Here is a 41,021-nt window from a genome sequence, read left to right on the forward strand (position 1 = left end):
CTTTGGTAAGTCTCGTGCCCGTATGTTAGACGAGAACGCCAATCCTATCACTTTTGCCGATGTTGCCGGTTGCGATGAGGCCAAAGAGGATGTGTCCGAATTAGTGCAATTTTTACGCGAACCTTCTAAATTCCAACGCCTAGGTGGCCGCATCCCGCGTGGTGTGCTGATGGTCGGCCCTCCAGGCACGGGTAAGACACTCTTAGCCAAAGCGATTGCGGGCGAAGCCAAAGTACCGTTTTTTACCATTTCAGGTTCTGACTTTGTCGAGATGTTTGTGGGTGTCGGTGCGTCTCGTGTCCGCGATATGTTCGAAAACGCCAAAAAACATGCGCCTTGCATTATCTTCATTGACGAGATCGATGCCGTGGGTCGCCAACGGGGCGCGGGTGTCGGCGGTGGTAATGATGAACGTGAACAAACCCTCAACCAAATGCTGGTAGAGATGGATGGTTTTGAATCTGGCCAAAGTGTCATCGTCATCGCGGCCACCAACCGTCCAGACGTGCTTGATCCGGCCTTATTGCGCCCAGGTCGTTTTGACCGTCAAGTAGTAGTCTCTCTACCAGATATCCGTGGTCGCGAACAAATTCTTGACGTCCATATGCGTAAAGTACCAGTGGCCGCCAATGTCGACGCGACAGTAATTGCGCGTGGTACGCCAGGCTTTTCGGGTGCCGATTTGGCTAATTTAGTCAATGAGGCCGCCTTATTTGCAGCTCGTCGTAACGGCCGCACGGTCGATATGCATGACTTCGAAAATGCCAAAGACAAAATCATCATGGGTGCCGAGAGACGCTCTATGATTATGGACGAAGAGGATCGTCGCAATACGGCCTATCACGAATCAGGTCACGCTATTGTGGCTCGCATGCTCCCCAAAACTGATCCAGTGCACAAAGTCACGATTATTCCTCGTGGTCGTGCCTTAGGTGTGACCATGCAGTTGCCAGAGATTGATCGCTACAGCATGGACAAAGAGCGCTTGCTCAATACGATTTCAGTACTCTTTGGTGGCCGTATCGCCGAAGAGATCTTTATGGATCAAATGACGACAGGGGCCTCAAATGACTTTGAACGGGCAACGGCGATTGCTCGCGATATTGTTACCAAATATGGTATGACCGATGCACTCGGCCCTATGGTCTATGGCGATAATGACAATGAAATGTTCCTCGGACGCAGTATGCAAAAGAGCACGACCATGTCCGAAGCTACCATGCAGAAAGTCGATAACGAGATTCGCCGCATCATTGATGAGCAATACAATGTAGCGCGCCAAATCATCGAAGACAATCAGGACAAAATGCATGCCATGGCCAAGGCGCTTCTCGATTGGGAAACCATTGATGCTGAGCAAATCGAGGATATTATTCAGGGCCGTCCGCCTCGTGAGCCTCACGTTCCGGACAAATCCAATGATCCAAATATCCCGCCTAATGCAGGTTCGACTGGCAAAAAAACAAGCGATAAGCCGGCCGAAGTTTTATAATCGAGTCTTTCTAAAAAACGGTCATTCTTTTAATGGTCGTTTTTTGTTTTTCTACAGGTCTCCCTATGCAGTCAACCTTCCCATGCGGTCGTTTTCAATTAGATGTTCAACGGCCGCAAATAATGGGCATTGTCAATGTCACCCCTGATTCTTTTTCTGATGGTGGGAATCAAGCCAAGCAACAAGAGATAGCCATTCGTCACGCTTTCAAACTCATAGAAGAGGGCGCCGATATCTTGGATATAGGGGGTGAATCCACCCGTCCGGGCAGTGATCCGGTCAGCGTCGACGAAGAACTTCGTCGTATTGTCCCCGTCATTAAGGCTCTCAAAGATTGTGGCGTGCCGCTTTCTATCGACACGCTTAAGACCGAAGTCATGCAAGTCTGTTTGGATTTGGGCGTTGATCTGATCAATGATGTGTATGCGCTCAGAGCCAAAGGCGCTGTTGAACTGCTCGCTCGTTACCCAGACGCCGCGATTTGTATTATGCATATGCATGGTGAGCCCAAAACCATGCAAGTGGAGCCACCGGATTACGGTGGCAATATCACTCAAGCGGTTAAAGATTTCTTACAAGATCGACTAGCAGTTATGCAAGAACATGGCATAGCATTAAGTCGGGTTCTACTTGACCCAGGTTTTGGTTTCGGTAAGACCGTCGCCCAAAACTATGAATTACTCGGAAATATGGCGCAATTACAGCGCTTAAACTTGCCAATTCTAGTTGGCATGTCACGTAAAGCCATGATTGCTGCTGTAAATCCTCAAACCAACCCAACCGCTAAGGAGCGGGTATACGGAAGTATTGCGTTGGCCTTAGCAGGTATTCAAAATGGGGCTGCCATCGTTCGAGTGCATGACGTGGCGGCCACCTTACAAGCTGTCAATACTTGGCAAGCGATACAGAACGGAGTTTAATATGCCTCGTAAATATTTTGGCACCGATGGTGTACGCGGAGAAGTCGGTGGCGATGTCATTAATCCACAATTTGCCATGCGTTTAGGTTATGCGGCCGGTCGTGTACTGGCGGCCGAAAGCACGGAAGGACACGATCGACCTGCCGTTTTAATTGGTAAAGACACCCGTGTCTCTGGTTATATGCTTGAATCCGCCCTAGAAGCCGGTTTCGCTGCAGCCGGCGTCGATGTTTATTTAGCCGGGCCTTTGCCAACGCCAGCAGTGGCGTATTTGACGCGCGCGATTCGCTTAAATGCAGGGGTCGTTATCAGCGCTTCCCATAACCCCTATTACGATAATGGCATCAAGTTTTTCTCAGACAAAGGGACAAAACTACCCGATGACATTGAAGAGTCCATTGAGCGACTCATTGATGAGCCGATGCACTGCGTTGACTCTACCCGAATTGGGCGCGCCCATCGTTTAGCCGATGCCGCGGGTCGTTATATCGAGTTTTGCAAAAGCACTTTCCCCAATGATTTGGACCTCAAAGGCTTTAAATTAGTCGTTGATGCTGCGCATGGCGCTGCCTATCATATTGCACCCCATGTGTTTCGTGAACTAGGCGCGCAAGTCATTAAGGTCGGGTGCTCACCCGATGGCCTAAATATTAACCAAGGCGTAGGCGCGCTGTATCCGAACAGCCTGCTAGAAGTTGTCCAAAAAGAGGGCGCTGATTATGGTATTGCCCTCGATGGTGATGCCGATAGACTGCAAATGGTCGATGCCCATGGCAATATTTATGATGGCGATCAGTTGCTTTACGCCATTATTCTTGAGCGCCTCAAAAAAGGCCCTGTGGCCGGTGTTGTCGGAACCCTCATGACCAATTTAGGCTTTGAGAAACAAATGCAACAATTAGGTGTGCCGTTCCAGCGTGCCAAAGTTGGCGACCGCTACGTTCTCGAAGCGCTACACCAAAACGGTTGGTTATTTGGGGGTGAGAACTCTGGCCATTTATTATGTCTGGATTATCACACCACGGGCGATGGCATTATTGCGGCACTGCAAGTGCTTACGGCAATCCGCCATTCTGGCCAAAGTCTCAAAGACTATATTGCTGATCTCAAAATGTACCCGCAAGTCATGGTGAACACGCCACTCAAACCAGGCATGGATTGGCAAAATCATGCAGAATTACAACAGACTAAGCAGGCAATTGAAGAGCAACTGAAAGATCGAGGCCGCGTCTTAATTCGTGCCTCTGGCACCGAACCTAAGCTGCGTTTAATGGTCGAGGCCGACGATATTCAGCTAGCCAAACAGTGCGTAGAGCAGTTATCTAAAGTTAAACTGACTGACTAAATTAGACCTGACAAACACAATAAAGGTAGCTTGCAAGCTTTCTGAATTTATATTATTTTGTAGTTTGAGTTTTTGAGCTCAATAGAAATCAGAAAGTTTGCAAAAAATAATAAGGGTAGACACTTTCATGCAAGTAATTACGAAAGTACCATCAACGACAAACAATGGGGAAGCATTTGATTTAATCTTAGCCTATGCAGACACCGCAGCAGAAATAAAAAGCGCACAAAAACTCAGATATGACGTTTACGTCAAGGAACTTAATGTTCATCTACCCAATGCCACTGACGGTATTGATCACGACAAATACGATGAATATTGCAAGCATCTCATCGTCGTCAATAGTAAAACCCAAGAAACCGTGGGTACCTACCGTGTCTTAACTTCTCAAGACGCCCAAAAAACCAATGGCTTCTATACCGAAACCGAATTTGATATCAGCCAGTTCGATGCTCATCGTGACTTAGTCTGTGAATGCGGTCGTTCATGTATTCATCCGGATTATCGTGATGGCACTGTAATTATGCTGTTATGGACGGGCCTAACTCGATTTTTGTATGACGCCAAACTCAAATACATGCTTGGCTGTGCCAGCGTTAATCTGGCGGATGGCGGTCTACAAGCTTCTCAAGTTTGGCATTTAGCGCAGCTGGATATTGCCAAACATGCACAAGCCCCCAAAGCGTTTCCCTTACATCCTTATCCCCTAGAACAATTGCCTAAGTTCCAAGAGGGCACCAAAATCCCCGCCCTGATCAAAGGCTATCTTAAGATTGGCGCGCGTATTTGTGGTGAGCCTGCTTGGGATAAGGATTTCAATGCGGCGGATTTTCCGGTGGTGATTGATCTTTCATGTATGCGCAAAAGTTATCGCAAACATTTTGGCATTGAGTAATCCTATCTTACAAAAAAAGCGCTAAGTCATTATAAACTTAGCGCTTTTTTGTGGCGGGCCCTCTATATACTTGGGCTCAGCCCCTAAGCCAAAACGGCTTTAGGCCTCTTCATAGGGTTTGACTTCAAATTTATAGCCATTTTTGTCCCACTCATTCGCTTCCAAATCGAGACTGTAGGCGGTCAATGGATTGTTCTTGAGCCATTTGGCATCGATTCGCAAGATGATTTTGTGATTTTTTAGCTGCAAAGAAATAGGATTTAAACGCAAAGGCATACGTTTGCGCAAAAATAAAGTGGCCAGGCGAATACACAAAATCGCCAAACGCATTTTCTCGCTTTCATCATCGAGTTCCACTTTGCTGAGCTTGCCGCTATGCGCTAGTGCAAGTAGGGCGAGTTTCTTTTGCTCGCTATTAGAAAACCCTGGCATATCAGCGTTTTCGAGCACATAGGCTGTATGGCGATGATAAGACGATTGGGAAATCGATAAACCGATTTCATGCAAATCACAAGCCCAGCCCAGCAAATTACGGACCTCATCGATGGTCTCAGGAAGTTGCTCAGCACAATCATCATATAATTTGAGGGCTAGTTCCTTGACGCGTTGCGCCTGCTTAACGTCGATATGATAGCGACTCATAAATTGCTTGCAGGATTCTACGCGTTTATCTGCCGCCGCTTGACGGCCTAGCAAATCATATAAGGTACCGACGCGCAGGGCACCATCACCTTGATCCATGCGCGTGATTTTGAGTTCTTCAAAAATCCCCAACATAATCGCCAAGCCCGCAGGAAAGACCTCAACCCGGTCTTTTTTTAGGTCGAGCAAATCATCAGTGCGCGCGGAACCATTTTTGATGATGATCTCTTTCATGGTTTTTAAGGCCTTAAGGGTAATGCCTTTTTCGGAAAGTCCTGTGGCTTCGCTTACGGCCACTAAGGCTTTGGCTGAACCTGACGAACCGTAGGCATTCACCCAAGCCATTTTGCGGTATTGCTTACTGATAACTTCGACGACACGGCGCGCCGCCAACTGGGCATTTTCAAAGGATTTGGCAGTGACATTGCCATTTGGGAAAAATTTTTCAGTGAAAGACACACAGCCCATGGTGAGTGATTTCATGAGCTTTGGTTCGAGATTATTACCGATAATAAATTCAGTCGAACCACCCCCGATATCGACCACTAAACGATTCTCGTCTGAAGGGGGTAATTCGTGGGCCACGCCCAGATACACTAAACGCGCTTCTTCTTGACCAGAAATAATTTCGATAGGAAAGCCCAACGCCTCTTGGGCGGGGATCAAGATATCATTAATATTTTGTGCAATTCTAAAGGTATTAGTAGCGACTACACGAACATTTTGCGGTGGAAAATTGCGGATTCTTTCACCAAAGCGCTTGAGTACCTCGACTGCATTATGAATAGCACTTTTGCTAAGGTAATTATTGTCGTCTAGGCCAGCAGCGAGTCGCACGGTTTCTTTGAGGCGATCAACGGTGTAGAGTTGAAAAGTATTATCTCTCTCGACGATACGAGCGACGGTTAAACGAAAGCTGTTGGAGCCTAAGTCAACAGCGGCAAGCATATTCTCTGTGTCCATTCGGCAAGGATGACTAAGTAAAACAAAAGTCGATTATAAGATAAGTTAGTGAGCAAATGTTTCAAAAGCCCCAATTACGATGTGCTTTGGCCGTCCGTAGTACCTGCCTAAACGACTATGGCAAAAAAGACACAAAATTGTAATGTCCTACAATCGCTTCAAAATTTTAATCTTTTTGCAATTTATCTTTGCTAACATGTGGCCTAAAATCAACTTTAGGAAATACCATGACTGATATAAATAACAACTCAACAAATGTGACCCCAGAGTCTGATACTAATCCAGAAGAGATTAAGCAAGACTATCTTCAGGAGTTGGCGCAAAAACCAAGTGGTGAATTGTTTAATCGTGAGTTGTCATTGATTAAATTTAATCGTCGCGTGCTGGCCATGGCACAAAACCTTAATGTGCCGCTATTGGAGCGCTTACGTTATATCTGCATTGTGAGTTCTAATTTGGATGAATTCTTTGAAGTCCGAGTAGCTACGATCAAACAGCAACAACTCGAAAATCCAAATCGTGTTGGCGTCGAGGGCATGATGCCCCATGAGGTTTTTGAGCAAATCCAAAAAGACGTGCACCAACTGGTCGATACTCAATATCACATCCTTAACAAAGAAATTCTGCCCGCATTGCGTGAGCATGATGTATTTGTTTTTCGCACCGCGGATTACACGCCGGAAATTACCAAATGGGCGCACGAAGTTTTCTTAAACGAGATTATGCCCGTGCTCACACCTATCGGACTAGATCCTTCACATCCTTTCCCGCGTGTTTACAACAAGAGCCTGAACTTTATTGTCTCAGTTGAGGGCAAAGATGCCTTTGGTCGCGAAGCTTCGATTGCGATTGTACAAGCACCACGTGTCTTACCGCGTTTGATCGCCATTCCTGAGGAAGTCTGCGGTATTAAACACGGCTATACGTTGTTATCAAGTTTCTTGCAACAATTCGTTTACGAATTATTCCCCGGCATGCAAGTCAAAGGCTTGTTCCAATGGCGCGTAACACGTAATAGTGACTTATATTTAGACGAAGATGATGTCACCGATCTACGCAAAGCCTTGCAAGGCGAGCTATCGCAACGTAATTTTGGTAGTGCTGTTCGTCTAGAAATCGATTCACGCGTAACTGACGAGCTCAAACACTTTTTACAAAAAGAATTTGGTCTGACTGACGCCGACACCTATCTGACTGATGGCTCAGTTAATCTGACACGCTTCTCACCGCTTTGCGACATTAATGTAGGGCCAGGTTTTGTGTTTGAGTCTTTTCAGGCTGACTACCCAAAGGTCCTCGATGTGGGGGGTGAACCCTCCGCCATGTTTGATGTGATTCGCAAACAAGATATATTATTGCATCATCCCTACCAATCCTTCAAACCCGTCTTAGAGTTTCTCAGAGCGGCGGCGCTCGATCCCGATGTGCTTTCCATCAAACAAACGATTTACCGTACGGGCGAAGAGTCTGAGCTTATGCGCATCTTACTGAATGCGGCCAAATCTGGTAAAGAAGTGACGGTAATTGTTGAGTTATTGGCGCGCTTTGATGAACAAACCAATATTAATTGGGCTGCTAAGCTCGAATCTGTCGGAGCCCATGTGGTATATGGTGTCGTAGGTCATAAGACACACGCTAAAATGGCGCTCGTATTACGACGCGAAAACAACAAATTAGTGCGTTATGGTCACTTAGGTACAGGTAACTACCATGCCAAAACAGCCAGACTCTATACCGATTTTGGTTTACTCACCGTAGCGCCGGATATTACCAGCGATATGGATAAAACCTTTAATTTACTCACAGGCTTAGGGGCTCGTCGTCCGTTACAAACCTTGTTGCAATCGCCATTTACAATGTGGCAAAAATTGGTCGAGTTAATTTACGACGAAGCCGAAAATGCCCGTAACGGCAAAAAAGCCGTGATTATGGCCAAAATGAATTCCTTGCTTGAGCCGATGATTATTGATGCGCTCTATCATGCCAGCCAAGCAGGAGTGCAAATTGAGCTGGTAGTACGTGGCATTTGTACGCTCAAACCAGGCGTGCCAGGCTTATCCGAAAATATCCACGTACGTTCGATTGTCGGCCGTTTCTTGGAGCATTCTCGTGTCTTTTATTTCTATCGTGACGGCGAAGAACGACTCTATCTATCTTCCGCAGACTGGATGGATCGTAACTTCTTCAGAAGGGTAGAAGTGGCTTTCCCAGTGCGCGATCCTAAGCTCAAAAAACGCGTGATTTATGAAGCCTTTACCGCCGCGCTTGAAGATAATCAATTAGCATGGCAAGAGCAACCTGACGGCACCTACAAACGCGTAGAATGTGCTGAAGGCGAAGAGCCATTTAATATCCATGAGAAGTTATTGCAACGATTTGAGTAATAATGCTTGTGGTTAATAAGCAGCATACGGTAAATGTAATAAAACTGTAACTTATTGTCTTTACTATACTTCCTTAATAGTTTTTGTCCACTAAGAGGTTTTTGATTATGAAAAAAACAATCTTGAAGAGTTCCCTAGCAGTGTTATTAACTGCTTCTGCATTCTGCGCTCAAGCAGCTCACACCATCAATGGTGCTGGTGCTTCGTTCCCATATCCTGTCTATGCTAAATGGGCATCTGAATGGAATAAAGCTACTGGTAACAAATTGAACTACCAATCTATTGGTTCAGGTGGCGGTCAACAACAAATCATCTCCAAAACAGTTGCTTTCGGTGCTTCTGACGATCCAATGTCTGCCGAAAAACTTAAAGAGAACGATTTATTGCAATTCCCAGCCATCATCGGTGGTACTGTACCAGTCGTCAATGTCGAAGGCGTTAAATCAGGCCAACTCGTTTTATCTGGTCCTGTTATCGCTGACATCTTCCAAGGCAAAATCACTAAATGGGACGACAAAGCTATCGCTGAATTGAACCCTGACCTTAAATTACCTAGCAGCGACATCATCGTAGTACACCGTTCAGACGGTTCAGGTACCACTTTCGGCTGGACTAACTACCTTTCTAAAGTTTCTGATGATTGGAAAAATAAAGTCGGTCAAGGTAAATCTGTAAAATGGCCGACTGGTCAAGGCGGTAAAGGTAACGAAGGTGTAGCCGGTGTCGTTCGCCAAATGAAAAACACCATTGGTTATGTTGAGTATGCATACGCTAAACAAAATAACCTCTCATACGCCAAAATGGTCAACAAAGACGGCAAAACAGTTGAGCCTAAACTAGAAAGCTTCGCCGCTGCTGCAAAACACGCTGACTGGGATTCTGCACCAGGCATGGGTGTGGTACTTAGCGATGAGCCAGGTGCTGATTCTTGGCCAGTAACGGCAGCTAGCTTCATTCTATTGAACAAACAAGTCGACAAACCTGAAGACACTAAAACCGCTTTAGAGTTTTTTGACTGGGCCTTCCAAAATGGTAAAGATAGCGCCGCTTCTATCGATTACGTCAGCATTCCAGATGAAGTCGTTGAAAAAATTCGCAAAGAATGGCGCGACAATCTAAAAACTAAAGACGGCTCTCCAGTTTGGGATAAATAATAGGTTCTTACAAAAAAATGAAACAGTCCAAAGGTTACACTGCTAAAACAACAACAGGGAAGGGCGATTTCGCCTTTTTATTAACGACCAAGTTCTTTGCTTTTTTTGTCTTCGTGCTGTTAATGGCAATCATGATCTCATTGATCATAGGCAGCTGGGACTTAATAAAAACCGATGGACTGTCTTTTATTTTTACCAATGATTGGAACCCTGGCACCGATACCTATGGTGCTGTGGTACCCATCATTGGTACCTTAGTCACTTCCTTTATTGCCGTTGTGATCGCGGTGCCGTCTTCTTTCGGGATTGCTATGTTCCTAACCGAACTAGCACCTACCTGGCTGCGCCGCCCCATTGGTATTGCCGTCGAATTATTAGCGGCTATTCCTTCAATTATTTACGGTATGTGGGGTTTGTTTGTCTTTGTACCGATTTTCCAAGAGTACATTCAACCACACCTCATTACTATCTTCGGTAGTATTCCACTGATTGGTCATTTATTCGCAGGCCCTCCATTTGGTATTGGTTTGTTCTCTGCGGGTCTGATCCTCTCTATTATGATCATCCCATTTATCGCTTCAGTGATGCGCGATGTCTTTGAATTGGTTCCTCCGATGTACAAAGAGTCTTGCTATGGCTTAGGCGGCACGACCTGGGAAGTTATGTGGAAAGTTGTACTCCCTTATACACGCGGTGGTGTGATTGGTGGCATTATGCTAGGTTTAGGTCGAGCACTCGGCGAAACCATGGCAGTGACCTTCGTGATTGGTAACGCCTTCCAAACACCAACCAGTATCTTCTCACCCTCTAACTCCATTGCTTCTGCGATTGCCAACGAATTTAACGAGGCCGGCGGTATTCAAAAAGCGGCGCTCATGGAATTAGGTTTAATTCTCTTCTTAATTACAACAGTGGTTCTCGCGTTTTCTAGACTCATGCTCTTACGCATGAAGCAGAAAGAAGGTAAATAGTCATTAGGTGGAAGTTATCAATCATGTCAAACACTACAAATTACACAGACAAGCTTAATACGCCCAAAGGCCACTCGGTTCTTAATAACAACAACAAGGTCTTTAAAAAGCGTGCAGTGGTTAACAAAGTGATGTTGACCTTATCCTGCATTACCTTGATCTTCGGTTTATTTTGGTTATTTTGGATTCTCTTGACCTTGATCCAAAAAGGTGGCGGTGCCTTTGGTATGCACCTCTTCTTAGAAAACACCCCAGCCCCAGGCGAGAGCGGTGGTCTCAAAAACGCCATTTACGGTTCGCTATTAATGACGGTCGTCGGTACCGTTATTGGTACCCCTGTTGGGATTTTGGCGGGTACGTATATTGCTGAATACGGTCAACGCGGTTGGTTAGCGCCGAGCACTCGATTCCTGAATGACGTCTTGCTATCTGCACCGTCTATTATTATCGGTCTCTTTATATATGCGCTCTATGTAGCCAATGCCAAACACTATTCGGGGTGGGCAGGGGCCTTGGCCTTGGCGATTTTAGTGATTCCAGTGGTCGTACGCACCACTGACAATATGCTGACGCTCATCCCTAATAGCATGCGTGAAGCGGCAGTCGCATTGGGTTGTCCGAAGTGGCGTATGATCCTTAGCATCTGCTACAAAGCCTCTATGTCAGGATTGATTACCGGTGTCTTATTGGCGATTGCTCGTATTCTCGGTGAAACGGCGCCATTACTCTTTACTGCGCTCAACAACCAATTCCAAAGTCTCGATATGAATGCGCCGATGGCCAATCTTCCTGTCGTGATTTATCAATATGCCGCTAGTCCATATACTGACTGGAATGAATTAGCATGGGCGGGTGCTGCTTTAATTACCTTGTTGGTTCTTGTCTTAAACATTTTAGCGCGTACTTTTTTACGTGCTAAGTAAGCTTAAAATCTAGGAATAATAAATGCCTGAACACATTGTAAGTCCTGAACAGACTAAACTAGAAATCAATAACTTGAACTTTTATTACGGTAAGTTTCATGCCATCAAAAACGTCAATATGCGCATCGCTAAAAACTGCGTAACCGCGTTTATTGGTCCGTCTGGCTGCGGTAAGTCTACCTTGCTTCGCACCTTTAACCGTATGTTTGAGTTATATCCAGGTCAACGAGCCGAGGGTGAAATCCTCTTAGATGGCGAGAACCTACTCACCAGCAAAACCGATATTTCATTGCTCCGCGCCAAAGTCGGTATGGTCTTCCAAAAACCAACACCATTCCCAATGAGCATTTATGACAATGTGGCCTTTGGTGTAAAACTTTTCGAGAACATCAGTAAGTCCGAAATGGATGACCGGGTCGAATGGGCGCTCACTAAAGCCGCGCTATGGACTGAGGTTAAAGACAAACTTAACCAAAGTGGTAATGGTCTTTCGGGTGGTCAACAACAACGCTTGTGTATTGCTCGCGGTGTAGCCGTGAAACCCGAAGTGCTTTTATTAGACGAACCTTGTTCTGCACTGGATCCGATCTCTACGGTCAAAATCGAAGAACTCATCAAAGAACTCAAAGAGGACTATACCGTGGCGATTGTGACTCACAATATGCAACAAGCCTCTCGTTGTTCCGATTACACGGCCTATATGTACTTAGGTGAATTAATCGAGTTTGGTGAAACTGACGAGATCTTCTTGCGTCCTACTCGCAAAGAAACGCAAGATTACATTACTGGTCGTTTCGGTTAATCTGGTTTTACAAGCGGGCAGGCCTTTCAAGTGGCTTGTCTTGCCGGTTGTATGACAGCAAAAAGCTGAGTCTATCGACTCAGCTTTTTTCATGAGTGGGTTTGCATAGGGCCTGAGCGGGCACATCGCGGTTACTTTCAGCAACCCAGAGCGCGGCTATTTATGCTTGGGCTGGGCACAAAAACCTAGCACCGAAGCTCGTTCTTGAGTGGTAATACATCGAAAAGGACCCGTCAAGGTGGCTTTTTTGTCGTAGCTTAAGATCAAAGGCTGACCTTGTTGACAGGCGTTAAGATGCTTTTCACCAAAGGGTTCGGCCGCCTGTAAGGGGCTTGCTGTGGCCTTATCTAGCACCCACAGATGCTCGATGACCGTGTCTAAGTCCTGCTCCGAGATCATGGCGGCACCGGCCTCAGTTTGCGCATAAAAGCCACCCTCACTATCTAAATACCAGGCTGAAATCGCCGTTACTGTCTGACCGGTATGCAAGCGCAAATCTTGAGCTTGATCACCTAATGTTAGGATATAGGGAGCATAGGGCAGGGTGACATAGACTTTTTGGGGGCCATTTTGAATATACCATTGGCCATCATCATCTACCGTGTAATTACGGCTTAAAAAGGCTTGAATTTGCGAATTTTGGATGGTTTCGCCACGACAATCTGCTCGCGCTTGTGCGCTGCCCTGAGGATGAAAACGCCAATAGCCATGGCCATCTAAGGAAATCCAACCATAGGCGGCCGGCACATTGGGCCATTTTTTGAGCGCGGCGATGACTTCTTTATCCATTGTTTTCTCGCAACTAATAATATATTCGTTAAGCATCTAAATCCTACTGAGGATCTACTAGATTAACGCAAAAACGCGGACTTGAGGATGTTTTCGGAGGATGCATGCTAGCAATGCGCAGAAGGTTATTTGAAGAACCACTTTCGATCTTACCTGACAAATCGGCATGTAGTCATCATCAGGGATCACTTCACTAGCCACTGCGGCGTGAAAGGAATCAATAAACGACGTTGTTGGAGATTATCTAATCGCCTTGCAAGCTGATTTTAGGGCCGTGCTGCAAAATCAACAAGGTCAAGAAAAGCAAAATGAAGAAAAGCGAGATGGGAATATGAGAGGGTGGAGGCGCAGAGCGGAGTCGAACCGCTCTAGACGGATTTGCAATCCGCTGCATAACCGCTTTGCTACTGCGCCATGGGGATAAATTCTTACTCTTAGGACCCTAAAAGTTAGCCTAAAGCACTTAAATCGTCTACAACGCCTAAACTCATTAGATGTGATAATCACACGTAATAAATACGAAATACGTTAGGCATTGACTAGAAACTCTTAATCAATGGATATCAAGGATATTAAAAACATCATGGATAGCAATGCTTATCGATGCTAAGCCATCTTAATGATTAAGCACTAAAATAAGACTTAAGGGGTCTTAAAGTAAGTCACACATAATAACATATATTTTTGAAAACACAAAGAATTACGCGCCCCTCTGGCCAAATTTTAGCCTAACCAACGGCTTTGCTCTAAGACCTGTCGCACTTTGGCAACGACCTCATCCTTGTAATTATCGGTCTCTGGTAAAGGCATTAAACCCTCTTGATGCGCTCTGAGAACCAGGGGATCGGGTAGACCCGCTTGGGCAAACCCCTTGGCGCGTAAAACATTGGCATGATCATGACCGACAGGGGGGTATTGACCATCATAGGCCGTATGCGACCAAGCCAGCGCTGCAAAACAATCTTTAAGCTCATACGACATCAGCACTTCTTGCGCTTTTGATAAGTGCATCAACGGGGTCAATACTTGTAAATTGCCTAAGGTGCCAGGTTCACCGGTAAATGTACCTAAGTTGCATGTGGTTTCAAACGCTTTAATAAAATTCTCACGGCAATCAGGATACCCACCGTAATCGGCTTGACTCACCCCCGTGATAAGCACGCGGCAATTGAGGGCGTAAGCGCGATTCGCGGCAATGGTTAAAAACAACTGATTGCGCATGGGCACAAAGGTGTTTTGTACACCGCTCTGAGGAAGATCCTCTGGACTCGCAAATTGTTCAGGCTCCACCTCACTAGTCAATGGACTAGTGCTCAACAATACATCCGTAATCTGGCAAACCCCTTGTTTGTCTTCGGCAATACCCGCAAAGGCTGCGACTTTTTTAGCTGCTTGTAATTCGATCGCATGGCGCTGACCGTAGTCAAAACTTAAGGTATGCACATCATAACCTTGCGCTTTGGCCCAATAGAGACAAGTGGTTGAATCTTGTCCCCCTGAAAAAATCACTAGGGCTTTTTCTTTTTGGGGAGCAGGATTTGGGGATGAATTGTTTTGCATGCGATATCCTATTCAATCATTTAGGTAAGGGTGTGGAGTTTAAAAGGCATATATCGATAAGAGACATTTTAATAAGTGCACCATGAATTCACAAATCGCTAGCTGGCTCACCTAGATCAAGCGCAAACAAACCACTGTTTCTAAGCGTTGAACACGTTGGTAGTACGCTGACATGAAAACGTCAGGTTGAGGATGTTACGATAAGTCATTGCTAATTTCTATTGATTTACGGAGACAGTTATGCCAAAAAAAGGCTCACGACTTTTTGCCCCGCTGCAATTAGGCCCAATCACGCTTAAAAACCGCATTGCCATCCCACCGATGTGTCAGTACTCAGCGCACAATGGAGAAGTGAGACCTTGGCATGAGATGCACTACGGGCACTTAGCAGTTTCTGGCGCTTCCTTATTAGTGCTGGAAGCCACCAGCGTGGTGCCTGAAGGGCGCATTAGCCCCAGTGATCTGGGCTTATGGAATGATCAACAGGCTCAGGGCTTAGCGCAATTACTCGCGTCTATTCGTACTTATTCTGATATCAAAATCGGCGTGCAATTAGCCCACGCAGGGCGCAAAGCCAGTACCGCTAAGGCGTGGGAAGGGCAGCAATACTTAACCCCGGATCAAGGCGGTTGGGTGACTCAAGCGCCCAGTGCCATTGCCTTTACTCCCAATAGTCATGAGCAAGTGCATGCCTTGACGCTCACAGAGATTCAAGATATCCAGACGCAGTTTGTGCAAGCTGCCTTAAGAGCGCAAGCCGCTGGCTTTGATGTGATTGAATTACATGCGGCACACGGCTACTTAATGCATGAGTTCCTGTCACCGCTATGTAACCAACGGCACGATGAATATGGTGGTAGTCTTGCAAATCGCTGCCGTTTTGTCTTGGAAATTTTTCAAAAAGTACGTCAGGCACTCGATTCAAAGCTGGCGTTGGGCGTGCGCATTTCGGCCACGGACTGGGTGGATGGTGGTTGGGACCTACAAGACTCCATTTACTTAGCACAGCAATTAGCAGCGCTCGGCTGTCATTTTATCGATGTTTCTAGCGCTGGCGCGGCGCCTGAACAGCAAATCGAAGTCGGCCCCGGTTATCAAGTGCCTTTTGCTCAAGCGCTCAAGCAGGCGCTCAACATACCAGTGATAGCGGTGGGACTGATTACCGATGGCATTCAAGCAGAGCATATTCTTCGTACCGAGCAAGCGGATATGGTGGATATTGGTCGTGCCATTTTGTATAACCCACGCTGGCCATGGCAGGCCGCGGCTGATTTAGGCGAACAAATCGACGTCGCACCGCAATATTTGCGCTGTGCACCTTATGCCTACAAGCATTTATTTAAAGCATCGTAAAAAAAAGGTTCACGGCAGTGAACCTTTTTAGTTTGCCTAATTCTTGCTGCCCCGGTCATGTGAGAGGAAGTTCAGGCGATAGGACGCCTGTTGTTAATGTACGAGTACGTCTTATTTCAGATAAGCTTCGTAGACTTCGCCATATAAATGGATAAAGTCGAGGTATTGCTGAACCTCGATATATTCGTCAATTTTGTGGGCTGACGGTGAAAAACCTGGCCCAAAAATCGCCACATCCATGTCTGGATTAGCCGGGTAGAATTGCGCTGCATCGGTCGTGCCCGACAAGGCCACGGCTTCTAGTTGGCTGGGTAGTCCTTCAGCTGAACCGACTTGCTCTTGAACAAACTCGGCTATCGGTTTGAGGTTTTTATCAAAATCGTAGTACTTGGATGTTTTAGTGACGTCAAGTAAAAGCTTAACGAGTTCGGTGTCCTTGTCGGCTTCCATCACAGGCATATCATCGTCCACCTGCAAGCTGAGCTGACAGTGCTGATGTTTTTGATTGGTTTGCTCAATAATCTTTTCTAGTAACTCCGTGAGTTTTTTGTTGTCAAACTCTGGAATCGTACGTGCATTGGCCCGTACTTGGGCAAAATCGGGGATCGTATTGATTTGTGAGCCGCCTTTGATCAAGGTAAAGCTATGCACGAGTTTACCCATGGCATCATTTTTGTAATCAGCATAGACTTTTTGGAGGGCTTCCTGGATGGCATTCATACCCAACATGAGGTTTTCAATGGCATTAACGCCCGCTTGCGGGTTTGAACTGTGCGCATTGACACCCTTGGAGTTGATGGTGTAATTAAAAGACCCCTTATGCGCATGCATAATCGCGATATTGACGGGCTCGGCAATCAACATCGCATCAATACCCTTGGCGTAGCCTTTGTTTGCCAGTTGTTTAGAGCCTAGCTCACCGATTTCTTCGCCGACAGTCGCCAGCAATCTGATCTTGCCCTTAAACTGACCACTTTCTTTGAGATTAATCATCGCTAAAATAAGCGCGGTGAGGCCGCCTTTCATATCGCAGGCGCCGCGACCATACAATTTGCCGTCGGCGATCTCTGCTGCAAAAGGTGGATGGCTCCATTCCTTCTCGTCTCCGGGATGCACCACATCCATATGACCAGAAATGCCTAAGGTTTTGCCTTCACCATTGGAGATCTCGGCAATTAAATTGCTGCGTTTATCTGCGTAATCGACTATTTGGGACTCAATCCCATGCTTTTTGAGAAGCTGTTGGTAATATAGGGCCACTTCTTTTTCATTGCCGTTAATACTTTTAATCTTTAGGACATCCTGGAGAATCTTGATGGCTTCTTCTTGACTAAAAACGCTTTTGGACATAATGACTCCTTTAAGGGGAAGGTAGCAAATTTCGCTAAGTTCATGGTATCACAGTGTCTTTGCACCTAAGCGCTGGCTCAAGCCATGGACAGATAAGCCTAAAAAGAATTTTGTTGCGGCTAAGGGCTATCCATCGTATGTCTCGACGGCTTTGCCTAATCGTGCGCGCGATACTCGCGATCCACCATACAGCCATGAGGGCATAAAAAAGCCCCGATCAAGATCGAGGCTGCAGTCATCATAGATGGCTGATTATTTAGAGGCTTCTTCGAAGCGACGTGCTACTTCTGGCCAGTTAACGACATTGAAGAAGGCTTCGATGTATTCTGGGCGACGGTTTTGGTATTTGAGGTAGTAAGCATGTTCCCAAACGTCTAGGCCAAGAATAGGGGTTAAACCATCCATAAGTGGGCTGTCTTGGTTACCAGAGTCAGTGACTTGAAGTTTTTTGTCCTGACCCACGACCAACCAGGCCCAACCAGAACCAAAGCGGCCAGTGGCGGCTTTGATGAATTTTTGTTTGAAATCGTCAAAACTACCAAAGGCTGCATCGATAGCTTCGGCTAATTTGCCTTCAGGTTTGCCACCACCGTCTTTGGCCATGACCGTCCAGAAGAAAGAGTGATTAGAATGACCGCCACCGTTATTGATCACGGCTTGTTTGATATCGCTAGGAAGATCTTTAGCTTTGGCGACTAGCTCATCTACGGGTAGGTCAGCGTACTCGGTACCTTCTACGGCTTTGTTAAGGTTATTAACATAGGTTTGATGATGTTTAGTGTGGTGGATTTCCATGGTTTTGGCATCGATATGCGGTTCTAAAGCATCATAAGCATATGGTAAATCTGGAAGTTGGTAACTCATTAACTCTCTCCTCTATGTTTGTAGATAAAACTAATACTAAGATATAACGACTCACAGTGCTTAGCAAGCAATTGATTGTAATGATTGTTAAAAATGTAAGCAGGGCGTTACAAAGTGAAGGATCAATCACTAGCCAACTGTGGCCTATACATCAGTAGATGAGGGTGAAAGCTGATTTTTCAAGGGCTGTCGCAAAATTAGGCGCCGCCTCGGTGCTTTTGACCCTCGAGTAGAGTGCTACTCAGAGAGTTGCACTCCTGTATAAGCGTACTTTCAACGAAGCCATACGCACACGCGCACTGACTCGATAGTAGCGTCTACAAAGTACGGCTTTGCCAGCCACCCCCTAGGGCTTTATACAAATTAATCATATTTTGTACGCGCGCTAGATTCGCTTGTAGTGCTTTGTCTTGCATATCATTGGCATCCAAGCGACTGCGTAGAGTGGTGTCCAGCGTTTGCTGACCATGCTTGAATAATTTTGCAGCAGAGTGCGCTTGAGTCTGCGCCGTATCGACCGCATTTTTTAGATCTTGTGCCTGCTGATTAAGTGCCGACTGCGCTTGATAACTACTATCGACCTCGGCCAAGGCTTTCAGGACGGTATGGTCATAGTCATTCAACTTGGATTTAAGATTCTCATCCTTGGCATCGATATTGGCGTCAATACGGCCATTGGTAAATAAAGGCAATTGCATAGAGGCATTAAGAATGCCACCCACGCCATGCATATGAGGGACATCGCTTGAGAGTTTGACCGTGCCGCCTTGGCCCAAGAAATTAAGCTGAAAACGCGGTAAGAGATCGGCTTTGGCACTGGCTAATTGTGCGGAGGCGATATAGACTTGCTGCTGTTTGGCGCGCACATCGGGGCGGCGGTTTAGTACGTTGGCGGGCGTTTGTCCCGTCGGCAGCGGCGGCAGATTGCTGCCCAAAGCGTAGCTAGGCGTTTGAACCCTGAAGTTCTGTGGCACGGCGCCGCTCACCACAGCAATCTGGCGTACCGCATGATCCGCCTGCGCCTGATACGTATTGGCCTGGGCTTGCGCCGCTTGAATCTTGCTTTCGACTTCTTGGATGTTGTAAGCCGAGGCTTGACCCGCCTTAAAGCGGCCCTGTACATAGCGTTTGAGTTGATTGAGAATTTGCACCTGGTGTTGGGCCAGTAGTTTCTTTTGGCGATAGTACTGCATCTGGCTGTAGTAATCTACGATATCACTGGCGACCAACATTTGGGCACCATGCAATTGCTCTTGCCGTGCCAAGGCGCCATGGCGCGCCGCATCAGCATCGCTGCCTTTAGCACCAAAAATATCAGGCTCCCAGCTGGCCGCGATACCGCCACCCGCATGAAAACCTGTGCCACTCAAGGAAGAACTCCCTAACTCATCAGAGTTTAGATAATCAAAGACCTGACGAGTTTCGCTCGATAAAGGATTCTTGATACGACCTGCCTGTAAACCTGTATTGCCATTTAGCCCCGCTATCGGTCCCATGTCAGCCTGGGCCAAACGCGCCATTTGTCGAGCTTCTTGCAGCTTATGACGGGTCGAAGCGAGATCTTTGCTATTTTGCAAAGCATTTGCAATCAGCTGATTGAGTTGTGGGTCCTGCCAACTCAGCCACCATTGATCAATAGCGGTTTCGGGACCCGCCATCGTATGTTCAAAGCCTACCGGTACCGGCACATCGCTCACCATATTGACTTTGGTAGGACTGCATGCCGCCAAACCCAGGGCACAAATACTCAGTAGATAAAGAGGTTTTAGACGAATCATCATAGTTTTGCCATAAAAAGACCAAGCTAGCCTTGTTGAGAAAGCATTTTACGAAAACGGATCAGCGCCAGAGTGAAAAAGGCGATGGCCATGAGTGTCATATAAAGCAGATGAACCCAAATCACATCGAATCCCGCATAACGTAGGATAATGCCTTGGGCGGCCAAGACAAATTGTGTGAGCGGCGAAAATTGCGTCATGACTTGAATGACATGCGGCATGGACTCGAGTGGTGACTCAGAGCCAGACAACAAACGCATGACCACATATAAGGGAATACACAATAAGCCAAACTGCGGCATAGAAGGCGTGAGAGTGGCCAGAAAAATACCCAAAGAGCAGGCGGCAAACAAAAAAATCACCGTGCTCAGCGTAAATAAGAACACCGAGCCTTGCAGGGGTACGCCAATCCATAAATGAATCACCAAGTATAAGGACAAAATGGCAGCAATTGTAATGATCAAACTATTACTGATGATCTTGGCGAGCGCGATCTCGTAGGCTTTCACAGGCATCACCAATAAATGCTCAATCGTGCCACGCTCGAGCTCACGAATAATCGCGGCGCCTACCAGCAGCATAGCTAATAAGCTGGTATTGACCACCACTTGCATAGGGGCGATAAACCATTCGGACAGTGTATTAGGATTGTATTTAATATGCGTCACTGCCTTAATGGGCAATTGCTCGACGGCAGGGGTTTGAGCAAAATAAGCCGCCGTTTCGTCACGAATAATCTGCTCAATATAGGCACTGCCAAGCCCCGCTTGACTGACGGCAGTGGCGTCTGTCAAGAGCTGAATGCTTGGATGACGTTGGGCAATCATGTCTTTTTCAAAATCGACAGGGATATCTAGAATAAACGTATATTTACCGGTATTGAGAGCGTCATCAATCTCTTGCCGCTCAATGTTTTGGATGGGCTTAAAGTATGGCGCATGAAAGCCATCAATAATACGATACGAGAGATTGGAGTGATCCTCGTTGAGCACTGCAATTGAGGCGTTTTTGACCTCTGTGCTTACACCGACCGCGACGGCGTAAGTCACCACCGAAAAAATCACCACAATCAGCGCCATTAAGGTGTAGTCTTCGAGCACACTACGTAGCTCTTTACCACACAAATACCAGATATTTCTTAGACGTGTTCGCATGATTAGGCCTCCTGTTTTTTCAGGAATAAGCATGCCAAGGCCACATAAAACACAGCAAAGGCTAACAAGATGACATACAAATGCGCAAAATCAGCAAAGCCCAAACCCTTACTGAAAGCGCCGATACTAATGCGCTGATACCATGAACTCGGGAACAAGAGACTGACGATATAATTTGCGCCTGTCAAGGTGGCGGTAGGGAATAATAGGCCTGAGTAATTAAGGGCGGGGATTAAGGAGATAATGGCCGAGCCAAAAATCGCCGCAATCTGCGATTTTACAAAGCAAGAAATTAATAAACCTAAGGCGGTACTAGCGCAGGCCATGCATAAAGCGCCGATAGCCATCGCGAGAAATGAGCCTTTGATGGGCACTTGCAACACCATAATGGCCAGCCACGCTAACACTAAGAAACTCAAAAAGGACAAGCCAATATAGGGCAATTGTTTACCCATGAGAAACTCAGGCACTTTGGCGGGTGAGGCGTATAGATTGGTAATAGAACCAATCTCACGCTCGCGCACCACACCCAGCGCTGTCATAACGACTGGAATAAGCATTAAGGCCATCATAATCATGCCAGGAGCAATCGATAAAATACTACGAAATTCTTGGTTATAAATATATCGAAGACTCACTAAGTCACTGGCTTGACTGACATCCTGGCCATAGCGCTGCGCCATGCTAATGCTATATTCACTCAAAATCCCTAAGACATAGCCCTTGATGTTTTCAGCAATAAAAGGAATTGAACCGTCCACATAAAAAGCGACTTCGGGTTGTTGCTGCTGCATCAAGGACTTACTAAAATCCTCTGGAATACTAATTAGTAGCCGCACCTTGCCACGCCGCATGATTTCATCAATTTGCGTCTCGTCATGCACTTTTTCGGTCAAGGCAAAATACGGAGATTCACTAAATTGCTGGATCAACTCATGACTCAATTGACTTTGGTCACGATCCACCACGGCAATACGTACATTATTAATATCAAAAGAAATACCCCAGGCCGCCGTCACGACTAAGGTGATGGGGCCAATAAAGGCAAACAGCAAGCGAATTGGGTCTCGAATTAATTCTTTGAGTTCGCGCACCGCAAACGTCCAAATATTGCTCCATATCGAGGTCTTAAATTCCGCGGCGGCAAGCGTCGCCTGCTCAGCGGCTGGCTTGGCATCGGTGCTCATATTGTCTGGCGTAGAGGGCGTTGGAGCTGGTGCCGATGGTGTATCAGTGTGTTCGACTTCCTCGAGGTAAGCAATAAAGGCCTGTTCCAGTGTCTCACTATGTTTTTTGCGACGTAGCTCTTCTGGACTCCCAATATCGAGTAAATTACCTTGATGCATTAAGGAGATACGATCACACCACGAAGCCTCGTTCATAAAGTGTGTGGAAACGAAAATCGTGATTTTTTGCTGTCTTGAGAGCTTGATAAGATGCTCCCAGAACATATCGCGGGCGCCAGGATCAACACCAGAAGTGGGTTCATCCAAAATTAAGACTTCGGGTTTGTGCTGGCAAGCCGCGGCCAATTGCAAACGTTGGCGAATGCCTAAAGAAAGGCTATTTGGCTTTTCGTCGGCCACCTCCTGTAATTGGAATTGTTCGAGAGATTGCTCGACGATTTCTTTTTCTTTGCTGGGATCTAATTGATAGAGACGGGCGTGCAACAGTAAATTTTTGCGAACCGATAACTCCTCATACAAAGAGAAGTTTTGTGACATATAACCCACGCGTAAACGGGTATCTACATCACCGTCAACCGTGCTGTGACCGAGTAACTCAGCATGCCCAGAGGTTGGTTCAAGAAGGCCGGTGAGCATTTTCATGGTAGTCGATTTACCACAACCATTAGACCCCAAAAAGCCGAAGATCTCGCCGCGCTCAATCTTAAAACTCACATCATTTACCGCCGTAAAATCACCAAAGGTTTTGGTTAAGTGCTCGGCAAAAATGACGGGCTCGCTCCCCGGCTCGGTTTTGAAAGGAGGAATATGTTCAAAATCAAAACGTTCGCCTTCTAAGGAGGGCAATAATTTGATGTAAGCATCCTCTAGGGTGGCACTTTGTTCGGCTTCAATTAAATGCTGAGTTTTGTCAATCGCTAATAATTCGCCATCATTCATGGCCAGCGTATATTCAAAATGCTCTGCTTCATCAATATAGGCCGTGGCCACAATGACCGTCATATCGGGTAAGTCAACGCGCAGACTATCGACTAATTCCCAGAACTGCCGTCGTGAGAGCGGATCGACACCGGTAGTCGGCTCGTCCAGAATCAATAATTCGGGGTCATGCACCAGGGCACAACACAAGGAAAGCTTTTGTTTCATGCCGCCCGATAATTTACCAGCAGGACGATCGGGGAACGGGTCGAGCCCTGTGGCGCGCAACAAAGAATCTATCTTAGCTTGTCGTTGCGCCTTACTAAGGCCAAATAAACGGGCATGAAAATCGATATTTTCTTTGACAGATAGCGTAGGGTAGAGGTTCTTGCCTAAGCCTTGGGGCATAAAAGCGATACGTTTGGAATTAAGGTTACGAACCTTTTTGCTGCGCATATCGCCATCTAGGACCTTGACCGAGCCCTCTTGAATAATGCGTACGCCCGCAATAATAGAGAGTAGTGTTGATTTACCGACACCATCAGGGCCAATTAAACCGGCAGTACTGCCCGCTTTGAGACAAAAAGAAACGTCCTTAAGCGCTTGGTTCTTCTTGAAGCGATGGCTTAAGTGTTCGATCTCGATCGCATTGCTTGTATTCGAATTCATACGGCTAGAGTAATAAGTCGCTCAACAAATAAGCATAGCGGCTCTGCAAACGCTATGCAGTTAGCGATCTAAGGTAATTTAATCGCTAAATCAGCGGGCCAATCTTGTGCCGTTGTTTTGAGCCAGACTTCACCCGTCATACCACTTTTGAGGAGTTGGCTATATTTCAAGGCCGTTTCTGCAGGAATTTTGACCTCGACGCGATACATCATTTTTTTGCGTTCGTTACTGGTCTCGACATATTTAGGGGTAAATTGTGCCCGTCCAGAAATAAAGCTGACGTGCGCTGGCCAGACGGCATCAATACCATCTAATTGGATGCGCGCTTCTTGACCATATTGCAATTTTGCGCTGTTTTCTGTGGCTAAATAAATGGCCATTTTGACATTGGCAGGGTTTAATAAACTCACGACGGGATGGCCAGCGGCAACTACATTGCCGGGTTCGGCATAACGATATTCCACCCGACCAGCGATGGGAGCCTTGATTAATAAATCATTCGTGCTCGAAGTCGCAGCATCCAATTGCGCCTGGGCGCCATCGACAGAAGCATGAGCCTGTTGTTTTTGGGCTTTGGCAGCTTGTAAAGCGGCTTGGCGCGCTGCTACAGCCATTTGGCGGTGCTTGAGTTCACTGGCAGAAATGAGATGATCGCGATACAGCGCCCGTGCATCTTTGAGTTCAAGCTGAGCGATGTTCAGTTGCTCTGTTTCGGCCTTAATTTGGGCATCGGCTTGGCTGACATTTTCTTTGGCCGCTTGTAGTTGCGCATTGGCACCATTTTCTTGGTTTTTGTATTGATCCGATTGTAAGCGTACTAGATCCTGGTCTTTTTTGACTATATCGCCTTCTTGGACGAGGACCTCGCTGACTTTACCGGCATAGAGGCCGCCGACATCGACACGCTGCATTTGCAGACGACCATTTGATGTCAAAACCCCCTCTGGAGTTTTGTTTTGGAGATGACGATTGTAAAAATACGCTGCAACGCCAGCAATAACGACCACGACAACAATCAGGATAAGCCAAGGTTTTTTCATGGGTGGTGAAGAAATGAAGAAGTAAAACGTTAATTGTATACCTTATTTTCTAAACACCATGAAGCTAATTGTGACTGTGGTAGATATCCCTAAATAGCGGTTTTTGTTACAAAAAATAGACGAGTTTTCGCTTACAATAACCTAGGGTTTTTTAGGATTTAGTCACCTACAAAATAGTCCTACAATTTGTTTGTTATTGTCCCTAGATAAAGGCTTGCATATGTTATACACCGATTATCCTAGTGCCCGTAGCCAGCAAATTGCACAACAGGTCGAAGCATTCGTTCGTCAAACCATCATTCCTTATGAGCAGGATCCGCGCTTTACTAATCATGGCCCGTCCGAGGACTTGGTCCAAGAAATGCGCCAAAAAGCCCGCGACGCTAAGCTCATGACCCCGCATATTCTGCCCGATGGTTCCCATCTCAATCAGCGCGAAACCGCCGCCGTCCTCAAAGCCAGTGGCATCTCACCCTTAGGTCCAATAGCGCTCAACACCGGCGCCCCCGACGAAGGCAATATGCTAATGCTGGCCAAAATCGCCAATCCCACCCAAAAAGAGCATTTCCTAAAGCCGCTAGTCGAGGGTAGGATTCGTTCGGCCTTTTTTATGACCGAACCGGCTGCCGATCAGGGCGCAGGGTCAGACCCCTCTATGCTGCAAACCACTGCTGTACAAGAGGGTGACGAGTGGGTCATCAATGGCACCAAGATTTTTATTACCGGTGTTGAGGGCGCCAAAGTAGGCATTATCATGGCCAAAACCAGCCAGGAATCCGAAAAATTACAAGCCACCATGTTCTTGGTGGATCTGCCTAATCCCGCCATCAAGATCGTCAAAGTGCTGGATACCATCGATAGTTGTGCCCCCGGCGGTCACGGTCTGATCAAGATCGACAATCTGCGCTTGCCTGCGAGCCAGGTATTAGGTGAAGTCCATCAAGGCTTTCGTTATGCGCAAGTACGTTTAGCGCCTGCCCGCTTGTCGCATTGCATGCGCTGGTTCGGTTGCGCTGTACGTGCCCAAGAAATCGCCAAAGCCTATGCCGTCAAGCGCCAAGCCTTTGGCAAGCCGATTATTGATCATGAGGGGGTTGGATTTAAACTGGTCGATAACGAAATCGAATTACAGCAATGCGCGTTGATGATTGACTGGTGTGCCCAACAAATTGATCAGGGTCAGCAAGCCAATCAAGAGAGTTCTATGACCAAGGCTGCCGTGGCTGAGGCCTTGTTCCGTATCACCGATCGCTGCATCCAGGTCATGGGTGGTTTTGGTCTTACGCGCGATGGCTTGGTAGAGCTGATTTTCCGCGAAGTGCGTGCTTTTAGAATTTACGATGGGCCGACCGAAGTACACAAATGGTCCCTGGCCAAAAAGCTCAAAAAAGCGACCCTACAGGCGCTCGAATAAGTGTTTTACGCAAAATGTATTGCAGCTTTTTGCGCCTAATTCCAAATCGCGCAAAAGTCAATGCCTATTAATTCAGCAGACGTGTTAGTACTCGGATATCCTAGGATACAATACTAGTTTTTGAACACCAAAAAGGAATATTGTGGAAGTAGCCAATAATCCCGTCAATGACACTCAAGCCCGTGCTAAAGCGAAGTCAGCCCCAGCTAAGCGCCACCAAAAACGGCGCAGTGCCACGGATATTGTCTTTCAGGGCGTCGTCGACGGTATCGAAAATCAGATTTTTGTTCCAGGGCAACGTTTAGTCGAAGCCGATCTCATGAAGCGTTTTGGTGTTGGTCGCAATACCTTGCGAGAGGCCATCCAGCGTTTAGTAACGGTCGGTTTGGTAGAGATTTATCGTCACAAAGGGGCCTCGATTCGCACCTTAACCAAGCAACAAATGCTCGATTTTTTGGATGTGGCCGAATGCCTGCTAGGCGTTTTAGCACGCAATGCCGTGCGCAATGTCAATCATGCGCGCTATCGTCGAGCACTTGAGCATACTATCGAACGACTCAAGGACGATGAGCTCAATCACGATCTCGATCGTTTCAATCAAGAGCGGCGCAGTTTTTACAAAATCCTTTTGGATATGGCTGCCAATGATGATCTCAAGCGCATTTTCACAGGGATTTATGTGCCGATTATTTATACCCATCGTCTCACTAAACTCAGACAAATTCGCGTCCAAGACTACCAGCGAATTTGCGAGGCGGTGCTGGCAGGAGACGCCAAAGCCGCTGAACAAGCGGGGATTTTGCACGTCCAAAACATAAAAAAAGTCGTACACGAGGACGAAATCGCCTTCCAAGCGTAGTCCTCTACACCCAAAGGAGGTTTTATGTCAGCGAGTTTTGATCTAACAACTAAAATAGCGCTCGTCACAGGGGCATCAGGAGGCTTAGGTCAAGCGTTTTCAAAGTATCTCGCACAAAGTGGCGCCACCGTTATTCTGGCGGGGCGTCGCCAAGCCGTGCTCGAGGAGCTGGCCGACACCATCAAGGCTGAAGGCGGTCGTGCCTATCCTATCGTCATGGATGTCCTTGATGCTCAGAGTGTCCAGCAAGCCTTTGAACAAATCCAAAAAGACGTGGGTACTGTAAATGTGCTGGTCAATAACGCGGGTATTGCCATCACCAAGATGGCGATTGATTTGCGTCCCGAAGAATTCAATCAAGTGCTGCAAACCAATATCAACGCCTGCTGGACCCTAGCGCAAGAGACCGCCAAGCGTTTAATCCAAGCGCAACAAAGTGGTTCTATTATTAATATATCGTCCGTCTTAGGTCATCGTGTCGGCAAAGGCGTTATGCCTTATGCCGTTGCTAAGGGTGCTTTAGACCAATTAACGCGGTCTTTAGCGATAGAATGGGCACGTTATCATATTCGAGTCAATGCCTTGGCTCCTGGCTATATCCATACGCCCATCAACCACGAAGTTTTCAATAGTGAAGTGGGCCAAAAAATCATCAAAAATATTCCCATGCGGCGCCTGGGCCAAACTGAGGACCTTAGAGTGCCACTCTTAATGCTGGCCAGCGATGAAGCGAGTGCTTATATGACTGGTTCCATTATCGTGGTCGATGGCGGTCATTCGCATGCCGTTGTCTAAGCCAAAGGAGTGATCGTGGATAAACAACAGCGTTTAGAGGTGCTACTTGCCTACCTCAAAAAGCAAACAGGCGCCACTGACATCAAGGTGCAGCAATTTAAACAACTGACCGGTGGCGCCGTGCAAGAGAACCACCTGCTCGAGGTCGAACTCGAGGGGGGGACGATGCCGGGACCGCATCGCTGGGTAGTCCGTTGTGATGCGCCCGCATCATTGTCAGTCAGTCTGAGTCGTAAACAAGAGTTCGAGGTGCTGCGTACGGTGGCCGCTGCTGGTGTCACCGTTCCACAACCGTATTTTTTGTGTGAAGACACCTCAGTACTGGGTAGCCAGTTTTATGTGATGGCTTTTGCGCCAGGGATGGCAGGCGGGCGTGAACTCGCTAAAGACCAAACCTTAAGTGACGCCGAACGTAAACAATTAACCTACAACCTAGGGCAACAAATCGCACGACTGCATAAGATTCGCTATGATCCTCAGATCCTGCCGTTTTTGAGTAAACCTACACCAAGCCCAGCGCAGCAACGGATTGCAGAACTACAGGCTCTGAGCGCTAAGCTGAGTCAGCCGCAACCGGTGCTTGAGTTAGGACTTAAATTACTACAACAATTCCAACCAGCACAGGAGCCCACCGTACTGTCGCATGGCGATTTTCGTAGCGGTAATTATTTAGTGCATGAAGGGCAGTTATCCGCCTTACTCGATTGGGAGTTTACCTCTTGGTCTAGTCCTTATGACGACTTGGGGTGGATGTGCTGTCGCTGTTGGCGCTTTGGTCATCCAGAACGTGAGGCTGGCGGGGTTGGTGACAAAGCCGACTTATATGCGGGTTATGAGGCCGAGAGTGGTCATGCCGTCGATGATAAATTAGTGCTTTATTATGCCGTACTAGGAACCTTACGTTGGCTGGCGATTGCCTTTGAGCAGGCGCAACGCCATCTGTCAGGCCAACAAGAGTCACTAGAATTAGCACTCACAGGTCGCATGACGGCTGAAATTCAGCAAGATGCACTCGAGCAAATGCAGCAACTCTATCAGGCTTATACCGGGCAGACATTTGCGGTGGCTGAAGTGCCAGTGGCCTATGAGCCGCAGGACACGGCAGTGCAAGATCAATTAAATCGCTATTATCAAGAGCAGCCAGATGCGACCAATTTACTCAAAACAGCCCGCAATGTCTTGCTCAAAGAAATACTGGCAGAGCTGCCGCCGTCGCAAACCATGAATGCCCTCATGATCGCCAATGCGATGGGGATTGCCTACCGTGAAATCGAGGGCAGTAAGCGCCATTATCTGCAACAACAAGATCAGTTACTTGAGGCTTTCTATGCCGAACAGCAATGGCCACGTCGAGAGGGTGTCGTCGCGGTGCAGCAACTCACTGAGGACATCAAGCAGGCCGCTTTTGATGATCCGTTGCTAGGCAAGGTGTATCAGATTTTAGTGCAGTTGACGGCGCTCAAATTACAGATCAATAACCCCAAACGACTGTCATAGTTTTTGACAAAAAAGGTGAAAGCATTATCATGCGTCGAATCGAAGTGGTCCTACGAAAAGAGGACCTAAAACAGCATAATCATCAGTCCAGCATTGCTATTGTTTTAGATATTATTTTTGCTACAAGCTCTATTACGAGTGCACTCGAAGCCGGTGTGAACAAAGTCTATACCGCGCTCAGTCTCGATGATGCTATCCAATTAGGCCAACAAATGCCCCATGATAATTGGGTCATTGCTGGCGAACAAATGGCACAAGCCTTTGAAGGTTATATGTCCTATGAGCCGCTAACGCTCAATCAGCCACAGATGGCGGGCAAGGATCTTATATACGCCACCACTAACGGCACAGTGGCCTTGCGTTATGCGGCGACATTTGCAGCCACTTATGCGGCGAGTTTGCGTAACGCTAATGCCGTTATTAAGCATGTACTTGCACATAACCCAGCCGATCAAGACATTGTGCTCATCTGCTCAGGTTCACATGGTCACTTTAGTCTTGAGGATTTTTATGGGGCTGGCTGCATGGTCGCATGTTTGCTAGCGCAGGGAGGAGCCGCTAACTTTAATTGTAGTGATGCGGCTTGGGCCGCTTATTTTTGTTATGCCAATGCCAAGGCCTATGATGTTATTAGCCAAGGGCGTCTTGCGCATTTAATGCAAAGTCGCGGCATGTCAGACAATCTAGACTTTATATGTCAGCAAGATGCGACCCAATTGGTGGGCGTCTTACACCAAAATTATATTCAAGCGATTCAACCCTAAGTACTTGAACCTAATGGAGGAGCAATCATGGAGTCACAAAAGCAGCAAGCACAAAACAATCATCCAAAAACCACGGCAGCTGCCGCCAAGCCACAGCTTACAGAGACAAAATACGACTTAAGCGGAAAAGTGGCTTTAGTCACTGGAGGTACAGGGGGGATGGGGCGTGATTTTGCCGCCTATCTGGCCGAGAGTGGCGCTAATGTAGTCCTTACGGCTCGCCGTCCCGATGCCCTCAAAAACATTGTGGAGCAGGTCAATCAAGCCAATGCCAAAACGCCGGGTGCGGGCAAGGTCATCGCTGTCGCGCTTAACGTACTTGACGAAGACAATATTAAACAAGCCTTTGACGAGGCCGAAAAAGCCTTTGGTACTGTCAATATTTTAGTGAATAACGCAGGGGTCTCCTTGCACAAGCGCGCCACTGATATTACGCTGCAGGAATGGAATAAAGTCATTGCTACCAATATGACAGCCTGCTGGGCCGTCGCCAAAGAGGCGGCTAAGCGTCTGATTGCGGCTGGCCAAGGCGGTTCAATTGTGAATATTTCTTCAATTTTGGGCCATCGCGTAGGCGCTGGCCTTTTGGCCTATTGCGCTGCTAAAGGGGGGCTTGAGCAGATCACTAAAGGGTTGGCACTCGAATGGGCGCGCTTTAAAATTCGCGTCAATGCCATTGCACCGAGTTATATAGAGACCCCCATGATTGCCGAGCAATTGGCGCAACCCGAGATTGAGCAAGCCATTCTTAAGCGCTTGCCACTCCGACGCGTAGGTAATACGCACGATTTACGCGCACCGTTATTGATGCTATTGAGTGATGATAGCGCGTTTATTACAGGGGTGACCGTTCCTGTAGATGGTGGTCATATGCTGTTCTCTCTGACGTAATGACTTAAGAGGCGGCGTCTAGCGACGCCGCAGAACCTAACGGCTATATACCCCACAAAAAAAACGCCAACCCAAAGGCTGGCGTTTTGAATGGACCCTAACGCATTAGGCGTTTAGGTATTTGGCAAGCTCTTCGCTACCACCGATGTATTTACCTTCGATAAATACTTGTGGCACCGTAGATTTACCAGTAAGGGCATGGATAGAGACGGTAGAAGCGCCAGAACCTTGACCCAAAACGATTTCTTCGAAGTCGTAACCTTTTTCTTTGAGTAGTTTTTTGGCGCGAGCGCAATATTCGCAACCTGGTTTAGTGAAGATGGTAACCGCTTGAGGTTTTTTGGCGTCTGGATTGACGAACTCTAACATCGTGTCAGCGTCAGAGACTTCGAATGGATCGCCTGGTTGTTGTGGTTCGATGAACATTTTTTTGATGACACCGTCATCGACCAACATAGAGTAACGCCATGAACGTTTACCAAAGCCTAGATCGTCTTTGTCGACCAACATGCCCATGCCTTCAGTGAATTCACCGTTACCGTCTGGAACGACAGTGATGTTGCTAGCTTGTTGGTTTGCTAACCAGGCATTCATTACGAACGTGTCGTTTACACTGATACAAATAATGTCATCAATGCCGCTGTCACGGAAAGCATGAGCCAACTCATTGTAGCGTGGTAAGTGAGTGGCAGAGCAAGTTGGCGTGAAAGCCCCTGGTAATGAGAACACAACGACTTTTTTGCCTTTGAATAAGTCGTCGGTCGTGACATCAACCCACTCATCATTTTTGCGAGTGTGGAAAGTGACGTTAGGGACTTTTTGACCAGTCAAATCTTTCATAGATAAAACTCCTTTTGCTTGATTAATCGGTTGAGTACAGTGTAAACAAAAAAATGAAATAAGTAAAATTTATAAAATTACTCATTCCAATAGTTTAAAGCTATACATAGGCTGCCTGTGCTTTTGAATGTAAAAACACATACATCATGTCTACTTAGCTATATGGGGTTGATTAAAGAAAATACAAGTATGAAATGCCAGCGCCGGGGCGTGGCAAACACCGCTAAACCCGTGACTATACGGGATAACGCTAGGTGGCAGGGCTTTTTTTAACAAAAAAAACAGCAACCTATACAATGTATTCTATACCTAAACGCCAGCTTTTGAGCAAGGCTAGGTGCTTGTCATTTATTTTTAAAAAAAGAGGAGTCATGCATGAGTGCAAACGTTGATGTAAACCAACGCCCAGATCCAGATGAGTTACTGGTCACCATTGCCGATTATGTTGCCAACAGCGATATTAATTCTAAAGAAGCCTACCATACCGCGCGTTATTGCCTAATGGACACCCTAGGTTGTGGTTTATTAGCCTTACGCTTTCCTGAATGTACCAAGCATTTAGGACCAATAGTGCCAGGTACGGTCGTGCGTAATGGGGTCCGCGTGCCAGGAACTTCGCATGAGCTCGATCCAGTGACAGCGGCCTTCAATATTGGTTGCATCATCCGCTGGTTGGACTATAACGATACCTGGTTAGCAGCAGAGTGGGGCCATCCGTCCGATAACTTAGGCGCTATTTTGGCCACGGCTGATTACCTTAGCCGCCAAGCGGTCTCAGCGGGCAAAGCCCCTTTAACCATGCAAGATGTGCTCACGGCCATGATCAAAGCCCACGAAATCCAAGGGGTGATCGCCATCAAAAACAGTTTCAACCGTGTTGGTTTAGACCATGTCCTCTTAGTGCGTTTGGCCTCTACAGCGGTAGTGACCAAGATGTTAGGTGGTTCACGTGAGCAAATCATTGATGCCTTGTCACAAGCCTTCGTCGATGGTGGGGCTTTGCGTACTTATCGCCATGCACCCAATGCTGGTTCACGTAAATCATGGGCAGCGGGCGATGCCACTTCACGTGCCGTGCGTTTAGCTATGATCACCCTCAAAGGCGAGATGGGCCTGCCGTCTGTATTGACAGCACCTAAATGGGGCTTTTATGACGTGCTCTTCAAGGGTAAAGCCTTTGAAGTGGATCAGCCATTTGCCAGTTACGTCATGGAAAACGTCCTCTTTAAGATTAGTTTCCCTGCGGAATTCCATGCCCAAACGGCGGCCGAATGTGCGGTTAAACTGCATCCACAGGTCAAAGATCGCCTCCAAGACATCGATAAGATCGTAGTCACTACTCATGAGTCAGCCATTCGCATCATCTCCAAAGTTGGGGACTTAGCGAATCCAGCCGATCGCGATCACTGCATCCAATACATGATTGCCGTACCACTGATTTTTGGCGACTTATTAGCTGAGCACTACGAGGATGAGTTCCACAAAAACAATCCATTGATTGACGAGCTACGCTCCAAAATGGAAATTGTCGAAGACAAGCGTTATAGCCAAGAATACCTGGAGCAAGATAAGCGCTCGATCGCCAACAAGATCCAGGTCTTCTTCAAAGATGGTAGTCATACTGACGCCGTCGAAGTGGAATACCCGATTGGTCACCGTCGTCGTCGCGAAGAAGGGATCCCATTACTCAAACAAAAATTCCTACGTAATTTACAAACACGCTTCCCAGCACAACGTAGCCAAGCGATTTTTGAGTTATGTGATGATCATGACAAATTGGCACAAACGCCAGTCAATGAGTTTATGGATTTATTCGTGATCAACTAGGATCAACTAGGTAGTCACAAGCACTACAAGTGATCACGATCCGTATCTTGTCGTCACTTCGTAGGCGTTTCATATTGAGCGCTCAAGGGAATCAATCTCTTGAGCGCTTGTTTGTTGCTTGCTTCAGCCTTCGCTGAGAAGCGCTGCGTGGCGGCTCAAAGTGCATGCCTATTGACTATCGCGATCGGCTATCGTGATGGGCTATCGTATTAGGTCATAGGGTCAACGCCTAAGCCTTAGACAAAAAACCTCATTCATCTTAGCCCCGCCTTTAACATTTAAATGTTAGAAAATTTGCAAAAAAAGCTTGTATTTTATAAAAATAGCATGTATAATTATATTCTTTAGTGATCGATACGTTACTAAGACGGTGTGGTTTAATCAAATCACCCATCTATTTTTTAGTGATGATCACTCATATCTTTACGCGGGAATAGCTCAGTTGGTAGAGCGCAACCTTGCCAAGGTTGAGGTCGCGAGTTCGAGACTCGTTTCCCGCTCCAAATCCCTCCCTATATTCAAATTTATCCCTATATATTTCATAGCGTTATAGTTTTATTGACTGTCTGCACGATAGTGACTGTGCTCACTCTGTGCTTTATGTCAGCATTCGAGTTGGGTGGTATTTTTGAGGCTTTGCAGCCTTGGAATCTCATCATCAGTCACTGACCCAGAAGTCGCTGAGGGTATTAATCCATGACGCGCTCTGGACCTTAATACCGCAATCTCCTAATCTTCCAATCGCTCAATCGCCTAAACCCTCAAGTCCTTAATAGTCACTTTAGTCTGCCAATCGCTTAATGCATCAATCCTTCAGAACCGAGATCGCTCAGTCGTAGCGTCAGAGCTCTTTACGGAAGTGTTTATACGGTGCCAGCCCCGCCGCTAAGCGTGTTTGAACATGTCTATCGCAGAGCAGAAGCGCCACTAAACGCTAACCCCGTGCTGCCGCTCGAGGGCTCAACAATCTTCACTGCCCGTGCCTTAGCTGACGATCTGAGCATGGGCCTTTGGGCTGAACCTGATTAAAGATTTGCACCACGGCTCCCAGCAACATTAACCCGGACATAATCAATAGGCCAATTTTTTCGGAACCGCTAAACTCGACCGCCCAGGCCATAAGATTGGGACTGACTAGACCACCGGTCAGACCCAAGGTATTGATCAACGCCATAGCCCCCGCCGCCTGAGTGCCGCTAATATAAGCCGATGGCATGGCCCAAAATACCACATAGGCACCAAACATTAGGGCGGTGGCGAGCGTCATAAACAGCATCACCATGACAATACCTTGACTGTAAGCGGCCACGCCTAGGCACACGGCGCCTGCCAGTAACATTAATGAACTATGCCATTTTCTTTCTGCAAAATGATCGGAACTCTTAGCCGCTACATACATGGCTATCGCTCCCGCTAAATAAGGCAGGGCGGTGAGCCAGCCAATCTGACGGGTATCTGTGACCCCCGCTTTGGCGATAAGGGTTGGCAGCCAGAAATTGACCATGTACAAACCCGTAATCACACTAAAGTACGCGAAGGACATTAAGTAGATTTTGTAGTCTTTTAGCACCTGCACAAAATCACGATGCTGATGGGCTTGGGCACCTGTATTTTTGTTGTGGATGGCACTATGATTAAGCAACCATTGCTTTTCTTTGGCATTTAACCAGGACGCTTGTTCAGGCCGATCGACCAGACATTTATAGAGCAAAATACCGATAAGAACCGTCGGGATCCCTTCGAGCAAGAACAACCACTGCCAACCCTTAAGACCTCCGACCTCATTGAGCCTGGACAGTATATAGCCCGAGATAGGGCTACTGATAACACTACCAATAGGGGCTGAGGCCAATAACAAGGCCATGACCTTAGCCATATGTTGCTGGCTATACCAGTAGGTCAGATAAAAAAACATCCCTGGAGCGAAACCTGCTTCAAAGACACCCAATAAAAAGCGCAAACCATAAAAGCTGTAGTGACTCTGCACCCACATTAAGCCAATCGTTGCCAAACCCCACAACACCATGATGCGACTAAAGGTGCGACGCGCCCCAATCTTAGGAAACAGCAAATTACTGGGGATTTCAAATAAGAGATAGCCTATAAAAAAGATACTGGCACCAATGCCGTATTGCACTTCGCTAATGCCTGTATCTTGCAACATCTGTAATTTGGCAAAGCCAATATTAATGCGATCAATATTGCAAAACATATAACCCAAGGCCAGGATGATGAGTAAATGCTTAAGGCGTTTGCGCTCTAGCGCCTTAAATTCCTGATCGCTGAGTGTTATCGAAGATGTATCATGCATGGGGCTTACCTCATGTAGACAAAAACAGGGGCTAGTAAACATTGCGCGCGCTAGGCTTCTTGGTGGTACATTGAGCCTAACGCAGCCAACGCTTAACGCCCCCAGATGTTATGGTTATGCCTTGCCAATTAAGTCAAAAAAACTGCTCATTAATATACCTAAAAATGAGCAGCTTTTAGTCAACATTGCCTCGTCTAGGACGATAAATTAATCCAGCGCCTGCTTGAGTTGTTCCTTGTCGAGCGCTTTTTCCCATCGCGCTACCACAATCGTGGCGCAAGCATTACCCACCAAGTTAGTCAAGGCACGGCACTCTGACATAAAGCGATCAATCCCGAGGATCAAGGCCATGCCAGCGACGGGAATATCTGGAATTACGGAGAGCGTGGCCGCCAAGGTAATAAAACCAGCCCCCGTCACGCCAGCGGCCCCTTTGGAACTAAGCATAGCCACGAGCAAAATGAGTAATTGCTGTGTAAATGTCAGATCAATATTGCAGGCTTGTGCAATAAATAAGGCCGACATCGTCATATAAATATTGGTGCCATCCAGATTAAATGAATAACCGGTAGGAATGACTAAACCCACCACTGATTTTTTGCAGCCGGCGGCTTCCATTTTTTCCATTAAAGAGGGTAGGGCCGCTTCGGATGAGCTCGTACCTAAGACCAGTAGCAATTCTTCTTTGATATAACGAACTAATTTAAAAATAGAAAAGCCGTTATATTTGGCCACTAAGCCCAAAACAATAGAGATAAAGAGGATCGACGTCAGGTAGAACGTAGCGACCAACTCAAACATATTAATCAGACTTGCAATGCCGTATTTACCAATGGTAAAAGCCATGGCACCGAAGGCACCGATGGGAGCGAATTTCATGAGCATGCTGACAATTTTAAAGACAGGATGCGTGAGCGATTTCAGTAATTCCAACACTGTGCGTCCGCGCTCACCTGTGTGCGAGAGGGCAAGTCCCATAAGAATAGCCACAAACAGCACTTGCAAAATATTGCCTCCGATCAAAGGACTGACTAAGGTCTCTGGGATGATATTCATTAAAAAGCCCGTCACCGTAGTTTCGTGGGCTTTTTGGGCGTAAGTCTCGACCTTGGCATTGTGAATAGAGCTTGGATCAATATTCAAGCCTGCACCAGGATGGGTAATATTCGCGACCAACATACCGATAAACAGCGCCAGCGTTGAAAACGTCATAAAGTACAACATGGATTTGCCAGCGACACGACCCACCGCTTTGGTATTATTCATGCCAGCAATCCCGATGACCACCGTCAAGAAAATCACAGGAGCGATAATCATTTTGACGAGTTTAATAAAAGCGTCACCTAATGGCTTTAAACTTTCTCCAGTCTCTGGGTAAAAATAACCTAAGAGCACACCAATAATAATGGCCACGACGACCTGTACATATAAATGCTTATACCATTTGGCGGGTCTAAGATGACTATTGTGAATTTCTTGAAGTTCTTGTGGATCCATGACAATACTGCGCAAACTGCGTTATGTAAGGTAATTAAATGTCACATTGTAGTGCTAAACAATTGCTTACAACCCTAGTGTTTTCACTGATATTTAAGCGCTAATTAGCCAATAGCGCCGCTGACGAGTAACTGATTGATATAAATCAACATGAAGTTAACGGCGTCGTTTGTCTTGTCGACCCGCATCGGTATTTCACCTGATGTAACAAAATCCTACATTGGGGTAGAATGGATCTTTTGCTAGGGTTTGCCTAAGTAGTTGTTGCATGTTTGGGGTTTAGATTGCCATATCTCCATGAGTTTTTGATTTTAGCGGGTGTGCATTTTTTTGCAGTGGTCGTACCCGGCATTGACTTTGCAGTAGTCACCCAACAAAGCATCTCCAATGGCCGCCAAGCGGGTGTGATTACGGCCATCGGCATCGGCCTAGGGATCTCCTTACATGTGTTGTATACGGTGCTGGGTTTTGGCCTTATTGTCCATACCAATCAGTCTATTTTTACCATCATTAAGGTCATCTCGGCCCTGTATCTCGTATATTTGGGCTTAAGTATGATTCGTCAGAATCTGCGACCGCGTCGTCCCAGTCCAGAGGCCGTCGCAGATCAGGTTGGCCAACAGCTTGCTGCCAAACCCCAAAGCATACGTGCCTCACTCATCAAGGGCTTTGTCACCAACGCCACCAATCCTAAAGCCACCATTTTCTTTTTAGGGATTTTTACGTCTCTGGTATCGCCCAGCACACCCATTAAGGTGCAATTGCTCTATGGCCTTTGGATGTGTTTTGTCAATGCAGGATGGTTTATGTTAGTGGCGTATTTATTCTCAACCAGAGCCGTACGTGATCTCTTCCTCCAAAAGAAAAAATGGTTTGAAATTGCCATGGGGGTGCTCTTGATCACACTGGCCATTAATTTATTGGTCGCTTAGCGCAAATAGGCGCTTTTTTAAAAGGTGAGCGATGTCAACACTTTTACCACTTATCTACCTAATCGCAGGGATGACGCTTGGGCGTTTCTACCCAACAATCCGTGAACCGCTCTCTAAAATAGTCACCCGTATCATTATTCCTTACGTCATTATTTATAATCTGGCGGACTATCATCCAGGAACGGCTGTGTTGGCCGTGGGTGGCTTTTTGTATTGTTTAGTCATGTTTGGACTGGCTAAATTGTTCTGGCGCCATGACAGAATGGCACCCTTATTGGTCAGTTATATCAATTTCGCGTGGTTAGCGCTGCCAGTAGCGATTGCCTTATTCGGAGACGAGGCCAGTCGTGTGGTGATCTCTGCTTATATCGGTAATTCTGTCTTTGGTAATACCTTTTCGGTCATGGTGCTTCAAAAGCAACACGACTATAAATCATTAATCCTCAAGACCTTACGGTCGCCCGCCATTATTGCCGTCTTTATCGGCATAATCCTGCGCTTAGTCTATCCACAAATCACTGAACTTGATCTTATTCACTGGGGCTTCCAGGGAGCTAAAATCGCCATGTCCATTATGGGGATGTGTATTTTGGGAATTTGGTTGTACAGTGCCAAGATTACAACGCAATCCGTCATTAGCGATATCCCCTTGTCGATCGTACGCTTCTTTTTAGGCTATATCGTCTTATTTGGTTTCTATCATATTGCGGTTTATTTTGACATTTTACCTAGCGCCGATCTGACGTCATTAATTTTGTGCCCGATGATGCCACCGGCGGCCAATCTTGTCGTGCTCGAGACGTACTATCTGCGTACGGGTACAAGTGCCAAACGGATTGCCAGCGGTACCGTCATTGCCTTATTTTTGCTGGGGGTCTTTGCAGTCTTAGACCTGATGGGGTTTTTGCCATGGTTGCATAGCTAATAATCACAGGCACAAAAAAACCAGCTAAGCCAAGCTTAGCTGGTGCTAGTGACAGTTACTTAACAATTATTTATGCAATAAATCTTGAGGGATGTTGCCACCGTTTTCGGCGATTTTTTTGAGAACGGCTTGATGTAACCACGTATTCATTTTGGCTGAATCAGATAGTAACTCTTGTGGGCAGTTCAACTCTTTGGCAAGTTCCTTACGAGCCTCTAAACTGCTATCCAAGTCTAATAATTTAAGTAAGTCTACAATAGACGTACGCCAATTCAAAGGTTGTGAGCTGGCTTTAGCACGTTCTTCTAGTTGAGCAACCACGTCTGATTGAGAAACAGCCGCATTGCCTTGTGGAGCTGCCTGAGATTGAGTGGTTTGCGCCTGAGCTGCTTGAGCTTGTGGTGCAGCACCATCTTTGTGCTCTTGGGCTTGGGGGGCTTGCTTAGCATCGTCGTGCTTGTCTAGACCTAGTTTGTTTAAGATATTAGAAAAGAAACTCATCACATTCTCCTAATAAATAGAAACAGAATAGAACGCACCACTCAACATAAGAGATAATGCGTGATTAAGTACTTACTACATTAGCACAAAGACCCACCGCAAGATGTATTAATATGTAAATCGCCAATCTTAGCGTGGTTAGACGTAGGGGATGGGGAATATGATCACAATTACATTTACTTAAACTTTAAAACGCTCATCAGTCAAAGGGCAGCGCATAATAGCTTGCATGACTGGCTTATCTTAAAAGTTATAAGGATCCAACATGAAAAGCATTAAATATTCCGTTGTCATCAGCGCCTTATTGGCAACTACTTCTATGGCTTGGGCACAAGAGGACGCTGCTAAAGTCAAGGCACCACAAACTGAGCAAACCGCTAAATTCGACCAACGCCTTGATCGTATGAATCAACGCTTGGAACGAACGCAAACGAATATCGACGGTAAACTCGATTCTATGCAAAACCGTATCAAAACCTTAGAGCAACGCCTCGATGCACAAAAACAAAAACTCGATAAAGCGAACGAGACGCTCAAAAATAAGCGTAAGCAATAAATGAGGTTGCTTAGTTCGTGGTTATAGCGGCGAGCTAAAGATCCATGGTAAAGGACAGCCATCAGCCCTAAATCATTAAGGTGTTTGATGGCTGATGCGATAGACTCTTAGCAATAGGTTTGACCAACCTATTGCTTTTTTTTGTGACTGTCAGGTGAAAGCGGCTGGTTAATCCCTAAACACACCTGCCGGTGTGACTGATTTTTAAGAAAAAATTTCAGCTATTAAAGACTTATGCAAACGCTTATGCACAGAAATT

The 41,021-nt window shown here is 46.6% G+C and carries 33 protein-coding genes and 2 tRNA genes (1 of these 35 running past the window's edge); 21 read left to right on the plus strand and 14 right to left on the minus strand.

From position 1 onward, the window contains the following. From ftsH to Q335_RS0101320, 4 genes are all read left to right on the plus strand, one after another. Positions 1–1,492 carry the 3' portion of an ATP-dependent zinc metalloprotease FtsH gene (ftsH, locus tag Q335_RS0101305; protein ID WP_028357081.1) on the plus strand. 404 nt of this gene lie to the left of the window's left edge, so only the last 1,492 of its 1,896 coding nucleotides appear in the window; the start codon falls outside the window, past its left edge; it ends in the stop codon at positions 1,490–1,492. A gap of 65 nt (positions 1,493–1,557) precedes the next feature. Continuing rightward, positions 1,558–2,412, plus strand: coding sequence for a dihydropteroate synthase (gene folP, locus Q335_RS0101310; protein ID WP_028357082.1), 855 nt, complete (start codon positions 1,558–1,560; stop codon positions 2,410–2,412). 1 nt (position 2,413) lies between these two features. Then, positions 2,414–3,757 (plus strand): phosphoglucosamine mutase, encoded by a 1,344-nt coding sequence (gene glmM / locus Q335_RS0101315; RefSeq protein ID WP_028357083.1) that lies wholly within the window; start codon positions 2,414–2,416, stop codon positions 3,755–3,757. Positions 3,758–3,884: 127 nt separating this feature from the next. After that, positions 3,885–4,652, plus strand: coding sequence for a GNAT family N-acetyltransferase (locus tag Q335_RS0101320; RefSeq protein ID WP_028357084.1), 768 nt, complete (start codon positions 3,885–3,887; stop codon positions 4,650–4,652). Positions 4,653–4,751: 99 nt separating this feature from the next. Here Q335_RS0101320 and ppx read toward each other — a convergent pair whose 3' ends face one another. Then, positions 4,752–6,257, minus strand: coding sequence for an exopolyphosphatase (gene ppx / locus Q335_RS0101325; RefSeq protein WP_028357085.1), 1,506 nt, complete (start codon positions 6,255–6,257; stop codon positions 4,752–4,754). Between the two features lie 314 nt (positions 6,258–6,571). Between ppx and ppk1 the strand changes: the two genes are divergently transcribed. From ppk1 to pstB, 5 genes are all read left to right on the plus strand, one after another. Further along, entirely contained in the window at positions 6,572–8,641 is a 2,070-nt protein-coding gene (gene ppk1 / locus Q335_RS0101330) for a polyphosphate kinase 1 (protein ID WP_028357086.1), read from the plus strand. A 104-nt stretch (positions 8,642–8,745) separates the two neighbouring features. Then, positions 8,746–9,795 (plus strand): phosphate ABC transporter substrate-binding protein PstS, encoded by a 1,050-nt coding sequence (pstS, locus tag Q335_RS0101335; protein WP_028357087.1) that lies wholly within the window; start codon positions 8,746–8,748, stop codon positions 9,793–9,795. A 17-nt stretch (positions 9,796–9,812) separates the two neighbouring features. Then, positions 9,813–10,766: a phosphate ABC transporter permease subunit PstC gene (pstC, locus tag Q335_RS08870; RefSeq protein ID WP_084493491.1), complete on the plus strand. Its 954-nt coding sequence runs from the start codon at positions 9,813–9,815 to the stop codon at positions 10,764–10,766. A gap of 23 nt (positions 10,767–10,789) precedes the next feature. Continuing rightward, positions 10,790–11,689, plus strand: a complete 900-nt coding sequence (pstA, locus tag Q335_RS0101345; RefSeq protein ID WP_028357088.1) for a phosphate ABC transporter permease PstA — start codon at positions 10,790–10,792, stop codon at positions 11,687–11,689. 22 nt (positions 11,690–11,711) lie between these two features. Then, the gene (pstB, locus tag Q335_RS0101350; RefSeq protein WP_028357089.1) at positions 11,712–12,491 is read left to right on the plus strand and encodes a phosphate ABC transporter ATP-binding protein PstB; all 780 of its coding nucleotides are present in this window, start codon (positions 11,712–11,714) and stop codon (positions 12,489–12,491) included. 156 nt (positions 12,492–12,647) lie between these two features. On the opposite strand, the gene Q335_RS0101355 is transcribed toward pstB, so the two are convergent. The 3 genes from Q335_RS0101355 to queC all read right to left on the minus strand — a co-directional run bounded on the left by Q335_RS0101355 (position 12,648) and on the right by queC (position 14,840). Continuing rightward, positions 12,648–13,316, minus strand: coding sequence for a DUF2946 family protein (locus Q335_RS0101355; protein WP_051532206.1), 669 nt, complete (start codon positions 13,314–13,316; stop codon positions 12,648–12,650). A 304-nt stretch (positions 13,317–13,620) separates the two neighbouring features. Continuing rightward, positions 13,621–13,694 (minus strand) — tRNA-Cys (locus Q335_RS0101360). Positions 13,695–14,003: 309 nt separating this feature from the next. Next, a complete protein-coding gene (gene queC / locus Q335_RS08875) occupies positions 14,004–14,840 on the minus strand; it encodes a 7-cyano-7-deazaguanine synthase QueC (RefSeq protein WP_051532207.1) in 837 nt (278 codons plus the stop codon). Between the two features lie 240 nt (positions 14,841–15,080). On the opposite strand from queC, the gene Q335_RS0101370 reads away from it, so the two are divergent. After that, the gene (locus tag Q335_RS0101370) at positions 15,081–16,193 is read left to right on the plus strand and encodes an NADH:flavin oxidoreductase/NADH oxidase (RefSeq protein ID WP_028357091.1); all 1,113 of its coding nucleotides are present in this window, start codon (positions 15,081–15,083) and stop codon (positions 16,191–16,193) included. A 111-nt stretch (positions 16,194–16,304) separates the two neighbouring features. On the opposite strand, the gene Q335_RS0101375 is transcribed toward Q335_RS0101370, so the two are convergent. The 6 genes from Q335_RS0101375 to Q335_RS0101400 form a co-directional block, all read right to left on the minus strand. Then, a complete protein-coding gene (locus tag Q335_RS0101375; protein ID WP_028357092.1) occupies positions 16,305–17,543 on the minus strand; it encodes an ArgE/DapE family deacylase in 1,239 nt (412 codons plus the stop codon). A gap of 252 nt (positions 17,544–17,795) precedes the next feature. Then, positions 17,796–18,407 (minus strand): superoxide dismutase, encoded by a 612-nt coding sequence (locus Q335_RS0101380; RefSeq protein WP_028357093.1) that lies wholly within the window; start codon positions 18,405–18,407, stop codon positions 17,796–17,798. Between the two features lie 317 nt (positions 18,408–18,724). Continuing rightward, positions 18,725–20,188, minus strand: coding sequence for an efflux transporter outer membrane subunit (locus Q335_RS0101385; protein WP_051532208.1), 1,464 nt, complete (start codon positions 20,186–20,188; stop codon positions 18,725–18,727). 23 nt (positions 20,189–20,211) lie between these two features. Continuing rightward, entirely contained in the window at positions 20,212–21,339 is a 1,128-nt protein-coding gene (locus Q335_RS0101390) for an ABC transporter permease (protein WP_028357095.1), read from the minus strand. A 2-nt stretch (positions 21,340–21,341) separates the two neighbouring features. Then, positions 21,342–24,113 (minus strand): ribosome-associated ATPase/putative transporter RbbA, encoded by a 2,772-nt coding sequence (gene rbbA / locus Q335_RS0101395; protein ID WP_028357096.1) that lies wholly within the window; start codon positions 24,111–24,113, stop codon positions 21,342–21,344. A 68-nt stretch (positions 24,114–24,181) separates the two neighbouring features. Then, positions 24,182–25,153 carry an HlyD family secretion protein gene (locus tag Q335_RS0101400; RefSeq protein ID WP_028357097.1) on the minus strand — a complete coding sequence of 324 codons (972 nt, stop codon included), beginning with the start codon at positions 25,151–25,153 and terminating at the stop codon, positions 24,182–24,184. Between the two features lie 220 nt (positions 25,154–25,373). Between Q335_RS0101400 and Q335_RS0101405 the strand changes: the two genes are divergently transcribed. The 6 genes from Q335_RS0101405 to Q335_RS0101430 all read left to right on the plus strand — a co-directional run bounded on the left by Q335_RS0101405 (position 25,374) and on the right by Q335_RS0101430 (position 31,373). Then, complete coding sequence (locus Q335_RS0101405; protein ID WP_028357098.1) at positions 25,374–26,567, plus strand: acyl-CoA dehydrogenase family protein; 1,194 nt, start codon at positions 25,374–25,376, stop codon at positions 26,565–26,567. Between the two features lie 142 nt (positions 26,568–26,709). Then, complete coding sequence (locus Q335_RS0101410; protein ID WP_084493492.1) at positions 26,710–27,426, plus strand: GntR family transcriptional regulator; 717 nt, start codon at positions 26,710–26,712, stop codon at positions 27,424–27,426. Positions 27,427–27,450: 24 nt separating this feature from the next. After that, positions 27,451–28,221 carry an SDR family NAD(P)-dependent oxidoreductase gene (locus Q335_RS0101415; protein ID WP_028357100.1) on the plus strand — a complete coding sequence of 257 codons (771 nt, stop codon included), beginning with the start codon at positions 27,451–27,453 and terminating at the stop codon, positions 28,219–28,221. Between the two features lie 15 nt (positions 28,222–28,236). Continuing rightward, positions 28,237–29,718, plus strand: coding sequence for a phosphotransferase family protein (locus Q335_RS08880; protein WP_051532209.1), 1,482 nt, complete (start codon positions 28,237–28,239; stop codon positions 29,716–29,718). 29 nt (positions 29,719–29,747) lie between these two features. After that, positions 29,748–30,482, plus strand: coding sequence for a 2-phosphosulfolactate phosphatase (locus Q335_RS0101425; RefSeq protein ID WP_028357101.1), 735 nt, complete (start codon positions 29,748–29,750; stop codon positions 30,480–30,482). A 27-nt stretch (positions 30,483–30,509) separates the two neighbouring features. Further along, positions 30,510–31,373 carry an SDR family NAD(P)-dependent oxidoreductase gene (locus tag Q335_RS0101430; RefSeq protein ID WP_084493493.1) on the plus strand — a complete coding sequence of 288 codons (864 nt, stop codon included), beginning with the start codon at positions 30,510–30,512 and terminating at the stop codon, positions 31,371–31,373. A 105-nt stretch (positions 31,374–31,478) separates the two neighbouring features. Here Q335_RS0101430 and Q335_RS0101435 read toward each other — a convergent pair whose 3' ends face one another. Continuing rightward, positions 31,479–32,213, minus strand: a complete 735-nt coding sequence (locus Q335_RS0101435; protein WP_038369142.1) for a glutathione peroxidase — start codon at positions 32,211–32,213, stop codon at positions 31,479–31,481. A gap of 375 nt (positions 32,214–32,588) precedes the next feature. Between Q335_RS0101435 and Q335_RS0101440 the strand changes: the two genes are divergently transcribed. Continuing rightward, a complete protein-coding gene (locus Q335_RS0101440) occupies positions 32,589–34,040 on the plus strand; it encodes a bifunctional 2-methylcitrate dehydratase/aconitate hydratase (protein WP_028357104.1) in 1,452 nt (483 codons plus the stop codon). A gap of 427 nt (positions 34,041–34,467) precedes the next feature. Next, positions 34,468–34,543, plus strand: a tRNA-Gly gene (locus Q335_RS0101445). A gap of 467 nt (positions 34,544–35,010) precedes the next feature. Here Q335_RS0101445 and Q335_RS08885 read toward each other — a convergent pair. Further along, entirely contained in the window at positions 35,011–36,351 is a 1,341-nt protein-coding gene (locus Q335_RS08885) for an MFS transporter (RefSeq protein ID WP_051532210.1), read from the minus strand. A 207-nt stretch (positions 36,352–36,558) separates the two neighbouring features. Continuing rightward, entirely contained in the window at positions 36,559–37,848 is a 1,290-nt protein-coding gene (locus Q335_RS0101460; RefSeq protein WP_051532211.1) for a dicarboxylate/amino acid:cation symporter, read from the minus strand. 284 nt (positions 37,849–38,132) lie between these two features. On the opposite strand from Q335_RS0101460, the gene Q335_RS0101465 reads away from it, so the two are divergent. Both Q335_RS0101465 and Q335_RS0101470 read left to right on the plus strand, forming a co-directional pair. Then, on the plus strand, positions 38,133–38,780 hold the full coding sequence (locus Q335_RS0101465; RefSeq protein WP_028357107.1) for a LysE family translocator: 648 nt from the start codon (positions 38,133–38,135) through the stop codon (positions 38,778–38,780). 31 nt (positions 38,781–38,811) lie between these two features. Continuing rightward, a complete protein-coding gene (locus tag Q335_RS0101470) occupies positions 38,812–39,705 on the plus strand; it encodes an AEC family transporter (protein WP_028357108.1) in 894 nt (297 codons plus the stop codon). 66 nt (positions 39,706–39,771) lie between these two features. On the opposite strand, the gene Q335_RS0101475 is transcribed toward Q335_RS0101470, so the two are convergent. Continuing rightward, the gene (locus tag Q335_RS0101475) at positions 39,772–40,206 is read right to left on the minus strand and encodes a DUF3597 domain-containing protein (RefSeq protein ID WP_028357109.1); all 435 of its coding nucleotides are present in this window, start codon (positions 40,204–40,206) and stop codon (positions 39,772–39,774) included. Positions 40,207–40,471: 265 nt separating this feature from the next. On the opposite strand from Q335_RS0101475, the gene Q335_RS0101480 reads away from it, so the two are divergent. Then, positions 40,472–40,762, plus strand: a complete 291-nt coding sequence (locus tag Q335_RS0101480) for a hypothetical protein (protein WP_028357110.1) — start codon at positions 40,472–40,474, stop codon at positions 40,760–40,762. Positions 40,763–41,021: the final 259 nt, after the last annotated feature.

Source organism: Brackiella oedipodis DSM 13743 (genome assembly GCF_000621025.1).
Classification (GTDB): Bacteria; Pseudomonadota; Gammaproteobacteria; order Burkholderiales; family Burkholderiaceae_B; genus Oligella; species Oligella oedipodis.

Coding starts and splice junctions, on each gene's coding strand:
- folP (WP_028357082.1), top strand. CDS start 1,558: ATGCAGTCAACCTTCCCATGCGGTCGTTTTCAATTAGATGTTCAACGG.
- glmM (WP_028357083.1), top strand. CDS start 2,414: ATGCCTCGTAAATATTTTGGCACCGATGGTGTACGCGGAGAAGTCGGT.
- Q335_RS0101320 (WP_028357084.1), top strand. CDS start 3,885: ATGCAAGTAATTACGAAAGTACCATCAACGACAAACAATGGGGAAGCA.
- ppx (WP_028357085.1), bottom strand. CDS start 6,257: ATGGACACAGAGAATATGCTTGCCGCTGTTGACTTAGGCTCCAACAGC.
- pstC (WP_084493491.1), top strand. CDS start 9,813: ATGAAACAGTCCAAAGGTTACACTGCTAAAACAACAACAGGGAAGGGC.
- pstA (WP_028357088.1), top strand. CDS start 10,790: ATGTCAAACACTACAAATTACACAGACAAGCTTAATACGCCCAAAGGC.
- pstB (WP_028357089.1), top strand. CDS start 11,712: ATGCCTGAACACATTGTAAGTCCTGAACAGACTAAACTAGAAATCAAT.
- Q335_RS0101355 (WP_051532206.1), bottom strand. CDS start 13,316: ATGCTTAACGAATATATTATTAGTTGCGAGAAAACAATGGATAAAGAA.
- queC (WP_051532207.1), bottom strand. CDS start 14,840: ATGCAAAACAATTCATCCCCAAATCCTGCTCCCCAAAAAGAAAAAGCC.
- Q335_RS0101370 (WP_028357091.1), top strand. CDS start 15,081: ATGCCAAAAAAAGGCTCACGACTTTTTGCCCCGCTGCAATTAGGCCCA.
- Q335_RS0101375 (WP_028357092.1), bottom strand. CDS start 17,543: ATGTCCAAAAGCGTTTTTAGTCAAGAAGAAGCCATCAAGATTCTCCAG.
- Q335_RS0101380 (WP_028357093.1), bottom strand. CDS start 18,407: ATGAGTTACCAACTTCCAGATTTACCATATGCTTATGATGCTTTAGAA.
- Q335_RS0101385 (WP_051532208.1), bottom strand. CDS start 20,188: ATGATGATTCGTCTAAAACCTCTTTATCTACTGAGTATTTGTGCCCTG.
- Q335_RS0101390 (WP_028357095.1), bottom strand. CDS start 21,339: ATGCGAACACGTCTAAGAAATATCTGGTATTTGTGTGGTAAAGAGCTA.
- rbbA (WP_028357096.1), bottom strand. CDS start 24,113: ATGAATTCGAATACAAGCAATGCGATCGAGATCGAACACTTAAGCCAT.
- Q335_RS0101400 (WP_028357097.1), bottom strand. CDS start 25,153: ATGAAAAAACCTTGGCTTATCCTGATTGTTGTCGTGGTCGTTATTGCT.
- Q335_RS0101405 (WP_028357098.1), top strand. CDS start 25,374: ATGTTATACACCGATTATCCTAGTGCCCGTAGCCAGCAAATTGCACAA.
- Q335_RS0101415 (WP_028357100.1), top strand. CDS start 27,451: ATGTCAGCGAGTTTTGATCTAACAACTAAAATAGCGCTCGTCACAGGG.
- Q335_RS0101425 (WP_028357101.1), top strand. CDS start 29,748: ATGCGTCGAATCGAAGTGGTCCTACGAAAAGAGGACCTAAAACAGCAT.
- Q335_RS0101430 (WP_084493493.1), top strand. CDS start 30,510: ATGGAGTCACAAAAGCAGCAAGCACAAAACAATCATCCAAAAACCACG.
- Q335_RS0101435 (WP_038369142.1), bottom strand. CDS start 32,213: ATGAAAGATTTGACTGGTCAAAAAGTCCCTAACGTCACTTTCCACACT.
- Q335_RS0101440 (WP_028357104.1), top strand. CDS start 32,589: ATGAGTGCAAACGTTGATGTAAACCAACGCCCAGATCCAGATGAGTTA.
- Q335_RS08885 (WP_051532210.1), bottom strand. CDS start 36,351: ATGCATGATACATCTTCGATAACACTCAGCGATCAGGAATTTAAGGCG.
- Q335_RS0101460 (WP_051532211.1), bottom strand. CDS start 37,848: ATGGATCCACAAGAACTTCAAGAAATTCACAATAGTCATCTTAGACCC.
- Q335_RS0101470 (WP_028357108.1), top strand. CDS start 38,812: ATGTCAACACTTTTACCACTTATCTACCTAATCGCAGGGATGACGCTT.
- Q335_RS0101475 (WP_028357109.1), bottom strand. CDS start 40,206: ATGAGTTTCTTTTCTAATATCTTAAACAAACTAGGTCTAGACAAGCAC.
- Q335_RS0101480 (WP_028357110.1), top strand. CDS start 40,472: ATGAAAAGCATTAAATATTCCGTTGTCATCAGCGCCTTATTGGCAACT.